The 57047-nt window shown below is 67.3% G+C and carries 50 protein-coding genes, 2 tRNA genes and 1 riboswitch (2 of these 53 cut by a window edge); of the genes, 27 read left to right on the plus strand and 25 right to left on the minus strand.

What is annotated here, in order from left to right; all coding sequences use genetic code 11:
• From J2W14_RS10585 to J2W14_RS10610, 6 genes are all read right to left on the minus strand, one after another.
• A protein-coding gene (locus J2W14_RS10585; protein WP_307462140.1) for an Lhr family ATP-dependent helicase crosses the window boundary here: on the minus strand, nucleotides 1-4488 show its 5' portion. It extends 675 nt beyond the left edge of the window; the window shows 4488 of its 5163 coding nt (coding positions 1-4488); it begins with the start codon at nucleotides 4486-4488; its stop codon lies beyond the left edge, outside the window.
• Between the two features lie 218 nt (nucleotides 4489-4706).
• Complete coding sequence (locus tag J2W14_RS10590; RefSeq protein ID WP_307462142.1) at nucleotides 4707-5345, minus strand: DUF4232 domain-containing protein; 639 nt, start codon at nucleotides 5343-5345, stop codon at nucleotides 4707-4709.
• Between the two features lie 101 nt (nucleotides 5346-5446).
• Nucleotides 5447-6253, minus strand: a complete 807-nt coding sequence (locus J2W14_RS10595) for a YcnI family copper-binding membrane protein (RefSeq protein WP_307462144.1) — start codon at nucleotides 6251-6253, stop codon at nucleotides 5447-5449.
• A gap of 133 nt (nucleotides 6254-6386) precedes the next feature.
• Nucleotides 6387-7025 (minus strand): hypothetical protein, encoded by a 639-nt coding sequence (locus tag J2W14_RS10600; RefSeq protein ID WP_307462146.1) that lies wholly within the window; start codon nucleotides 7023-7025, stop codon nucleotides 6387-6389.
• 533 nt (nucleotides 7026-7558) lie between these two features.
• Entirely contained in the window at nucleotides 7559-9973 is a 2415-nt protein-coding gene (ppsA, locus tag J2W14_RS10605) for a phosphoenolpyruvate synthase (RefSeq protein ID WP_307462148.1), read from the minus strand.
• 152 nt (nucleotides 9974-10125) lie between these two features.
• Nucleotides 10126-10944 carry a pyruvate, water dikinase regulatory protein gene (locus J2W14_RS10610; protein WP_307462149.1) on the minus strand — a complete coding sequence of 273 codons (819 nt, stop codon included), beginning with the start codon at nucleotides 10942-10944 and terminating at the stop codon, nucleotides 10126-10128.
• 116 nt (nucleotides 10945-11060) lie between these two features.
• Here J2W14_RS10610 and J2W14_RS10615 point away from each other — a divergent pair, with 116 nt between their 5' ends.
• Together J2W14_RS10615 and J2W14_RS10620 are read left to right on the plus strand one after the other, a co-directional pair.
• Nucleotides 11061-11264, plus strand: a complete 204-nt coding sequence (locus tag J2W14_RS10615) for a hypothetical protein (protein WP_307462152.1) — start codon at nucleotides 11061-11063, stop codon at nucleotides 11262-11264.
• Between the two features lie 855 nt (nucleotides 11265-12119).
• Nucleotides 12120-12896, plus strand: a complete 777-nt coding sequence (locus J2W14_RS10620) for a type 1 glutamine amidotransferase domain-containing protein (RefSeq protein ID WP_307462154.1) — start codon at nucleotides 12120-12122, stop codon at nucleotides 12894-12896.
• A 103-nt stretch (nucleotides 12897-12999) separates the two neighbouring features.
• On the opposite strand, the gene J2W14_RS10625 is transcribed toward J2W14_RS10620, so the two are convergent.
• On the minus strand, nucleotides 13000-14166 hold the full coding sequence (locus tag J2W14_RS10625; protein WP_307462157.1) for an alpha/beta hydrolase family protein: 1167 nt from the start codon (nucleotides 14164-14166) through the stop codon (nucleotides 13000-13002).
• Nucleotides 14167-14467: 301 nt separating this feature from the next.
• Between J2W14_RS10625 and J2W14_RS10630 the strand changes: the two genes are divergently transcribed.
• Nucleotides 14468-15400, plus strand: a complete 933-nt coding sequence (locus J2W14_RS10630) for an aminoglycoside phosphotransferase family protein (protein ID WP_307462159.1) — start codon at nucleotides 14468-14470, stop codon at nucleotides 15398-15400.
• On the opposite strand, the gene J2W14_RS10635 is transcribed toward J2W14_RS10630, so the two are convergent.
• The gene (locus J2W14_RS10635; RefSeq protein ID WP_307462162.1) at nucleotides 15372-15818 is read right to left on the minus strand and encodes a hypothetical protein; all 447 of its coding nucleotides are present in this window, start codon (nucleotides 15816-15818) and stop codon (nucleotides 15372-15374) included. The two genes, J2W14_RS10630 and J2W14_RS10635, sit on opposite strands and share 29 nt — an antisense overlap.
• 1040 nt (nucleotides 15819-16858) lie before the next feature.
• On the opposite strand from J2W14_RS10635, the gene J2W14_RS10640 reads away from it, so the two are divergent.
• From J2W14_RS10640 to J2W14_RS10650, 3 genes are all read left to right on the plus strand, one after another.
• Nucleotides 16859-17407, plus strand: a complete 549-nt coding sequence (locus J2W14_RS10640; protein ID WP_307462164.1) for a GNAT family N-acetyltransferase — start codon at nucleotides 16859-16861, stop codon at nucleotides 17405-17407.
• A 148-nt stretch (nucleotides 17408-17555) separates the two neighbouring features.
• The gene (locus J2W14_RS10645) at nucleotides 17556-18113 is read left to right on the plus strand and encodes a hypothetical protein (RefSeq protein WP_307462167.1); all 558 of its coding nucleotides are present in this window, start codon (nucleotides 17556-17558) and stop codon (nucleotides 18111-18113) included.
• A 67-nt stretch (nucleotides 18114-18180) separates the two neighbouring features.
• A complete protein-coding gene (locus J2W14_RS10650; protein WP_307462170.1) occupies nucleotides 18181-18468 on the plus strand; it encodes a hypothetical protein in 288 nt (95 codons plus the stop codon).
• Nucleotides 18469-18531: 63 nt separating this feature from the next.
• Here J2W14_RS10650 and J2W14_RS10655 read toward each other — a convergent pair whose 3' ends face one another.
• Nucleotides 18532-19032 (minus strand): GNAT family N-acetyltransferase, encoded by a 501-nt coding sequence (locus J2W14_RS10655; protein WP_307462173.1) that lies wholly within the window; start codon nucleotides 19030-19032, stop codon nucleotides 18532-18534.
• Nucleotides 19033-19147: 115 nt separating this feature from the next.
• Between J2W14_RS10655 and J2W14_RS10660 the strand changes: the two genes are divergently transcribed.
• The 4 genes from J2W14_RS10660 to J2W14_RS10675 all read left to right on the plus strand — a co-directional run bounded on the left by J2W14_RS10660 (nucleotide 19148) and on the right by J2W14_RS10675 (nucleotide 21483).
• The gene (locus tag J2W14_RS10660) at nucleotides 19148-19543 is read left to right on the plus strand and encodes a hypothetical protein (protein ID WP_307462176.1); all 396 of its coding nucleotides are present in this window, start codon (nucleotides 19148-19150) and stop codon (nucleotides 19541-19543) included.
• A gap of 72 nt (nucleotides 19544-19615) precedes the next feature.
• Nucleotides 19616-20506 carry a DUF4238 domain-containing protein gene (locus J2W14_RS10665; RefSeq protein ID WP_307462180.1) on the plus strand — a complete coding sequence of 297 codons (891 nt, stop codon included), beginning with the start codon at nucleotides 19616-19618 and terminating at the stop codon, nucleotides 20504-20506.
• Between the two features lie 138 nt (nucleotides 20507-20644).
• Nucleotides 20645-21256 (plus strand): hypothetical protein, encoded by a 612-nt coding sequence (locus J2W14_RS10670; protein ID WP_307462184.1) that lies wholly within the window; start codon nucleotides 20645-20647, stop codon nucleotides 21254-21256.
• On the plus strand, nucleotides 21256-21483 hold the full coding sequence (locus tag J2W14_RS10675; RefSeq protein WP_307462188.1) for a helix-turn-helix domain-containing protein: 228 nt from the start codon (nucleotides 21256-21258) through the stop codon (nucleotides 21481-21483). Before J2W14_RS10670 ends, J2W14_RS10675 begins: the two co-directional genes overlap by 1 nt.
• Nucleotides 21484-22208: 725 nt before the next feature.
• Here J2W14_RS10675 and J2W14_RS10680 read toward each other — a convergent pair.
• The 3 genes from J2W14_RS10680 to J2W14_RS10690 all read right to left on the minus strand — a co-directional run bounded on the left by J2W14_RS10680 (nucleotide 22209) and on the right by J2W14_RS10690 (nucleotide 23690).
• Nucleotides 22209-22508, minus strand: coding sequence for a DUF4193 domain-containing protein (locus tag J2W14_RS10680; protein WP_307462376.1), 300 nt, complete (start codon nucleotides 22506-22508; stop codon nucleotides 22209-22211).
• Nucleotides 22509-22647: 139 nt separating this feature from the next.
• A complete protein-coding gene (locus J2W14_RS10685) occupies nucleotides 22648-22860 on the minus strand; it encodes a hypothetical protein (RefSeq protein WP_307462190.1) in 213 nt (70 codons plus the stop codon).
• A 742-nt stretch (nucleotides 22861-23602) separates the two neighbouring features.
• Nucleotides 23603-23690, minus strand: a tRNA-Ser gene (locus tag J2W14_RS10690).
• Nucleotides 23691-23840: 150 nt separating this feature from the next.
• Here J2W14_RS10690 and J2W14_RS10695 point away from each other — a divergent pair.
• From J2W14_RS10695 to J2W14_RS10710, 4 genes are read left to right on the plus strand one after another with little or no spacing between them, the layout of a single operon-like run.
• Nucleotides 23841-24905 (plus strand): zinc-dependent alcohol dehydrogenase, encoded by a 1065-nt coding sequence (locus J2W14_RS10695; protein WP_307462193.1) that lies wholly within the window; start codon nucleotides 23841-23843, stop codon nucleotides 24903-24905.
• 4 nt (nucleotides 24906-24909) lie between these two features.
• Complete coding sequence (locus tag J2W14_RS10700) at nucleotides 24910-25308, plus strand: 6-pyruvoyl trahydropterin synthase family protein (protein WP_307462195.1); 399 nt, start codon at nucleotides 24910-24912, stop codon at nucleotides 25306-25308.
• A 7-nt stretch (nucleotides 25309-25315) separates the two neighbouring features.
• Nucleotides 25316-26686, plus strand: coding sequence for a glycosyltransferase (locus tag J2W14_RS10705; RefSeq protein ID WP_307462198.1), 1371 nt, complete (start codon nucleotides 25316-25318; stop codon nucleotides 26684-26686).
• A gap of 4 nt (nucleotides 26687-26690) precedes the next feature.
• Nucleotides 26691-27947, plus strand: a complete 1257-nt coding sequence (locus tag J2W14_RS10710; RefSeq protein WP_307462200.1) for a DNA glycosylase AlkZ-like family protein — start codon at nucleotides 26691-26693, stop codon at nucleotides 27945-27947.
• A 39-nt stretch (nucleotides 27948-27986) separates the two neighbouring features.
• On the opposite strand, the gene J2W14_RS10715 is transcribed toward J2W14_RS10710, so the two are convergent.
• Nucleotides 27987-28490: a nucleoside deaminase gene (locus J2W14_RS10715; protein WP_307462202.1), complete on the minus strand. Its 504-nt coding sequence runs from the start codon at nucleotides 28488-28490 to the stop codon at nucleotides 27987-27989.
• Between the two features lie 71 nt (nucleotides 28491-28561).
• On the opposite strand from J2W14_RS10715, the gene J2W14_RS10720 reads away from it, so the two are divergent.
• The 3 genes from J2W14_RS10720 (at nucleotide 28562) to J2W14_RS10730 (ending at nucleotide 30543) form a co-directional block, all read left to right on the plus strand.
• On the plus strand, nucleotides 28562-29404 hold the full coding sequence (locus J2W14_RS10720; protein WP_370871253.1) for a phosphatase PAP2 family protein: 843 nt from the start codon (nucleotides 28562-28564) through the stop codon (nucleotides 29402-29404).
• 12 nt (nucleotides 29405-29416) lie between these two features.
• Nucleotides 29417-30052 (plus strand): uracil phosphoribosyltransferase, encoded by a 636-nt coding sequence (gene upp / locus J2W14_RS10725; protein WP_024366205.1) that lies wholly within the window; start codon nucleotides 29417-29419, stop codon nucleotides 30050-30052.
• 113 nt (nucleotides 30053-30165) lie between these two features.
• Entirely contained in the window at nucleotides 30166-30543 is a 378-nt protein-coding gene (locus J2W14_RS10730; protein ID WP_307462206.1) for a glyoxalase superfamily protein, read from the plus strand.
• A gap of 28 nt (nucleotides 30544-30571) precedes the next feature.
• On the opposite strand, the gene J2W14_RS10735 is transcribed toward J2W14_RS10730, so the two are convergent.
• The 3 genes from J2W14_RS10735 to J2W14_RS10745 form a co-directional block, all read right to left on the minus strand.
• Entirely contained in the window at nucleotides 30572-31339 is a 768-nt protein-coding gene (locus J2W14_RS10735; RefSeq protein ID WP_307462207.1) for a hypothetical protein, read from the minus strand.
• 1 nt (nucleotide 31340) lies between these two features.
• A riboswitch (cyclic di-AMP (ydaO/yuaA leader) is annotated at nucleotides 31341-31492 on the minus strand.
• A gap of 156 nt (nucleotides 31493-31648) precedes the next feature.
• Entirely contained in the window at nucleotides 31649-33244 is a 1596-nt protein-coding gene (locus tag J2W14_RS10740; protein ID WP_307462210.1) for a sensor histidine kinase, read from the minus strand.
• 3 nt (nucleotides 33245-33247) lie between these two features.
• Nucleotides 33248-33988, minus strand: coding sequence for a response regulator transcription factor (locus tag J2W14_RS10745; protein ID WP_307462212.1), 741 nt, complete (start codon nucleotides 33986-33988; stop codon nucleotides 33248-33250).
• Nucleotides 33989-34613: 625 nt separating this feature from the next.
• Here J2W14_RS10745 and J2W14_RS10750 point away from each other — a divergent pair.
• From J2W14_RS10750 to J2W14_RS10770, 5 genes are all read left to right on the plus strand, one after another.
• A complete protein-coding gene (locus J2W14_RS10750) occupies nucleotides 34614-35477 on the plus strand; it encodes a winged helix-turn-helix domain-containing protein (protein WP_307462214.1) in 864 nt (287 codons plus the stop codon).
• A gap of 142 nt (nucleotides 35478-35619) precedes the next feature.
• Entirely contained in the window at nucleotides 35620-35823 is a 204-nt protein-coding gene (locus J2W14_RS10755; protein ID WP_307462216.1) for a dodecin family protein, read from the plus strand.
• Nucleotides 35824-35878: 55 nt separating this feature from the next.
• Nucleotides 35879-36406: a SixA phosphatase family protein gene (locus J2W14_RS10760; protein ID WP_307462217.1), complete on the plus strand. Its 528-nt coding sequence runs from the start codon at nucleotides 35879-35881 to the stop codon at nucleotides 36404-36406.
• 119 nt (nucleotides 36407-36525) lie between these two features.
• Nucleotides 36526-37101, plus strand: a complete 576-nt coding sequence (locus tag J2W14_RS10765) for a hypothetical protein (RefSeq protein ID WP_307462219.1) — start codon at nucleotides 36526-36528, stop codon at nucleotides 37099-37101.
• Between the two features lie 79 nt (nucleotides 37102-37180).
• The gene (locus J2W14_RS10770) at nucleotides 37181-38227 is read left to right on the plus strand and encodes an EamA family transporter (RefSeq protein WP_307462221.1); all 1047 of its coding nucleotides are present in this window, start codon (nucleotides 37181-37183) and stop codon (nucleotides 38225-38227) included.
• Nucleotides 38228-38829: 602 nt separating this feature from the next.
• On the opposite strand, the gene J2W14_RS10775 is transcribed toward J2W14_RS10770, so the two are convergent.
• The 4 genes from J2W14_RS10775 to J2W14_RS10790 all read right to left on the minus strand — a co-directional run bounded on the left by J2W14_RS10775 (nucleotide 38830) and on the right by J2W14_RS10790 (nucleotide 44014).
• Nucleotides 38830-39507: a TetR/AcrR family transcriptional regulator gene (locus J2W14_RS10775; RefSeq protein ID WP_307462224.1), complete on the minus strand. Its 678-nt coding sequence runs from the start codon at nucleotides 39505-39507 to the stop codon at nucleotides 38830-38832.
• Nucleotides 39504-41573, minus strand: a complete 2070-nt coding sequence (locus J2W14_RS10780) for a YhgE/Pip domain-containing protein (protein ID WP_307462225.1) — start codon at nucleotides 41571-41573, stop codon at nucleotides 39504-39506. The genes J2W14_RS10775 and J2W14_RS10780 overlap by 4 nt, the downstream gene beginning before the upstream one ends.
• A complete protein-coding gene (locus J2W14_RS10785; RefSeq protein ID WP_307462226.1) occupies nucleotides 41570-42295 on the minus strand; it encodes an ABC transporter ATP-binding protein in 726 nt (241 codons plus the stop codon). The genes J2W14_RS10780 and J2W14_RS10785 overlap by 4 nt, the downstream gene beginning before the upstream one ends.
• Nucleotides 42296-42556: 261 nt before the next feature.
• The gene (locus J2W14_RS10790) at nucleotides 42557-44014 is read right to left on the minus strand and encodes a dihydrolipoyl dehydrogenase family protein (protein ID WP_307462227.1); all 1458 of its coding nucleotides are present in this window, start codon (nucleotides 44012-44014) and stop codon (nucleotides 42557-42559) included.
• A gap of 211 nt (nucleotides 44015-44225) precedes the next feature.
• On the opposite strand from J2W14_RS10790, the gene J2W14_RS10795 reads away from it, so the two are divergent.
• The 3 genes from J2W14_RS10795 (at nucleotide 44226) to glpK (ending at nucleotide 48776) form a co-directional block, all read left to right on the plus strand.
• Nucleotides 44226-44939, plus strand: coding sequence for a FadR/GntR family transcriptional regulator (locus tag J2W14_RS10795; protein ID WP_370871257.1), 714 nt, complete (start codon nucleotides 44226-44228; stop codon nucleotides 44937-44939).
• Between the two features lie 316 nt (nucleotides 44940-45255).
• Complete coding sequence (locus J2W14_RS10800) at nucleotides 45256-47061, plus strand: glycerol-3-phosphate dehydrogenase/oxidase (protein ID WP_370871254.1); 1806 nt, start codon at nucleotides 45256-45258, stop codon at nucleotides 47059-47061.
• 197 nt (nucleotides 47062-47258) lie between these two features.
• Nucleotides 47259-48776, plus strand: a complete 1518-nt coding sequence (gene glpK, locus J2W14_RS10805) for a glycerol kinase GlpK (RefSeq protein WP_307462229.1) — start codon at nucleotides 47259-47261, stop codon at nucleotides 48774-48776.
• A 582-nt stretch (nucleotides 48777-49358) separates the two neighbouring features.
• Here glpK and J2W14_RS10810 read toward each other — a convergent pair.
• Nucleotides 49359-49432, minus strand: a tRNA-Arg gene (locus J2W14_RS10810).
• A gap of 276 nt (nucleotides 49433-49708) precedes the next feature.
• Here J2W14_RS10810 and J2W14_RS10815 point away from each other — a divergent pair.
• Nucleotides 49709-51541 carry a phosphoenolpyruvate carboxykinase (GTP) gene (locus J2W14_RS10815; RefSeq protein WP_307462231.1) on the plus strand — a complete coding sequence of 611 codons (1833 nt, stop codon included), beginning with the start codon at nucleotides 49709-49711 and terminating at the stop codon, nucleotides 51539-51541.
• Between the two features lie 389 nt (nucleotides 51542-51930).
• Nucleotides 51931-53316, plus strand: coding sequence for an FAD-binding oxidoreductase (locus tag J2W14_RS10820; protein WP_307462233.1), 1386 nt, complete (start codon nucleotides 51931-51933; stop codon nucleotides 53314-53316).
• Between the two features lie 152 nt (nucleotides 53317-53468).
• On the opposite strand, the gene J2W14_RS10825 is transcribed toward J2W14_RS10820, so the two are convergent.
• The 4 genes from J2W14_RS10825 to J2W14_RS10840 form a co-directional block, all read right to left on the minus strand.
• Nucleotides 53469-54629 carry a globin domain-containing protein gene (locus tag J2W14_RS10825; protein WP_307462236.1) on the minus strand — a complete coding sequence of 387 codons (1161 nt, stop codon included), beginning with the start codon at nucleotides 54627-54629 and terminating at the stop codon, nucleotides 53469-53471.
• Between the two features lie 222 nt (nucleotides 54630-54851).
• Nucleotides 54852-55301: an RrF2 family transcriptional regulator gene (locus J2W14_RS10830; protein ID WP_307462237.1), complete on the minus strand. Its 450-nt coding sequence runs from the start codon at nucleotides 55299-55301 to the stop codon at nucleotides 54852-54854.
• 20 nt (nucleotides 55302-55321) lie between these two features.
• On the minus strand, nucleotides 55322-55828 hold the full coding sequence (locus J2W14_RS10835; protein ID WP_307462240.1) for a hypothetical protein: 507 nt from the start codon (nucleotides 55826-55828) through the stop codon (nucleotides 55322-55324).
• A 4-nt stretch (nucleotides 55829-55832) separates the two neighbouring features.
• A protein-coding gene (locus J2W14_RS10840; RefSeq protein WP_307462242.1) for a phosphomannomutase/phosphoglucomutase crosses the window boundary here: on the minus strand, nucleotides 55833-57047 show its 3' portion. Its footprint extends 204 nt past the window's final position; the window shows 1215 of its 1419 coding nt (coding positions 205-1419); its start codon lies beyond the right edge, outside the window; its stop codon occupies nucleotides 55833-55835.

Below are 57047 nucleotides of genomic sequence, written 5' to 3' on the forward strand. Positions count from 1 at the left end.
CGGCGGAGTGGCCGCCGCGCCGCTCGCGGAACCGTACCGGCCCCCGGTCAGCCCCGGGGATCCGAGCAGACCGGTCCCGTGGGCGCGTCCCAGCCGGCTCAACCGGGGGGCCCGGGCCCGCGGGGCCCGGGAGACCTGCCGGTGCGCGGTGTGGCCGCCGGCAATCATGGCCCGGACCGGGGCGAAGGTATCGCCCGTGATCCGGCCCGCCCAGGCGAGGTCCCACAGCGCGGAGACGACGTCCTGGTCGCTGAGCACCGAATCCATACCGCCGGCAACGTCCGTCAGCTGCCGGAAGAAGTAGCCACCGCCGTTGTTGCGCAAGTGGTCCAGCAGCCGCTGCTGCGCATCGCCGGGCTCGAAGTCGATGGCCGGGTTCAGGGTCAGCTCGGCCGCATCGGCCAGGTGCAGGCTGATCCAGCCGTCGTTGCCGGGGAGCGCGCCGGCGCCGGACCAGAGCACCTCACCGGCGGCCATCAGCTCATCCAGCATGGCGGGCTGGTAGTCGGACACCCGGCTGGCGAGGACCAGCGGTTCCCACGCGGAGGCCGGAATGGGCACACCGGACAGCTGGTCGACGGCCGTGATGATCCCGTCCAGTCCCCGCAGCGCCGACTGCCCGCGCTTGCCCGGGACCCGGACGTTCTGCCAGGCCGGCAGGAAGCGGCCGTACGCGGCGGCATCCACGGGCTCGACCTCGGCGCGCAGTGCGGCGAGCGAACGGCGGCGGAGCTTGCGCAGGACTTCGGCATCGCACCATTCACTGACGCCCGCCAGCGACGGCGCCGCGGGCGCGGCGGTGCCCGGGGTCCCGGCGTCGCTGGAGCCCGCGCCGCCGCCGTCGGCTCCGGGAGCTGGCGCCGGGGCCGGAGCCGGGGATGCGGCGTGCGGGCGGAACTCGCCTTCCACCACCCGTCCGTCCGCGGCGAGCCGCTTCAGCGCGGTGCCGACGACGGCGACGCCGAGTCCCAGCCGGGCGGCGGCCTCCGAGGAGGTGAACGGGCCGTGGGTGCGGGCATAGCGTGAGACGAGGTCGCCCAGCGGATCAGCGACCGGCTCGATGAAGGCCAGCGGCACACCCATCGGCAGCGGGACGCCGAGGGCGTCGCGCAGCCGTGCGGCGTCCTCCACCGCGGCGTAGCGTTCGGCGCCGCCGATGTTGACCTTGATGGCGCGGTTGGCGCGCTGGAGCGCCACCAGATGCGTGGTGGCATCGGCGACGGGGGCCATGCTCTCGGCCGCCGGCTCCGATTCGGGAGCCCCGGCAAGCCCGGCCTCAGGGCCAAACGCTGCCTCCGGGCCGGACTCAGGCGCCGCCGTAGGCTCAGCTGCTGCGGCAAGCCCAGCCGCCGGACCAGGCCCGGCCGCCGGTTCGAGCCGGGCAGCGACGTCCTCCGGGGTCAGCGGGCCCAGCAGGCGCAGCAGATCCGCGACCCCCTCCAGCCCGCGCACCTTCCGGTCCGGCGCAAGCCGCTGCAGCTCCCGCTCGGTGGCGTCGATGACCTTGGCGTCGAGCAGTTCGCGCAGCTCCACCCGGCCGAGCAGCTCGTTGAGCAGGGTCGAATCCAGCGCCAGCGCGGCGGCCCGGCGCTCGGCGAGGGGCGAATCGCCCTCGTAGAGGAACTGCGCCACGTAGCCGAAGAGCAGGGACTTGGCGAACGGGGAGGGCTGCTGGGTGGTGGTCTGCAGGATCCGCAGCTCGCGGCGCTCGATGGACGCCGCGATGTCCTTCAGCGCCGGGAGGTCGTAGACATCCTGCAGGCATTCGCGGACGGTCTCGAGGACGATCGGGAAGGTGGGGTACTTCCGCGCGACGTCCAGCAGCTGGGCGGAGCGCTGTCGCTGCTGCCACAGGGGCTGCCGCTTACCCGGGTTCTGCCGGGGCAGCAGCAGGGCCCGGGCGGCGCACTCACGGAAACGGGAGGCGAAGAGGGCGCTGCCGCCGACCTCCGCCGTCACGATCTGTTCGAGTTCCTCCGGGTCGAACAGGAACAGTTCGGCCCCGGGCGGCTCGTCCTCCATCATGGGCACGCGCAGCACAATACCGTCGTCGGCGGCCATCGCGGAGCCGTCCATCCCGTAGCGCTGGTGCAGCCGCTGCCCTACGGCGAGGGCCCATGGCGCGTGCACCGGCATGCCGAACGGGCTGTGCAGCACCACCCGCCAGTCGCCGAGTTCGTCGTGGAAGCGCTCCACCACCAGGGTGGTGTCGCTGGGGACCACCTCGGTGGCCAGCTTCTGCTCGGCGAGGTACTGTATCAGGTTGTTGGCGGCGAAGTCGTCCAGGCCGCTGGCCTTGCAGCGTTCCGTGGCCGGCCCGACGTCGGACGCGGACAGTTCGCGCACGAACGCGCCCAGGGCGCGGCCGAGGTCCACCGGGCGGCCGAGGGAGTCGCCCTTCCAGAAAGGGAGTTTCCCCGGCTGGCCGAAGGCGGGGGTGACCAGGACCCGGTCGTGGGTGATGTCCTCGATCTTCCAGCTGGTGGCACCGAGGGCGAACACGTCACCGACCCGGGATTCGTAGACCATTTCCTCGTCGAGTTCGCCGACCCGGCGGCCGCCCTTGGCTGCCGCGGCGGCCGGACTGGCCGCCCGGCCGTCGCCGCTGGCGGAGCCCGGGGATCCGGAGGAACCGGTCCCTTCCGTCTCGGTGCCGATGATGTAGACGCCGAAGAGCCCGCGGTCCGGGATGGTGCCGCCGGAGGTGACCGCCAGCCGCTGGGCGCCGGGGCGGCCCTCGATGGTGCCCGCGTTGCGGTCCCAGATGATCCGGGGCCGCAGTTCTGCGAATTCGTCGGAGGGATAGCGGCCGGCGAGCAGGTCCAGGGTGGCCTCGAACGCGGAACGGGGGAGGGAGGCGAACGGCGCCGACCGGCGCACGGTGGAGAACCATTCCTCCACATCGATGGACCCCAGCGCCGTGGCGGCGACGGTCTGCTGGGCCAGGATGTCCAGCGGGTTCGCCGGGACGTAAAGCCGTTCGATCTTGCCGGCAAGCATCCGTTCCACGGTGATGGTGGTGTGCACCAGATCGGCGCGGTGCTTGGGGAACAGGACGCCCTGGGAGACCTCGCCGACCTGGTGACCGGCGCGGCCCACCCGCTGCAGCCCGCTGGCCACCGACGGCGGGGATTCCACCTGCACCACCAGGTCCACGGCGCCCATGTCGATGCCCAGTTCCAGGGAGGACGTGGCCACGACGCAACGCAGCCGGCCGGATTTCAGGTCATCCTCGATCAGGGCCCGCTGGTCCTTGGAGACCGAGCCGTGGTGGGCCCGGGCCAGCACCGGATCGGCCCCGGCGGTGCTGCCGGCCTGGGCCATCATGTGCGCCGGTGTCGCGGTGGAGGTCGGTGTCGCGGTGGAAGCCGGCACGGCCGGAGTGCCGCCGGCCGATGCCCCCGCCGGCACGGGCTCGAAGTCGGGTGCCCCGGCGCCAAACCCGTCCACGCCGCCGCCGCCTGCGGCCATCAGCTGCCGCTCGGCGTAGATCTCGTTGAGCCGGGCGGTCAGGCGTTCGGCGAGCCGGCGGGAATTGGCGAACACGATGGTGGACTGGTTGGCCAGCACCAGGTCCACGATCTTCTCCTCCACGTGCGGCCAGATCGACGCCTGCGGCTGCAGCCCGGACGCCGGACCGGAGTCGAACGCTCCGGCCGCGCCCTGCAGATCGGACATGTCCTCCACCGGGACGGAGACCGTCAGGTCCCAGGTCTTCTTCGAGGGCGGGGCCACGATCTCCACCGGCGCCGAGCCGGCGAGGAACTGCGCCACCAGTTCCTTGGGCTCCACGGTGGCCGAGAGCCCGATCCGCTGGGCGGGTTTCGGGAGCAGGGCGTCCAAGCGTTCCAGGGACACGGCCAGGTGGGCGCCGCGTTTGGTGCCCGCGACGGCGTGGACCTCGTCGACGATGATGGTGTCCACCTCGCTCAGCGTCTCCCGCGCCTTGGAGGTGAGCATCAGGAAGAGCGACTCGGGCGTGGTGATGAGGATGTCCGGCGGGTGGCTCAGCAGCGAGCGGCGGTCCGACGCCGGCGTGTCACCGGACCGGACGCCCACGGTGATCAGCGGTGCGGGCAGGTCCAGGCGTTTGGCGGTCTGGGTGATGCCGATCAGCGGGGCGCGCAGATTGCGTTCGACGTCGACGCCGAGCGCCTTGAGCGGCGAGATGTACAGGACCCTGGTCTTACGTTTCGGCGCCTTGCGCCGGGTGCCTTTCGCGGTGTCCAGACCGGGCAGTTCCTCGGGTTCGGCGGGGGCTGAGACTAGCAGCCGGTCAAGCGCCCAGAGGAAGGCCGCGAGCGTTTTGCCGGAACCGGTGGGGGCGACCACGAGCGCGTGCGCGCCGGAGGAAATCGCGTTCCAGGCGCCGTTCTGGGCGGGGGTGGGCGCAGCGAAGGCACCCAGGAACCAATCCCGGGTCGGCCGGCTGAACCGGTCCATGGCCTCGGCCGCAAGTGTGCCGCCGGCGAGCTCCTGCCCCTTCATTCCTCCATCATGCCTTAAGCCGCCGACAGGAAATGGCGGGCGGCAATCCGGGCGCCGGGCCTGCTTCGAGGTGATACTTCGCGCCCATGTTTCGGACGGGCATCGGCGCGAAATGTCACCTCGGCAGCTGCGGGGCTACGGTGCCCCTTCGAGGTGATACTTCGCGCCCATGTTTCGGACGGGCATCGGCGCGAAATCTCACCTCGGCGGCTGCAGGACTACTGCGCCCGGAAGACGCCGATGGTGAGCAGCCGGGTTTCGGCGTCGCTGCAGGCGTCCCGGGGCTGGGCGATGAACAGCGAGGCCGTGTCTTCGGGCGGGTAAACGCGGAACCCTGCGGCGGGGGCGATCGTGCAGTCGGGGTGGTTGGCCGCCTGGCTGTAGCGCAGCGTGGCGGCACCGGCCTGCCCCGGCGCGAGCAGGACGGCTGCGGCCGGTGTGGACTCGTCGCGGACAGCCGCGGCGCCGATCGGGGCGCCGTTGGCGTCGTCGGTGAGGGAGACGCCGGCAAAGCCCTTCAGCACGCATGGCTCGGTGCCGGAGTTTGTCAGGATCAGCGTCATGTAGACGCTGCCGGCCGCGCCGCCGCCGGTGGAATCGATGGTGCCCGTCAGTCCGGCGGCCTTGCACAGCCCGGGTGCGGCGGGCGTGGATGCCGCCGGCGCGGGGGCCGACGAGGCGGCGGACGTGGTTGCGAGGGCCGTGGCGGGCTGGCTGGCGGGGCTGGCGGGCGAGGACGCCGGGGTGCTGGAGGTCTGGGCCTGCGGCGTGCCGGTGGCGCAGCCGGTCAGGAGGAGCGCTGCCGCGGCTGCCGCCGTCGTGAATACCAGTCTTGTGTTGGTTCGCTGAGCCGTCATGGCACAACCTTCACGTCAGTTGTGGCCTGAGTCAACGACGCCACGACCGCGGGCCCGGATTGATGCCCGGATTGTGATTTCCGGGCATCAATCGAGGTCAGCTACTCCTTGGGCGTGGAGTTGGACCCTGAGGCGGGCCCGGAGGTGGGTGCCGAAACGCGGACCGGCGCCGGCTTGTTGCCCCGGCCGCGGGCCAGGGCGAGGCCGCCGAGGGCGAGGCCGCCGGCGCCGGCCACCAGCCCGGCCCAGCTGCGGGCCTGGGCGCCGTCGTCGCTCACCGCAGCGGCCCGGACCGTCTCCGTGGTGGTGTCCGCCGCGCTGGCGGCATGGGCGCCGTGACCGTCGGCCGCGGCAGCCGCCGTGACAGTCACGGACGGCGCCGGGGCCTTGAGGGAGTGCGGGTCCTGACCCTCGGCGGGGAGCTCGGACCAGTCGGTCTGACCGACCTCGCAGTTCTGCAGGGTCGGGAAGAACAGGGTCTTCCCCGCGACGTCCGGCAGTTTCACCGAGAGCACCAGGGCATCGCGGAGGGCGGGTTCCAGCGGCGCCTTGGCCGTGTAGACGATCTGGCTGGTCCGCTTGGTGATGGAGGTCCCGTCCGCGAGTTTCTTCGGTTCCGCCAGCTGTTCCGTCACTCTCGCGGCGGTCCAGTTGGGGTTGACCGTGGGCTGCGCATCGTTGACTTCGGCGGGGAGGGTGATGGTCACCTTCGTCGTGCCGGACTCCTCGCAGCCGTGCGGGATGCCGAAGGTCAGCAGGGCGTAGGAGTTCGCGGTGGTCTTGTCCGGGGTGACACCGACGTGCGCCGAGGCGCCGGTAATCCCGGCGAGCATCAGGGCCGCGGTGCCGCCGGCCACAGCGGTGGCGGTGAGGGTGCGGCGCAGGAGGGAAGTGGATGCAGTTTTCACAGGGGTTGCCTTTCAGGCGTGCGCTGCCCAGCGGCGGGCGCACAAAGTGGGGAGGGTGGCGCGGCGGATGGTCCGGGCCCCAGAGGGGGCACAGGAGGTCAGGGCACAGGGGCGGCCGCGGCCGGGAAAGGAGTCAGGAAGGGACGACGACGGCGGGCGGCCCGCGGCGGCAATCGCGCCGGAGGTTCCGCCACGGCAGCGGCACGGACTCCGCCGGCCAGCCGGTGGCTGCCGTCACCGCGACGGCGTCGGGCGTCACCGGGGCTGGGAGCCGGAGCAGCGGGCGCAGCCACGCAGCCAGGGCCCACAGGGCAGCCTCGCCCCGGGCGAGGAGGACGGCGCAGAGCAGCGTTGCGAGGGCGTGGCCGGCCAGCATCAGCAGGGAAAGTCCGGGATCGAGTCCCGACGCCGCGAGCGGGCTGTCGATGGCCGCGAACGGAACCGGCCCGGCGTGGTGCGCGAGGTCGCCTGCCGGTCCGGACACTGCGCCGGCCGGGGCGGGGGAAAGAGCGGGGGCGCTGAAGGCCGTGAAGGCCTCGTGCAGCACGAGTTGTCCCGCGCCGAGCAAGCCGGCCAGGGCCGGGAGGTTCAGCTTCAGGCGGGTGGCGGTGGTGGAAGCCAGCCCGGTCAGTGCCAGCAGTGCCAGCAGGATGCCGGGGGAGGGCAGCTGTCCGCCGGCGAGCGTGTGTGCGCCTGCCGCGAGGGACAGGACGGTCAGTCCCACCATGGCAGAGCGGAGGGCGTGGAAGGGTGCACTGGCGGCTGTGCGCACGGAACACTCCCTTCACCGGCGGCGGTCACGGTTGCACCCGCGGACGCGCTACCGGCTGCGGGCTGTCCCCTGATTCTACCGGCGAGTTCTACCGGGCTGCGAAAAGCGTCCCGGAAGGCGTCAGTCTGTCTCGGGCCCCGAGCAGAAGTGGCAGTCGTCCGGGCACGGTGCGTCGGCCGGGAAGTCCTCGAGACCGTCGCCGGTTCGTACGTCGGGCCAAAGTCCGGGGGCGCCGTTGGCCCGATCCTGCTGCAAAGTCACGTGGTGTCCTGAACGTCATTGGTGCGGAACGCTGATGGACCTTAGCTAACCGTGTGCAGGGCCGCCGCTCAATGGAGCAATTGACGGCGACACCGGGTCCGGCTTGTGCAGCCGTCCAGCGGGCGCTCGGGATTCCGGCGGCCCGGCGGCCCGGCGGCTGGCGGCGGAGGGGCTGCCGCAAGACAAAAGAGACACCCCGGTCCGAGGACCGGGGTGTCTCCGCCGACGTGGTGTCAGTTCACCGCGTCAGCTGGCAGTGCAAGTTGACCGCGTCAGCTGGCTGCCGCGCCGGCGGGGGCCGCCGTCGCGGGGGCCGCCGCGCCGGCGAGCCGGAGCCAGGTGTCCACCACGGTGTCGGGGTTCAGCGAGACGGAGTCGATGCCCTCGTCGACCAGCCATTCGGCGAAGTCCGCGTGGTCGCTGGGCCCCTGGCCGCAGATGCCCACGTACTTGCCGCGCGCCTTGCAGGCCTTGATGGCCATGCTCAGGAGCTTCTTGACGGCGGGGTCGCGCTCGTCGAAGCTGTTCGCGACGATGGCGGAGTCCCGGTCCAGGCCCAGGGTCAGCTGGGTCATGTCGTTGGAGCCGATCGAGAAGCCGTCGAAGTAGTCCAGGAACTCGTCGGCCAGCAGCGCGTTGGACGGCAGTTCGCACATCATGATGACCTCGAGGCCGTTTTCGCCGCGGCGCAGCCCGTTCTCGGCGAGCAGGTCGATGACGCCGCTGGCCTCGTCCAGGGTGCGCACGAACGGGATCATCAGCTTGACGTTGGTCAGGCCCATCTCGTTGCGGACGAAGGACAGGGCCTCGCACTCCAGGTCGAAGCAGTCCCGGAAGGACGGCTCCAGGTACCGGGAGGCGCCGCGGAAGCCGATCATCGGGTTCTCTTCGTGCGGCTCGTAGGCGGGCCCGCCGATGAGGTTGGCGTACTCGTTGGACTTGAAGTCGGACATCCGCACGATCACCGGCTCCGGCGCGAACGCCGCGGCGATGGTCGCCACGCCTTCGGCCAGGCGCTTGATGTAGTAGTCGCGCGGGCTGGCGTAGGCGGCGATCCGTTCCCGGATTTCCGCGATGACGTCGTCCGGCTGCTCGTCCAGGTTCAGCAGCGCCTTGGGGTGGATGCCGATCTGCCGGTTGATGATGAATTCCAGCCGGGCCAGGCCCACGCCGTGGTTGGGCAGCTGCGCGAACGTGAAGGCCTGTTCGGGCGTGCCGACGTTCATCATGACCTTGACCGGGGCCTCGGGCAGCTGGGTGATTTCGGTTTCCTCGACGCTGAAGTCCAGGAGGCCCTCGTAGATGACGCCGGTTTCGCCGTCGGCGCAGGAGACGGTCACCTCGAGTCCGTCGGAGAGCACGTCGGTGGCGGCGCCGGTGCCGACGACGGCGGGAATCCCGAGTTCCCGGGCGATGATCGCCGCGTGGCAGGTGCGTCCGCCGCGGTTGGTCACGATGGCGGAGGCGCGCTTCATGATCGGTTCCCAGTCCGGGTCGGTCATGTCCGCGACGAGGACGTCGCCGGTCTTGAACGCGGCCATCTGGTCAATCGAGGTGAGGATGCGGACCTTGCCGGCGCCGATGCGCTGGCCGATGGCGCGGCCCTCGACCAGGACTTTGCCGGAGCCGTTGAGGCGGAAGCGGCTCAGGCTGCCGGAGGTCCTGCGGGACTGCACGGTTTCCGGGCGGGCCTGCAGAATGTACAGGCCGCCGTCGATCCCGTCCTTGCCCCATTCGATGTCCATCGGGCGTCCGTAGTGGTTCTCGATGGCGACGGCGTGGCGGGCGAGCTGCTCGACGTCGTCGTCCGTGAGGCTGAAGCGGTTCCGCAGGGAGGCCTCCACCGGCACGAAGTCAATGGTGTGGCCGATTTCGCGGTTGCTGGTGTAGGTCATCTGGAGCGCTTTTTCGCCCAGTCCGCGCTTGAGGATGGCCGGGCGGCCTGCCTCCAGGGCGGGCTTGTAGACGTAGAACTCGTCCGGGTTGACGGCGCCCTGGACGACGGCCTCGCCGAGGCCGTAGGAGGAGGTGACGAAGACGGCGTCCTGGAACCCGGACTCGGTGTCCATGGTGAACATAACGCCGGAGGCGCCGACGTCGGAACGGACCATGCGCTGGACGCCCGCCGAGAGCGCCACTTCGGCGTGCTCGAACTTGTGGTGCACCCGGTAGGCGATGGCCCGGTCGTTGTAGAGGGACGCGAAGACGTCCTTGATGGCCACCAGGATGTTCTCGATCCCGCGGACGTTCAGGAAGGTTTCCTGCTGCCCGGCGAAGGAGGCGTCGGGGAGGTCTTCCGCCGTGGCGCTGGAGCGCACGGCCCAGGAGAGGTCCTCGGAGCCGCCGTGCTTGTCCACCAGCGTCTGGTAGGAGGCGCGGATCTGCGCTTCGAAGTCCGGCAGGAAGGGCGTCTCGCGCATCAGCGCGCGGATTTCCTTGCCCGCGGCCGCGAGGGCCGTCACGTCGTCGGTGTCCAGGCCGACCAGCCGGTCGGCGATCTTCTGGTCCAGGCCGGAATCGGCTAGGAAGGTGCGGTAGGCGTCGGCCGTCGTGGCGAAGCCGTCGGGGACCTGGACGCCGGCAGACGTCAGGTTCTGCACCATCTCGCCGAGGGAGGCGTTTTTGCCGCCCACCCGGTCCAGGTCCTTGAGACCGAGTTCTGAGAACCACAGGATGTCTGTCGTCATGGTTGCTGCTCCTTTGCAGATGATGGCATGGGGTATCGCTGCCCCGCGTGGGGCGATCGCCGGTTGATGGGCGCAAGTCTTGTCCACAGTGACAGGTCTAGGCCGGTGTTTCCACATGATGTGGTCCACGCAACACTTGTGGACCCGGTGTCCTAGTGCTTGAGGTTCATTTTTTGGAGGATGGTGGCGGCCATTTCCTCCACGGAGACGCTGGCTGAGTTGAGGTACGGGATCCCGTGGGACACGTACAGCCGCTCGGCGCTGCGCAGCTCAAAGCCGCACTGCCGCAGCGACGCGTAGGGCGAGCCCCGGCGGCGTTCGGTGCGGACCTGGCTCAGGCGCAGGGGATTGGTGGTGAGGCCGAAACACTTTGAAACAAACGGCCGCAGCGGCCTGGGGAGCCCTTCGCGTTCAAAGTCCTCGTCCACCAGGGGGAAGTTCGCGGCGAAGATGCCGTGCTGCAGCGCCAGGTACATGGTGGTGGGGGTTTTGCCGCAGCGGGACGGGGCCACCAGGATGACCTGGGCCTTTTCGAGCGCGCGCAGGCTCTGGCCGTCGTCGTGCTCCATGGCGTATTCGACGGCGGCCATCCGGGACTGGTAGCGGGCGGCGTTGCCCAGTCCGTGGGCGCGGCCCGGTTCCCCGCTGGCCTCGGTGCCCAGTGCCTGTTCCAACAGCCCGACGTGGGTTCCGATGAGGTCCACGATGATCCCGTCGCAGGTGCCCAGGGTCTGGCGGATGTCGCTGCCGACGGCGGTGGAGAAGACGATGGGCTGCAGACCGGTGGCGGCCCGGTGGTCGATCACCTTGACGACGGCCCGGGCCTGGTCGGCGGTGGTGATGAAGGGGATCGTGATGCGGTCAAACTCGGTCGCGGGGAACTGCGTCAGCAGGGTGTTGCCGAGCGTTTCAGCGGTGATGCCCGTACTGTCCGAAAGGAAGTAGACCGGGCGGGGAGCGTCATTGGTCATAAACGCATTGTGCACCAGTGCGGGCCCCGGGTTCTTCCATGACGCACCCGACGGGCGCCCCGCGCGGGCGGGGCGGCGGGGAGTAGGCTGTGTCCCACGTCACCAAAGGAGCCCAGATGAGCTACAAATACCGGACCGTCAAAGTCCGCGGCACGGACCTGGTCGGAACCATTGCCCGCAGGCACGGCGGGGCGCCCGAAATCTATGAAACCTCGAAGGATCCGAGCACGTCCGTCGTTCCCGTGTTCTTTCCGGAAACGGGGGAGATCCGCTTTTTCGACCGGACGGTGCTGGAGGACGTGGTGAGCCCGGCGGGTTAAGCGCTGCCGCGAATTTCCCAGGAGCGGGCCCGGAATTCGAAACACGTGAACGCATAAACCACTAGGGCCGAATTTTCAAGTCAATTGATGCCTATTGCCCGCTAAAGCTATGGCGTTTAGTCTTGCGTTGGGATCTGGCCCGGGCATCTTTCTGGGGAGAGACCATTTCGGTGTTCCGATCGAGTTGGATTCCGCAAAGGCTGGCTCCATGGTCTCAAAACGATGGAGCCAGCTGCAGGAATCTTCGGCCCGGGTGGGACATTTGTCTGAACCCTTCGATGGGGAGCTGCGCGCCGTTCCCGCAGCACTCACATCGGTCATCACTCGTCCAGGCGCTTCGGCGAGGGCACGACACTCAAGCGGGACTGCACCACTCCAGGCCCTGCTGTGGACGGTCGCTGTTGGGGCACTGGGAGTCACTGCACTTGGCCGGAACCGTTATAAATTTCTTCGCCCGGTCACCCAACGAGGTGGATTCCACTTTTCGGTTGATTGTTTTGGCGCCGCAGTGGTCGCACGTCCATGCATCTGGCATTTTTCCCCCCGGTCTCAATTAGAGGCAGCTGCCCCGGATTGAAAGCTTAGGGTCGCCATGGCTGGTAGGGAATGGCTGGGAGCCGGTAATCCCATAAAACTGCAGAACCTCCGTCGCGAAGATAGTGCGTGAGGTGCGGGAAACCGAACATTTCCAAAATGGCAACCGAAAATTCGCGGCAACTACAACTGCTTCCAGGCAGCAGAAGGGACCCGGAATACGGCGAGGCTGGATCACCCAGCCCCGCCGGCAGACGTGGCGGGGAGGGAGGGCCCGAATTGGCTGGGCGTAGGGTGGAAGGTAGACGAAAGGAACACTTCATGAAGAAAATCCTCATGGTACTGACCAGCGTTTCCGAGATCGGCGATACCGGAGAGAAGACAGGCTACAACGTCGCCGAAGCTGCACATCCCTGGAAGGTCTTCAAGGATTCCGGGCATTTCGTCGACTTCGCCTCCATCCAGGGCGGCCAGCCCCCGCGCGACGTGGTGGACCCGGAAGATCCCATCCAGGTCGCCTTCACGGAGGACGAGACCACGCGCGCCGGTCTCTACAACACTGCCCGCGTCGACGTCGTTGATCCCGATCAGTACGACGCCGTCTACCTCGTGGGCGGCCACGGCACGATGTGGGACTTCCCGGACAGCGAAGGCTTGCAGAATCTCGTGGCCAGCGTCTACAACGCCGGCGGCTTGGTGGGCGCGGTCTGCCACGGACCGGCCGGCCTGCTCAACGTGGAATTGGCAAACGGGTTCCGCCTCGTCGAGGGCCGGAAGGTGGCCGCCTTCACCAACGAAGAGGAGGTTGCCGCAGGGAAGGACAAGGTCATCCCGTTCTTCCTGGCAGACCGGCTTGAGGAACAGGGCGCCACCCACGTCTTCGCTGATGTCTTTGAGGAGAAGGTCGTGGTTGACGAGCGGCTGGTCACCGGCCAGAACCCGGCCTCAGCCGCCGGCGTGGCCAAGGAGATGGAGAAGCTCTTCGCACAGGTCATCCACCAGGAAAAAGCCGAGGAACAGCACGACACGGAGGCTCTGCGCGCCGAGAAGGACGCCGAGAAAAACGCCAAGAAGGCTGCCGCGGAAGCGGAGCACTAACACCAGCAGCGCACTGAAACTGGCGGCCACCCCGACGACGGGGCGGCCGCCAGTTCTCGTCTGTGCGCCGCAGGCAGACTGTGCAATGCATCGCCGGCCTGCTTCAGGTTTCGCGCTTCACGCCCGCGTCCGTGCCTGCAGCCTGCAACCATGTAGTGAGGACCCCGCAGGCGAGCTCAAGGTTTCCCATCTGGCAGTGCTGGTCGGCCCGCTCGGCTCGGGTGAACATGCGCGTCGTGACGCTGCGGGCGGCCGTGAGCGCTTGGGCCTGCGCTCGGGTCAGTGCCGGCGGTTGGAAGGCGTCGTGCTCGCCGCACATCAGCAGCACATCCTGGTTCACCCGGCCGCTGTCCAGGTGCTCGGCGTTCATGCCCAGGAACCACTCGGCGGCGTCGGCCGGATCGTCGCTGTCGAGCATGTAAAGGACCTGATTGACCACAACGCGCAGGGTCGGGAACAGCCGGGCACGGGTGCGCACGCTCCAGCGCATGAAGCGCCGGTGCCGCACCATCATGCGGACCGGGCTGCGCAGCGCGGGTGGGAGCCTGTAAAGCCAGTCGTACACCGGCGGCCAAGCCACGACACTGTGGACGCGGGGCTCACGTCCCGCGGCACGCAACGCCCAGTACCCACCCATCGAGATGCCGACCAGGGCGGCCCGATCGAGGCGGAAGTGGTCCAACACCGCCCCGACCGGCTTTTCCCAGTCGTGGTCGAACGTGAGTCCGTTCAACGTCCGCGCCCCACCCTGGCCCGGGCCCTCGAAGGCAATCACGTCGAAACCGGCGGCAGCGATACGCTGACAGATGGGGAAGAACTCTTCGATCAGGGAGTCGAACCCGCCGTGCAGCAGCACCGTGTCGCCCGTTGGTGTCCCGGCCGCCGGCAGCGAGTAGGCCGGCAGTGTCCCGCCGGCATAGGGGATCTCGTGACGGGCGATGGCAGTATCGGCGAAAGCGGTGTCGAAGAGCTCCCGATAGCGGCGGTAGCGATTCGATTTCTCCGCCGACCGTGGCGGTGTGAAGAATTCCGCGACCCTCTCATAACCCGCCGCCTGCCGGGGCCGGGCCTCGGCGGCCGCCCGGCTCGATAAGGCCTCGAACACGGTGACACAGTCAGCCATCGACCGTACGTGTGCCGCGGCGTCGACGAGCTCATGGCGGTCGGCGAAGCCCAGCGCATATGCCCGGTTGAGTTGGTAGTTGATGAAGTCCCGCCGATGGAACCGGTCGAACCCCACCGGCAGAGCCACAAGCTCGCGAGCGCCCATGTCGCCAGCGTACTCCCGGAGTGGCGGGCGCAGTTTCGGGGCAAAACAAAACCCCCACTTCCCTTGTTTTATAAGGGAAGCAGGGCCTCGCTACTTGGCGGTGACGGTGGGATTTGAACTTTCGCAGTAAGTCAGGCGACAGAGCAAAATCGTTGATCTGACGCGCTTTATGGGTTGCTGTAAGCGGTGCGGACAAGTTTGGTCGTAGGTTGAGTAGGTGCCCCAGGTTCCTAGTACGTGGAGCCCCCGGTTCTCCGATCCTCTACTGGGACGGTGCCTCGAATCAGCTAACGTCGACTGCATGGCAATGCACGATGATGAGCTACATATTGGCGAGGACGTTGCTCGCCGGCTGATAGCCACTCAGTTTCCGGAATGGCGCCATGACGCCGTCCGCCGCATCGTGACGGACGGTACGGTCAATGCCATATTCAGGATCGGTGCGGACTTCACGGCACGTTTCCCTCTCCGCTCCGCTGACCCGACTGCTATCAGGTCCGCGCTTGCTCAAGAATCCCTTGCCATGCGCGAGTTAATCGCATGCTGTCCGTTCCCCACACCGGTGCCCGTTGCCGTGGCCGATCCGGGTTATGGCTATCCATTGCCGTGGTCGGTGCAGACTTGGTTGCCAGGAGTCATTGCAACCCCCAACGGCACAGCGCACTCCGACGCGTTCGCCCAGGACCTTGCTGCCCTCATCCATTCGCTTCGTGCCGCCGACACGAGAGGACGCCAGTTCGCGGGCGTCGGCCGCGGCGGAGATCTGAAGGACTCCGACGAGTGGATGGAGGTTTGTTTCCATGAGAGTGCGGAATTGCTGCCCGTCGCTCGACTCCGCACCCTCTGGGCGTCATTTCGAAGCCTGCCCTCTGCTGGGTCGGCAGTGATGAACCACGGTGATTTGATTCCCGGTAACCTCCTCGTCGAGGGTGAGCGACTGATTGGCGTTCTGGATGGTGGAGGTTTCGCTCCTGCTGACCCTTCACTCGATCTCGTCGCCGCATGGCACCTGCTCGATGAAGAACGGCGCGTACGCTTCCGCAACGAACTCGCGTGCGATGACCTCGAGTGGTGGCGAGGAGCCGCATGGGCATTCCAGCAGGCAATGGGCCTGGTCTGGTATTACCAGGAAACAAATCCAAGGATGAGCGCCCTCGGGCAGACCACATTGGCACGCATCTTCGATGACCCAGTGTTTTCGACGCCTACCTTTGCAAACTCGGGCGCCCGTTAATCGGTCCCTCTTCATGCGGGATTACTACTAGGTGGCCAGGATCCACGACCACCTGAACGTCGTCTTCATAGAGGACATGCCCCGGGTTTGGTGAACGAAGTTCTTCCCATTGCACCCCGTAGCGGTTCAACAGATTCAGGTAGCCGGGGATCCTGTCCAGCAAGTGCACAGCGCTGGTCTTGAACCATGCTTGGGAGTGCAGATTATGAGTTCGGTCGTAGACGGTGGGGTCGACGACGTTCGGGTCGGGATAGGCGACGTCGTACCAGGCGTTCGCGTTCTGCCACCACTGGTAGTCGCCATCGCTTAGCTTTCCGTTCCTCACCAATCCATTGGCCAGGCCGAATATCCCGATGTAGATCCCCCGTGTGTTCAGCTGTGTTGCTTGGTACCTGACAAATTCGAGTGGGCCATCCATGCACTAAACCTTCATTCTTCCGTCACGCGATCGGGCACGGCGGTCTGTCCGTAAGAAGTTTCCATCCCAGACTGAATTCCGAGCCTATTTCATCGGACGGGGGACTGAGACGGGCGAATGTGTTGTCCGGGGCGGCGGGAGGCACTCGTTGCTCTGGCCCACTTTGGAGAGTGCCCGGCGAAGGAACGCCTAACGGACGGTTCCCCGAAGGAATTGGCTCGGCTGCCTTCTAGTCGTATTGGATGGCGCGATCAGTAGAGTGACTGAATGGATGAAACGCCGCGATTCCGTTCACCGCGATGGTGGCCTTGGGTCGTCGCGATCCTCCTCTTGATCACCGTGAACATAACGGTTCTGGCCTATAAACGGGGCGAGTGCGTCGGACACACAATCGAGTCTGGCGCTACGAGCGTGTGTGCTGGCGGCCCCGCGCTCAGCATGGATGGTACGTGGATTTTTGCGATGGTGAGCGTGGCCGCCGTCGTCTACTTCGCCCTGCGCCTCGTGCGTGTAGTTAGAGCCGGTAGTGACTAACCGAACACGGACAAGGTAACGAAGGCGCTGAAATAGCCCGGGCCCTCGCCAAAGCCGAACGATGCCGGGATAAACCTTTCGGCTGCGCCCAGGTTTGTCCCAATAAGAAGGTAATGATCGCCCCCCACTGGCGAGAACCCGCAATGGCCACTAGTACGGCGGTTCCCATCCTCCCCCCTGTGACCACTATGCCGGCCCCGGACAAGGCAGCAATGTAAACCCGACCCGGAGTCTTTTGGACAGGCTTGGAGCGATGGATTCGCGCCCGGGCATCGCCGAGGGCGGATTGCTGGAAGTCATTGCGACAGGCGTTGTGGCTTCGGAGTCTTCTTTTGCTGGCCTTCGCCAGAGCACGTGGAGGGTCAGCCCGAGTGGGGACCGGCTTACGGGCGATTCTCAAGAGAGAGTCGTCCCCAGTTGATCTGGAATTCGCGAGCATGGGACACGCCCGGATTGTGGGTGCGTCGGGGGCACTGGGATTTCTCTGCCCGGTTAGCCTGAGGCGCATGGCACATCTCGGACCCGTCGCCTGGCCGCCACACCCGATCAAGACCCAGCGCCTCGTGCTGCGCGAGTCCGAAGCCAGAGACCGTGCGGGTCTCATCGAGCTGTTCAGTTCACCGGAGGCGGGCACCTACGTTGGCGGAGCTCAGTCCCGCGAGGAACTCGAACGCACGGCACCGGAGACGCCCGGACAACGAGCCGGGTTCTTTGTGGTCGAGGTGGACGGAGCGATGATCGGCATGATCACGTTCGATCGGCGGGATGCGGAGCATCCGGGCCACATCAGTCCTGATGCCGGTGAGGCTGAGCTTGGCTATATGTTCCTGCCGCACGCATGGGGACGTGGATATGCTACCGAAGCGTGTGCCGCGGCACTCCAGTGGTTCACCGGCGCACTCCCCGGCGAACCGGTGGTCCTCTGCACTCAGACTGCCAACGGCCCATCAATGCGCGTCGCAGCGAAGCTCGGATTCACCGAGGCGGCACGCTTCGAGGAGTATGGCGCCGAGCAGTGGTTCGGCGTGTGGTCGGCCGCCACTGGCGCCACATGATGGGCCGCATCATGCCGAGGGCCGTCGCCAGGCACAGGATTTCCTGGAGCGCGATCGCCGCATTTTTACGCCGGTAGGCTGGCGGGATGGCTGATTTGGGGGGCAACGCAATATGAGACGCAGGGAGATCTGGGGTTCAGCCCTGCTCATGTTTTCCGCCGCCGTCTACGGTTGGGTGACCTTCTTCTTCTCGGCACATCCTCTGGCTCCCGATGGTCAGCGGCTCATCTTCTTCTGGGGGATCGAAGGGGACGCCGTCGTTGGCCTGACTTTTCTGGTCGTCGGCCTGGTCGGTTGCGCCGGGCTTCTCCTCCTGCTTCCGTCGCTGATTCGCCGCGTGCACCCCCGTTGGCTGCGAGTGACGACAGGATGGGCGGCAGCCGTTGCTGCCGTTGCCGCAGCCCCCTTCGCGGGGATGTTTCTGCTGGTAGGGCTGCTCCTCAGCTTCGGGACCAGTGTCCGTGAAGTGGCCCCGGATGGGCGTTCGATCGTCGTCTCCCAGGGTCAATTCGACGGCGATGTCGTCCATATCTACACGGAATATGATGACTTCCACTACAGGTGGTATCGGGAAGCGCCGGAGCTCTCCGGCCCGCGGATCATCACCAGTGAGAACTGCGGCCTCGAATCTTCCGGGGAAGCGCTTGTACTTAGCCGCGGCGCAGGCACGGTGACAATCCACCCGGACCAACGTCCTGTCGGCTGACGGGAGCACCCGCAACCTGGTCGGCCGACAGGCTACTCTGGGGGTTCACGATTCCTGGGGGATGGCATTGGCTCGGACACACAGCGCACCGGTTTTTCTCACGGGAGTACTCCTGCTGCCCGTCGGCTGGATGCTCCTCGTCCCGCTCGGAGGCCGGGTCGCCGACGCGGCATACCGAAGCGATGAGGACTTCTACACATTGCTCGGGCTGTGCGGGGGCCTCCTGATCCTGGGAAGCATCTTCCTGATTCTCGGCAGTATCTTCCGGGCCCTGCGCAAGATCGACAGGCTGAATTCGACCGCGGACACTGTGCCAGCCCAACAGCCGGCGTCGGACGAAGAACCAGTCGCATAGCGGTCGATGCACCGACCGTCCGGACCGATGACTGTTCATGCGGGTCGATCGGCGGCTGGCTGTCTAGAGTTCGAGCAACAGGGTGTCTGAGCCGCCGTTGCGGCTGACCTTGCGGAACCCTAAACGCTCATAAAGCAACCGCGCCCTGTTCCCGTCTTCGACGCTGAGGCTGATTGCCCGTAAGCCACGGGATGATCCTTGGCCAATCAGACGTTCCATGAGGGCCGTTCCGGCTCCGGTGCCGCGGTGGCCGGCCAGCACACCGATGGTCAGTTCAGGGATGTCCGGGGCGACGAAACCATATCCGGCGTCTTCGCTAGCGAAAATGCGGCACCAGGCCGCGCCCACAGGTGTTCCGTCTGTTGTCTCGGCCACAACGCCGAAATCTCCAGGCCGGGGCCATCCGTCGAGATAATGCAAGAGTTCGGGCGTGCTCAAGAACTGCTCAAAGGTGAAACGGACCTCGCCAGTCCAGTTCATCGCTTCCAAACCCGCAGCTGTAAGCGTGTTCAGGTCCTCGGCAGTTGCTTCGCGGATGGTAACTGCCTCATAGCCCATGGTCATCAGGCTAACCCGCGGGCCAAGCCTCGCGGGGTACCTACGTTCAGCACCTGTAATCTTGGGATTTCGCGCCCGCCCATCAAGTGGCGCAGCTTGTGTGAAGATTGGGGACTTCAAAATGGACCATCTTGCTGAACACAGGACTGTAGGCGACGCGCCTGCGGTCCTTCGAGCATCAACCTACTTCTGGCTTGCCAGTGCGCTCGTATCAGGAGTCGTACCGGCCATCGTGATGGCCGTGTGGCCGACAGACTCCGATCTGTTCGCGGTCACCATGGGACTGGTTCTCCCGGTGACGGTCCTGCAATCCTGGGCGGCATTCAGGCTTCTGCGAGGCGAACATTGGGCCAGGTTCGTTCTGTCCATCGTGGCCATCTTGTCCTTGGCAGGTGCGTTGAGTGCCGTACCAACGCCTCTGGTGGTTATCGGTTTGGTCCTGAGTATTGCCGGTGCGGTGCTGATGTGGATGCCAGCATCCAGAACGTATCTTCGACGAAGCTCGGCCGCCGGTTAAACCAATCCAGAGGAAAGAAGGCACAGCCAGGTGGAGGTCAGCAAGAGGCATCACACGGTCCCAAACTTCTAATTGAAGGGCTTCGCATCAGCAGATAAGCGACCCAGAATCGGCGCAGCCAGTCTCGACGATGGAAGACGCCTGGTGGTTCCTACCAGCGATGCGACCGTTCGGAAGAACTTCTACTCCCTGGATGGCCATCCCGACGGCTCTGACGTCTTTGAGAAGGAGCTGTCCCGTGTTGAACGCGACGCCTCGGCCGTCATCAAGAAGGCCGTGGCGGGCGCCTGGCCCCTGACCCGCGAGGATCGCGAGATCCTGGGGACCTTCCTGGCCTTCCAGTTCCTCCGGGGACCGGACACCAGGACCTCGCTGGACCAGATCAGCACAACGTTGCTGTCCAAGGTGATTTCACAGCTGGGTGCGGACGTTATCCGGGACACACTGGCCAAATCAGGCGGCAAGCCAGTGAGCGACGACATCGTGCGCCGGCTGCTGGAACAGGCCTCCCAGCCCGATGGATTGACCGCGAGAACTACTTCCGCAGGGCACATCAACCACATGCTCGAACTCGTTCCCGAATTGGTGCGGTATTTCGTTGGCCGGCCCGGGGTCCTGATCAGGTTCAGCAGCAGGAAGCTGCTGACGTGCGAAACCCCCGTGGCGCTGGTGCCGAACCCGGAATTCCAGGATGTGTATTCCGGTGTGGGTCTGATGAATGCCTGGGGAATCACTGTTCCGCTCACCAGGGAAGTCGGTCTTCTGCTGGCCAATCTCATGGCCCTGGCCGAAGAAGACCCTCAGAAGCCACCGGAGGAGCTGCTGGAGGACGTCGTCAGCGGGAAGTTTGACCACGAGCAGAATCCCTCGACCAAGATGGCTCACTTTTTCAACAACCACACGATCGGCAATGCCCGTCGCTGGATCTTTCATCACCCCGGACGACGCAGCCTTGCTGCCTGATGACCTGACTAGTCTCCAGCGAGACACCGAAACGGAATTTGAAGTGGTCTCGGGCTGATCAGTGGCCCCTTGCAGTATTTATCGTTTGTCGTTATGTTAACGACAAACGATAAGTGTCTTGGATTGGGGGATGGACCTGTGGGGAACACATTGGCTTATTTGGACCGCAAGGGTGCGTTGCTGTTTGCGATCGTCTTCGGACTGGCCGCGCTCGGCATCGCGGTCGCGGCGATCGGGGCTGTGTACTTCGGACTGGTGAGCACGCCGCTGCTGAATGTGCCGCTCACGAACCTGGTGACGCCGGCACTGGGTGAGGGCAACGGTGAAGTCATCAAAGCCGCGTATGCCACGGCCGATGTTCAGCCGGCCAGCCTCACCGCGACCGAACGCTTCTTGCTGCTCGGATCAGGACTCCTGGGCAGCCTTGCCGGCCTAGCGTCCGCGGCGACTCTGGGACTGATCAGCTGGTCTGTTTATCGCGGCACAGGCTTCGGCAGGCAGCTGGCTCGCGCCGTCGGCATCTCGGGCCTGGCTGTGATGACCTGGGGGCTCCTGGGGCCCCTGATGAATGCAATGGCCTATCACTCGGTCCTGGACCGGATCACCTTGCTTCCGCAACAGAAGACAGGAGCCTTCTTCCTCATGGAATTCGATGTGTGGCCGGTCGCGGTCGGACTTGGTGCTGCCACTCTCGCGAGCATGTTTGAGACGGGTCGGCGTCAGCAGCTGGAACTGGACGGGCTGATCTGATGGCGCCCGCGTCCGATGAAGAGCAACGGATTCATTGCAGGCTCGATGAGCTGCTCGCGGCCCGGGGCATGACTCTGACCGAGCTGAGCCAGCGGGTAGGGGTCAGCATCGTCAACCTGTCCGTGCTGAAGAATGACCGGGCGCGGGCGATCCGCTTTTCCACGCTGACCGCGATCTGCGATGTTCTCGACTGTGCGGTGGGGGAATTGCTTGTGGTGAACCCCTAGCGGCAGGGACCACAGTCGCGCGCGACGGTCCGGCGGGAGTTGGCTGCTGCTAACACAGTATCCTTACTGTTCAGCTCTGAAAGGTCATGGACTTGGAGTCGAAAAGTGACGATCCAAGAACCTACGCCCGGCGGGGGTGAGGGCCCCGGAATCGATGTCAACCGGGAGTGGAACTAAAGTCCCATACTCGTCGCGGAGGCGATCGGCGAGCCGTTGCGTGTACTTCTTCTTGGAGCCGCGCCTGAGTGGATGAACCCAGACCCATGCCAGCTTGTCGCCATTGGGTGTCCGGTGCACCTCGGCGGCTCCCGCGATGCGGAGGACACCGAGGCCGGGCGACCTCGCGTCTGTGACGACCCAGACCTCGCCCGCGTCTGCGTAGGACGGCATACCCAATAGATGAGAAATCCGTCTCTGTCTTGAACTGGCGATACGTCCCCACGACGGCGTTCCAGTCATCGCGCTCGGCGCGGAACACTGACCAGGCTTTTCGGTTCCCGTCGTTGTCTTTGATCGCCTACATCGAAATAGTCACGTCCAGCGAGTCCAGATCGACCTCCAGCTGGGTGCTCGAGCGCGGGTCATCCTCGAAAGAGTGCAACATGGTTTCCTCTCAGTTCATCGGCGGAGGCATACCGCAGCAGACGGCGCCTGCGTGCCCGGTCACGCCTTGCTGGGTTCTGGCCAGCTATCAAAAACGTGCGTGAGCGAGTCAGAACTCTAGTTCAGCCTTCACATTCAACACAGTAGATCTGGCCGTTCTTTTGGCGGGCCACTTGGGAACGGTGGCGAACCAAAAAACACGAGTAGCAGGTGAACTCGTCGTCCGCCTGGGGTATGACCTGAACGATCAGTTCCTCAGCGATGAAGTCGCCCGGAAGATCAACCCCGTCGACTGTCTCTGCTTCGTCCAGCTCCCGGCCCACGCTGCGGGCATCAGAGGTGTTCGCCGAACGCAGCGCCTCCAGGGAGTTGTGCTGGGATTCTTTGACGTCGGAGCGAAGTTCGTCGTAATCGGTTGCCACGGAGGACCGTCTCATCTCTGGGTTTTTTGGGGGTGTCTGCCAAGCAAGGTACACCACGCGCCCTAGGGACTTCCCAGCCAACTGCTGTGAGTTTTCCCGACATCGGCCTGACCAGCTGAAATGCCCGGATCATCTGTGTTCAGTCCTGCGAGGTCCCCCCAGGAGAACGCTTACCTTTGCCGGTGCGGTTCTGCATCGACAGGATAAGGAACGTGACGGCCATCGTGAAGAACGCGATCCAGGCGTTAGTGCCCAAGAAAATCATGGCGATCGCAACGGCCAAGAACACGATCGCGAGCGGCAGGAATACATTGAAACGGCTCTTCTTCGCCGGGCCGTCCGACTCCGACATGGGTTCTCCTTCATCGATCATCTGGCTGAGGCTACGTCGCTGAGTAGATAGCCGCAAACGAGTGGTGCCCGGACCTGCTGCCAGCACGCTGCTTGCTGGGCGGAGCCAGGCTGGGTGACGCGCTGCTTAGCCGCCCCAATACGCAAGGCCCGGAGCAATTATGTCCGCCGTTGTGTCACCGGATTCGCACTCGTAACGCACACGCCCGCGACACGCCCGGTCGCGCACGGGACCGGTAAATCCATGTTCCTTGGTCGATTTCATGGTTTTACCAGCCGAATAGTTCTCGACCGGCTACTGCATAAAAGCTACTGACAAAATGGCAATTTCTGCTGTAGACGTGTCAAAACGGCGTGGGGCATATCTTCTTGTTGGATACGGCACCGTCGGATTTGCCCACTAGGACGTCGGAAGGATCTGGCTGCCGGCGCATCCTTCACCGGTGATGTCGTCCGGGCCATAGGCTGCTTCGCGCCGGCGATCCGAGAGCCATCGAGTTATGGCTTGTTCGCCGTTGTCCTCTGAGCGGTTGCCCTGGCGCCAGCTGTAATCCAGGAAATGAGCCCCTCCATGCGGCCAAGGTTACTTGGGGGACTGGCTGGTGCTGGTGCCGGTCCTGGCAGCGGCAGAGAACAGAGCTCCGCGAGGATTTCGTTACCGCTGCGTTACTGCGGGGCGAGTCTTGGACAAAGCGAAAGGCCCTGCTTCCCTTTGTTTACAAGGGAAGCAGGGCCTTTCTCATTGGCGGTGACGGTGGGATTTGAACCCACGTTGGCTTTCACCAAACAACATTTCGAGTGTTGCACCTTCGGCCGCTCGGACACGTCACCAACCTGACTAGGGTACCGGAGCAAAGCACTCATCCACAAAACGGCGGCTCCGGGGCCCCGAACGCCACGATGGGCAGACCGCGACGCGCGGCGCGCCGGGGCCGCCGGCACTTCCCCGCGAAAGGGCAGGGGACTAGATTCGTCAGCAAGATGACTAACTCAGACCAACAGCCAGCACAGCACGCCACCGCCACCGCATACTGGACCGTCGGCCCCGGGAAGGGGGAGCTCCGGCGCGAGGACCTGCCCGCCCCCGGCCCCGGCGAGGCACTCGTCCGCACCCTGTTTTCGGGCATCAGCAAGGGAACCGAACTCGTCGTCCACAACGCCCGCGTTCCGGAGTGCGTGGCCGAGGAAATGGCCGCCCCGAACCAGGAAGGATCCTTCCCGTCCCCGGTGAAGTTCGGCTACCTCTCCGTCGGCGTCGTCGAGGACGGCCCGGCGGACTGGCTAGGCAAGACTGTTTTCTGCCTCTACCCGCACCAGGACCGCTATGTCGTGCCGGTGGAGAAACTCACCGTGGTTCCGGACGATGTGCCCGCCCGCCGCGCCGTGCTGACCGGCACGGTCGAGACCGCGATCAACGGGATCTGGGAGGCCGGACCCCGGCTCGGCGACCGCGTCGCCGTGATCGGCGCCGGCCTCGTCGGCGGCATGGTGGCCAAGCTCTTGGCCTCCTTTCCCCTCGGGCGGCTGCAGCTGGTCGACGTCGACCCGGCCAAGCAGGCGTTCGCCGAAACCCTCGGTGTCGAATTCAGCCACCCCGACGACGCCCTGCCGGACTGCGACATCGTGATCCACTGCTCCGCGTCGGAGGCAGGCCTGGCGCGGGCCCTGCAGCTCGCGGGCGACGACGGCGACGTCATCGAAATGTCCTGGTACGCCGACCGCAAGGTCACCGTGCCGCTCGGCGAAGACTTCCACGCCCGCCGGCTGTCCATCCGCGCCAGCCAGGTCGGCGTCGTGGCTCGCGCACGCCGCCACCGGCGCACCAACGCAGACCGGCTCCGGCTTGCCGTTTCCCTGCTGAGCGATCCCGCGTTCGACGTGTTCCTCACCGGCTCGTCCACGCTCGCCGAGCTGCCCGACGTCGTCCAGCGGCTCTCCGACGGCGCGCTGGACGCGCTCTGCCACGTCATCGAGTACCCGGCCAGCTCAGACCCTGTCCGTAATGTCACCGCCACTGAATCCGCCCCCACAGAAGCCACGAGGTAAATCCGTGTACAGCCTGACCGTCCGCCGCAACTTCATGATCGCCCACAGCCTCCCGCGCCCGGTCTTCGGCCCGGCCCAGGGGATGCACGGCGCCACCTTCGTCACGGAAGTGACCTTCCGCCGTCGGACCCTGAACGATGATGCGATCGTCCTGGACATCGGCGAGGCCGGCGAGGTGCTGGATGCGATCCTCGAAGGCCTGAACTTCAAGAACCTCGACGAGCACCCGGACTTCGCCGGCAAACTCAGCACCACCGAGGCCCTGGCCCAGTACGTCGCCGACGCCGTGGCGGCGAAGATCCGGACCGGCGCGGACGGTCGCGCGCTGGCCGGACTGGACGTCACGCTGCGTGAAACCCCCGACGCGTGGGCCAGCTACTCGCTCGATTTCGAGGTCAGCTGAGACCTCGGTGCCAGCCAGGAAGGCCGCGCCGGCCAAGAACACGGTGAAGCCGGACGGGCTCCGCCTCCGGCTCGTGGTGCCCGGCAACGTGCGCCACAACTCGGGCGGCAACGTCTACAACGCAGCCCTCGCCCGGGAGCTGGCCGCGCTGGGCGTGGAGGTGGACATCTGCCCGCTCGACGGCGGCTGGCCGGTCGGCAGCCCGGAGGACCGGCGGCGGCTGGCGACCCTCCTGTGCGACGGCGACAGCGGCGGCGCCAGCGAACATGACGCCGGCGACGACGACGACGCCGGCGCGGACGCAGCCAGCGGCGCCGCAATGCGCCGTGTCACGCTCGTCGACGGGCTCCTCGCCTGCGGGGCGCCGGAGGAACTGGCGGCCGCCGCGGCCGCCGGCCGGCCCGCTTGGATCCTGCTCCACATGCCGCTGGACGACACCGGGCACGGCGAAGCCGCGCTGGAGCGACGGGCGCTGCGGGCCGCGGCCGGGGTAATCTGCACCAGCACCTCGGCTGCGGCCGGGATCCGGGCCAGGCACGGGCTGGACGGTGTCACAACCGCCCTGCCCGGCAGCGACGCCGCCGCCCTGGCCGCCGGATCGGAGCCGCCGCACTTCCTGGCCGTGGCCGCCCTGCTGCCGAACAAGGACCAGTCCCTGCTTCTCGCGGCCCTCTCGGCCCTGACGGACCTGCCGTGGACCGCCTCCCTGGTCGGGTCCGACGCCGCGGATCCGGCCTACGCGGCGCGGCTCCGGGACACGGTGGACCGGCTGGGGCTGCAGGACCGCATCAGGATCCCCGGTGAGCTGCGCGGCGGGGCGCTGGAGGCCGAATGGTCCGCGGCCGACCTCAGCCTGCTCATCTCGCAGGCCGAGACCTTCGGGCTCGTGGTGACGGAGTCGATTGCGCGGGGTGTGCCGGTGGTGGTCCGGGCCGGCACCGGCGCCGTCGAGGCACTCGCAGCCGGCACGCCCGCACCAGCGGCACCCGCCACGCTAACCGCCGCACCCGGCGCGCCCGCGCAGCCAACCCCCGCACCATCGCCCGCGGCGGCGGACAGCGCGGCACTCCTCCCGGGAACCGCCGTCGCCCTCGGCACGGACCCGGCGCCCCTCACTGAGGTGCTGCGGCGCTGGCTGTCCGAACCCGGCCTCCGCACCCGCTGGCGGGGCGCGGCAGTTGCCGCCCGGGACCGTCTACCCGGCTGGGACGCCACGGCACGCACCGTACTGGCAGCCATCGCCCCCGAGCGGCCAGGCTCCGAGCGTCACGGCTCGAATCATCCGGCCCCGGAGCTGCCGGCCGACCGGCAGCGGGCTGCCCCGCAGGAAAAGCCGGACGCGGAAGATTCCCCTGCCGCGCAAGCTGGTGGACAATGACCCCATGACGCCGCAGCCCCTGACCACGCAGCCCCTGACAGCGAACGCGCCGCCGGCCCGGACCCTCACCCGGGAGCGGCTCCGCGCCTGGGCTTGGCACAAACAGGGCCTGGACGGCTCGCTGGCCGGCTGCACCTCGGAGCAGGTGTTCGCCCGGGCGGGCTGGGCCCGCTCCGTCGGCGGCGCCAACCCCTACCTCACGCTGTTCGCCCGCGCCGGGATCCGCCGCGAACAAGTGGACGCCGACGTCCTGGCACGCCGGATCCTCGAACTCCCGACGGCGCGCGGCTGCACCTACGTTCTGGGCCGGGACGACTTCGGCTGGGCGCTGCGGCTCGGGCTTGACGCCGCCGAGGCGACCTTCAAAGTGGTGGGCAGGCTCGGTGTGGACCGCGGCGAAATCACCCTCCTGGAGGAGCAGGTGCTGCACACGCTCGCCGAGGCCGGCGTCCCGATGGACCCGCGGCAGCTCAAGGAGGAACTCGGCGAATCCGTGCGGAACCTCGGCGAGGAAGGCAAGAAGAAGGGCGCCACCACCACGCTGCCCACCGCCCTGGGCATCCTGCAGTCCCAGGGGCGGATCCGCCGGGTCCCCGCCAACGGCCGGCTCGACCAGCAGCGCTACGCCTACGAACTGTGGAACCTGCCGCCCAGCCCCCTCGACGACGACCAGGCCCGCACCGAACTGATCCGCCGCTACCTGGGCTGGACCGGCGGGGCCACCTTCAAGCAGTCGCAGTGGTTCACGGGTTTCACCGTGTCGCAGAGCAAGGCGGCGCTGGCCGCCGTCGGCGCGGTGGAGGTTCCCACCGCCGCCGGGGAGACGCTGTGGATGCTGCCCGACAACGTCGAACAACTCACCGCCTTCCAGGAGCCGGACGAGGAGCAGATCCAGCTGCTCGCCGGAACTGACTCCCTCGCGCTGCTGCGGCGCAATGCCGCCGATCTGCTGGCCGAGGAGGACCGGCACACGAATACGCTGGGGTCGCTGGCGCTGCAGGCGGACCTCCCGGACCATCCCATCTTCGACCGGGGCCGGATCATCGGGCTGTGGCAGTACGATCCCGGCCAGGAGCGGATCGTGCCCTGGGTGTTCCACGGCCCCACCCCCGCGGTGACACGGCGGATCGCCGAGGTCGAGCACTGGATCCGCGAGGACCTGGGTGACTTCCGCGCTTTCAGCCTCGACTCACCGGCCACCCGGCAGAAGCGGATCGACAACCTGGCGGCCGCCGCAACAGGCTCCGCCGCCGTCAGCTAGCGCCGGAAGTCGGCACGGGGGAGCGGCGGTGGCCAGGGCTCAGACGCCGCGGTGGCCAGCGAAGAAGTCCTGCAGCAGCGCCGCGCACTCCTGCTCCCGGACGCCGCCATACACTTCCACCCAGTGGTTGAGCCGGCGCTCGCGGAGGATGTCGAAGACGGAGCCGGCGGCCCCGGCCTTCTCGTCCCAGGCGCCGAACACCACCCGTGGGATCCGGGCCAGCACGACCGCCCCGGCGCACATGGCGCAGGGCTCCAGGGTGACCACCAGGGTGCAGTCGGCCAGCCGCCAGCCGTCCCCGGCGCTCCCGTCCCGGGCGCTGAGTTCCTGCAGCCGAGCCGCGGCCTCGCGGATGGCCACCATCTCCGCGTGCGCAGTCGGGTCCCCGAGGGCCTCCCGTTCGTTGCGGCCGCTGCCGAGCACGGCGCCGTCAGGTCCGATGACGACCGCGCCGATCGGCACGTCCGCCGTGGCCAGCGCGGCGCGCGCCTCGGTGAGGGCAAGACCCATCCATTCGGCATGGCGGGGCTCGGGGGAAGTCATGGGTCAATGATAGTTTCGATGCTAAGCAGGCTGTGCAGCAAAGCTGCCGACGACAACAATCGGGAGATATTGTGAACACCGGGTCGGAGAGCTGGATAACGCAGCGTTGGGGCAAATGGGTGGTGCCCTACGCCGCGCTTTGGGCCACCATGCTCATCGGCGGCGGCGTCGTACTCGTCCTGGCGCTGCTGAGCGCCGAGGTTTATGACGACGTGGTGGACGACGCCGGCCTGGCGAACCTGGACAAGCCCACCCTGGGGATGATGGAACAGCTCCGCAGTCCCGGCCTCGATTCGTTCGTCACGGGGTTCACCAACATCGGGGGCGGAATCGGGATGCCCATTCTGGGCAGCCTCCTCACCGCGTGGCTCATCTGGACCAGCCGGACCTGGCGGCCGCTGATCCTGATCGGAGGCGCCGCAGCAGTCTCCGTGACCGCTACCTCGCTGGGCAAGACACTGATCGGCAGGACCCGCCCTGACCATTCCGACGCCGTCCCGCCCTACGAATCCTCGCCGTCGTTTCCAAGCGGCCACACGCTCAACACCACGGTGGTGATCGGGCTCGTGGTTTACCTCGCGTGCCTGCAGGTCCACAGCACCGCCGCCCGGGTCAGCCTAATAGTGGCCGGCGGTGCCTTCATCTTCGCGATGGGCATGAGCAGGGTCTATCTGGGCCACCACTGGATGACCGACGTGATCATCGGGTGGGTGCTGGGCCTGGCCTGGGTCGGGATCGTGATCCTGGCGCACCGGCTCTTCCACCTGATCCGGCACCGGGAACATGCCGGCCCCGCGCCCACGTTCGACCACCCGGCGCACCTGCACGACGGAGCCGCCGGCGGGAGTGCTCCGGAGGACAAGGACGACGTCGGCGCCCGCGGTCCCACGGGCGGGCCCCCGGCCGCCGGGTGATAGTTTTGACCCATGCGCACTCTCGTTGTGGACCACCCGCTGGTCGCCCATAAGCTCACCGTTCTGCGGGACAAGAACACCCCGTCCCCGGTCTTCCGCCAGCTCACCGAGGAACTCGTCACGCTCCTGGCGTACGAGGCCACGCGCGAAGTGCGCACCGAGCCGGTGACCATCGAGACGCCGGTCAGCACCACCATCGGCACCGCCTTCACCAAGCCCACCCCGCTGGTGGTCCCCATCCTCCGTGCCGGGCTCGGCATGCTCGAGGGCATGACCAAGCTGGTCCCCACGGCCGAGGTCGGGTTCCTGGGCATGGCCCGCGATGAAGAAACCCTGGACATCATCACCTACGCGGAGCGCCTGCCCGAGGACCTCACCGACCGCCAGATCTTCGTCCTGGACCCCATGCTCGCCACGGGCGGCACGCTGCGCGAAGCCATCAAGTTCCTCTTCAAGCGCGGCGCGTCCGACGTCACCTGCATCTGCCTGCTGGCCGCCCCGGAAGGCCTCGCGAAGCTGGAAGAAGAGCTCGCCGACGCCAACGTGACGATCGTGCTCGCCTCGATCGATGAGAAGCTCAACGAGAAGTCCTACATCGTGCCGGGCCTGGGCGACGCGGGCGACCGCCTCTACGGCGTGGCCGGCTGACCCAGCCGCCCGGCGTCGGCCTGGCCTCCTGGCCGGTTCCCTCGCCCCTGAGCCAGCCCCCGCAAGGGGGACTGGCCTACCGGAATGCACCGCCCGGTACTAGCCTGAGCCCCATGGACTGGAAACTAGAACTTGTCTTTGTTCCCGTGTCCGATGTGGACCGCGCGAAGGATTTCTACGTCAACAAGGTGGGCTTCAATGCCGACTTCGACGAGCGGCCCACGGACGGCATCCGATTCGTCCAGCTGACGCCGCCGGGCTCCGGCTGCTCGATCGCCATCGGCGAGGGCCTTACGGATGCCCCGCCGGGCACCGCCCCCAGCCTGCAGCTCGTGGTCAGCGACATCCAGGCCGCCCACCGGCACCTCAAGGACCACGGCGTGGACGTCAGCGACGTCGACGTGCAGGACTGGGGGCATTTTGTCTACTTCGCCGACCCGGACGGCAACAAATGGGCCGTGCAGTACATCCCGAACCGTCCCAACGGCTAGGCCACGCCGGGCCGGCTCTGCCGGGTGTTTAGTACCAGTTGTTGGCGTAGTGGAAGTTCAGGGCGCCGCACGGTGAGCCGTAGCGATCCTGGATGTACGCCAGTCCCCAGTTGATCTGGGTCCGGTAGTTTGTCCGGTAGTCCGCGCCCGCGCTGGCCATCTTCTCGGCCGGCAGTGACTGGACCACGCCGTAGGCGCCGCTGCTCGGATTCGTAGCGGTCGTCTCCCAGTCCGATTCCTTGGTCCAGAGCTTCATCAGGCACGGCATCTGGCTGGGGGCCCAGCCATAGGAGCCCAGCTGGCCGGCCGCGTACGCCTGGGCGCCGGCCGGATCATCGATGGCAACGGGGGCCGGTGCGGGGGCCGGTGCAGGTGCCGGTGCCGGTGCAGGCTCCGGAGCGGGGGCCGGGGCAGCGGGCGGGGCCGGCGCTTCGGCAGGAGCCACCGCGGCGGGCGGGGCCGGAGCGTCGGTGCGGGTGACGGCCTGGTTTTCGACCCGGACGCGTTCAAAATCAAGGTGCGTCAGCGGCTCCGCCGTGGCGGCTGCCTGCGTGGAACTGCCGGCGTCGGCATTGCGGGCGGCCGTCTCGGACGCCTGGCCTGCCGCACCGACCCCTACGAGCACCGCGCAGGCGGCGACAACAACGGCCGCCCGGCGGCCGGTCGAGCCGGCGTGGTGGGCAAGCCGGGCCAGGGCTGATGCGGGCTTGGCCGGCTCGCCGCGGTGGCGCGACAGCTTGGAGCTGGTGGAGTTTGCGGTGCCGTCAGGGCGCGTTTGTGCCTTGGATTCAGTCATGAATGCCTCTCAACGCCTGCGGAGTTAGCTGTCGGGTTCGGGTGAGGTCACCCGGCCGCACGGAAACTCACGTGTCGGCTTCACCCCAAGGGCGTGCAGAAATGCCCGGGAACTCTGGGTCCCCCGCCTCTGCCTGTCCAGCGGAATCCGGGAGGCGGCAGAGCTTGGCGTACATCCGGATATGCGGCCCTAGTGATGGCCGCACCCTAAAAACCGTACAGGAGTTGGGCGGCGAAGTCACATTTTGGTAACAGGAGCCACGACGGCGGCGGGGCGGCTTGCGCTCTGACCAGCGACGATAGTGATTCGTCAGGCCGTGGGTGGAGCCTCCGGCAGCCGAACGGTGAACTTCGTCCGGCCGGGCATCGAGGTCACGCTGACGGTCCCGCCATGGGCCTCGACAATCGACTGCACGATCGACAGTCCCAGCCCGCTGGTTCCCTCGACGGAAGCGCTCGTGGCGGGGGCAGTGGTGGTGGCGACTCCGGCCGCCGACTCGGGCGGCCGCGGCGAGTGCAGCGGCCGCCGCGGAAGGGACCCCCTGCCGGATGCCGGCGTCGTGAGGGCCACCGGATTCTTGCGGGAGGCGTCCGCGCGCGTGAAGCGTGCAAAGACCCGGTCCACGAACCCGGGGTCAATCCCGGGGCCGTTGTCCGTCACGGTCACCACGGCATATCCGTCCGCGGACCGCGTGACCCCGGTCACCACCGTCGTGCCGGGGCCCGTGTGTTTGCGCGCGTTGGAGAGCAGATTCGCCAGCACCTGATGCAGTTGGGTCGCGTCACCGCGGACCACCACAGGCTCTTCCGGGAGCTCCAGGTGCCAGACCCGGTCCGGGGCCATGACCTTCTCGTCGCTGACCGTCTCGATGGCCAGCTGGGTGAGGTCCACCTCGCTGAGCTTTAGCGGCTGGCCCTCATCCAGCCGGGCGAGCAGGAGCAGGTCCTCCACCAGGGTGGTCATGCGTTCGGACTGGCTCTGCACCCGGGCCAGGGACTTCTGGCCGTCAGGGGTGAAGTGTTCGGTCATCCGCATCAGTTCGGTGTAGCCGCGGATGGCGGTCAAGGGCGTGCGCAGCTCATGCGAGGCATCCGCGACGAACTGGCGGACCTTCATCTCGCTCTTCTGCCGGGCCTCCAGTGCATTGGAGACATTGTCCAGCATCATGTTCAGGGCATGGCCAACACTTCCCACCTCGGTGCCCGGATGCGCTGCAGACGCCGGCACGCGCACGGCAAGTCCCACCTCTCCGGCGTCGAGCGGCAGCCGGGAGACCTGCGTCGCGACCTCGGAGAGCTGATCGAGCGGCTTCATGGTCCGGCGGATCAGCGCCGTCCCGGCGAGGCCGATGACCAGGAGTCCGCCCGTGGACACGAGCACCATGGTCCAGACCATGGTGGCCAGCGTGTTCTGCTTCTCTGCGAGCGGCAGGCCGGTCACGATCACGTCGCCGTCGGGGGCCTTGGCGGCCACGAGCCGGTAGGCTCCGGCGGACAGGGTCCGGTCCACCGGCAGGTTCCACGGGCTGAGTTCCAGGAGCACCTCGTCGTCGTCGTCGGTGAGGGATTCCCGGGTGGCGTCCTCGGAGAGGAACCCGGCGCTGCGGACCGAGTCGTCATCGATTCGCGCGGTCAGGGTGCCGATGGCCTGTCCCCGCGCCTCCAGGGGATCGGAACGGCCGGAGCGGCCAAAGTCGCGGGCACGGACCGCTGCCTGCTCCAGCTGGGTGTCGAGCTGTTTGGTCAGGAAGAAGTCCATCGAGGCATAGCTGACGATACCGACGGCCCCGCAGATCGCAACCAGCAGGGCCATGGCGACGAGGACAAGCCGGGTGCGCAGGTGCCAGGTGGACGGGTTGCGCCAGTTGAGCCCAGAGGGGCGGTTCTTGGCGGGGCGTTCGGGCACGGATCAGTCCGCCGGTTTCAGGACGTAGCCGGCGCCGCGCACCGTGTGGATCATGGGCGGGTGGTTGGCGTCGACCTTCTTGCGGAGGTAGGAAATGTAGAGCTCCACGATGTTGGCCTGCCCGCCGAAGTCGTAGTCCCAGACCCGGTCCAGGATCTGGGCCTTGCTGACGACCCGTTTCGGGTTCTCCATGAGGTAGCGCAGCAATTCGAACTGGGTGGCCGTGAGGTGCAGTTCCTCGCCTGCGCGCCGGACCTCCCTCGTGTCGATGTTCAGGACGAGGTCCCCGACGACGAGTTCGGCGGTGTCCATCGCAGCCACTCCGGACCGCTGGACCAGCCGGTGCAGCCGCAGCAGCACTTCCTCCATGCTGAAGGGCTTGGTCACGTAGTCATCCCCGCCCGCTGCCAGCCCGGTAATACGGTCCTGCACGGCGTCCTTGGCTGTCAGGAACAAGGCAGGGACCTCCGGCGCGAAGGCGCGGATCCTGCCGAGCAGCTCAACGCCGTCGAATCCGGGAAGCATCACATCGAGCACTAGCACGTCGGGGCGGAACTCCTTGGCAAGTTTCACCGCTTCGGGGCCGTCGGCGGCGACGGCAACAGACCATCCCGCCATGCGCAGCCCCATGCTCATGAGCTCGGAGAGACTGGGTTCATCGTCCACGACCAGGGCGCGGATGGGCGTTCCATCCGGATGGGTGAGCTGGGGGAGGTTATTGGTCATGGAGTGCGAAGTGGCCATGGGACAACTCTCCGATCTGCCGGTTAAGTGCGGCTTTGGGGATCCTGTGTGGCGCCTGTGAATCCCAGCCTAGCGAGCTGGACATCCGGGGGACTGCCGGCGGACCGCGCATTTTTTCCTGTCCAGGGGTGACCACTCTGTGGAACTCTGGACTTCCAATGCTAAGTAGGCGAAGGGTTTTCGGGTTTCGGCTTACAGTGAATGATTCCGGGCATTCGGCGGGGTTGATCGAATTAAGTGCGGCGATGGGCGCGAATGAGGCATCTGTTGACCAAAACGATTGTTATTTTATTGACGGCGGAGAATTGTGATCTGCACTACATTCTCGTGTTCTGTCTCATATCGTGGACTTTCGCGTCCATTGTTACTTGCAAGTTTTCATTGTTACGTTGCACACTTCAATTGTGAACAAGAACTCAACAGCACCTGCAGCCGCAGTTTTTTGGATCAGCGCACCCGCTGGTACCGAGAAGCACTGTTGTCGAATGCACGCCTAACTTTTACACCCCAAAGGTTTCTAGGCATTCGCCCCCAGCCCAGCGTCGGGCGCCCTCCCCAAGTATTCATTGCGGGAAATTAGCATTCGAGCCGCGATGACGGCCATTCACATTGAGGTAAGCAATCCATGTCAGTTGCATCCGGATACGTCCACATCTCCGTCCGTAACGCCAGCAAGGCCGGCCAGGCCTCCGGGATCCGCCAGGGCTTCGGCGGCCGGGCATCCTTCGCCCCCGCCGGATCCGGCAACAGCTTCCCCGCCCCCGGCTATGCCCCGCAGGGCTACAACCCCAACTCCTACGGACAGCTCCGCGCTGTTCCGCCGGCACCGGCCACAGCCCCGACTCCTGTGATTGTTCCGGGCGACGGCAGCCCCGTCCGTCCCGTCCCGAATGACAACGTCGCCCGCGGTTTCGTCCTCTACATGGGGATCGACGAGGAAACCGCCGCGGCGGCCGGGACCTCCATTGCCAAGCTGGCCCAGGAAATCCGGACCTACGCCCAGTCGTTGGTCTCCGGCGCCGAAAGCTACGCTGCCGTCGCCGTCGCCCCGGCCAGCACCCCGGGGTCCGCGCTCGACGTCGTCCGTTCCACCTTTGGTGACCCCACGGTCGGCGCCCGCCAGCGGTCCGAGAGCGCCCGCCTGCAGCAGCCGCAGGACCCGCGTCCTTCCGGCGTGCTGATCGATCTGGCCCGCCGCGAGGTGGCGCTCGACGGCGAATCCCTGAATCTCACGTTCAAGGAGTTCGAACTGCTCAACTACCTCGTCGAGAACGGCACCCGCACCGTGGGCCGCGACGAGCTGCTCGAGGGCCTGTGGCGCAATGCCGAAGAGGTGCCCAACGAGCGGACCATCGACGTGCACATCCGCCGCCTGCGCTCCAAGCTTGGCCGCCTCGCCAACACCGTGCGCACGGTCCGCGGCCAGGGCTACCGCTTTTACGAGCACCCGGAAGTTGTTGTCTGGGCCGCTCCGGAATACTCGATCTAGGCTTCGCCTGCGCAAAGCGCCCGTCCCTGAACTGGGGCGGGCGCTTTTGTGTCTCCGGAGGCGAAGCGGCTTTTGGACCCTGTTGCGTTTCCTCCCTTCGGCGTAGTCTCGGACCCGTTGAGCCGACTATTGGGAGGAAGACATGTCTGTTGCACGGATTACTACCCTGAGCGCGAACTCCAAGACCTCGTTTGATGCTGCCATCAAGGAGGGCATCGACCGGGCGAACAAGACCCTGCGCAATGTCACGGGGGCGTGGGTGAAGGAACAGAAGGTTGAAATCAGCGACGGCGCCGTCGTGGCCTGGCACGTTGTGCTGGAAGTGACCTTTGTCCTTGACGACTGAGCGGCCGCTGGTGGGATGCGTGCTCGGCGATCAGCCGCCGCACTAGGATTGATCCATGAGCGCGCATCACATCAAACGGCTGGTGATCATGCGGCATGCCAAGTCGGATTGGCCCGGCGGCGTCGCTGACCACGACCGGCCGCTCGAAGAGCGCGGCCACCGCGATGCCCCGCAGGCCGGAAAATGGCTGCTGAAGCATGACGTGGTCCCCGATTTCATCCTCTGCTCCAGCGCCCTGCGCACCCGGCAGACGTGCACTTGGGTGTGCAACGAACTCGGCGACAAGGCTCCGACACCGAAACTCGAGGACGGTCTCTACGCGGCCTCGGCGAAGCGGATGCTGACCGTCATCAACCACGTCCCGGACACCGTGACCACCCTCATGGTGATCTCGCACATGCCCGGGGTGCAGGACCTCGCCATGCACCTTGCCTCCCGCGATTCCAATCACGACGCCTACATGGATGCCGCCACGCGGTGGCCCACGAGCGCGCTGACCGTCATGGAAACAGAGAAGTCCTGGGACGAACTCGACGGCCAGGACGCGAGGCTCACACACTTCAAGGTACCCCGGGCCAAATAGCGCCGGACCCGGCGCGCCCTGCCCGATTCCCGGATGCATAGTCATGCAGGTGATTCTGCGGTTTACTGATGCTGTTTACTCGTGGACTTATGGCGATCGAGAGAAAAGGCGGAATCATCGTGGACTCAGGACAGCTCATAGGGATCATCATCGGCGTCGTTGTCGTGATAGCGATCGTCGTGGTGGTAACCATGCTCAGCCGCAAGCGCAAGGTGGAGGCGAACCGCAACAAGGCGGTCGAAATGCGTGAACAGGCCAGGACCGAAGAGATCGGCGCCAGGGAGCGCGAGGCGCAGGCTGCCCGGGCCGAAGCCGACGCCAAGCAGGCTGAGGTCGAGGCCGAACGGCTCAGGGAGGAAGCCAGCGCACGGCAGCAAGAGGCCGAGAAGGTCCGCTCCGGCGCGCAGGAACAGCTGCGAAAGGCTGACGAGCTGGACCCCGACGTCGTCACCACCGAACGCGACGCGCAGAGCCGGGACCAGGCACCCCGGGAAACCACCGGCACCGACGAGCTGCGCCGGGACCGCAGTGACCGGAACCCCTCCACCGCCGAACAGGCCGCCACTCCGGGCCGCACCACCGGCGGCACCACGGGCGGCAGCCAGGCCCCCGGCAGCCAGGTTCCACCCGAGCCCGCACCCCGCGAACCGGGCCGCACCGACGAGCCCCGCGGTGACAACCCCCGGAACCTCTGACCATTCACGCACCGCTTAATCTCCGGCACATGGGCCCGATCCGGCCGCGGCGCCCGGCCGGAACCGGCATAGTGGCAGGGTGAACCCTCGTCATTCCGCCCTGGCCCTGCTCGTCGCTGTCCTGTGGGGCGTCAACTTCGTCGCGATCGACCTTGGCCTGCACCCCGACGGAGCGGAGATGCCGCCGCTGCTGTTCGTGGCCATGCGGTTCACCCTGGTGGTCCTTCCCTGCATCTTCTTCATCCGCAAGCCCGAGGTGAGCTGGAAGGCGATCATCGGCGTCGGGCTGTTCATGAGCGCCGGACAGTTCGGCCTCCTGTACCTGGCCATGGCCCTGGGCATGCCCGCGGGCCTGGCCTCGCTGGTCCTGCAGGCGCAGGTGCTGCTGACCGTGCTCCTGGCCGCCGGTTTCCTCGGCGAGCGGCCGAGCCGGCGGCAGTTCGCCGGTGTTGTGCTGGGCGTGGCCGGACTCGCCGTGGTGGCCGTCGGCCGCAGCCTCGTCGCCCCGGTGCTGCCGCTGATGATCGTGCTAGCCGCGGCGCTGTCCTGGGCCGCCGGCAACATCGTGGCCCGCCAGGCGAAGGCGGCGTCCGGACTGGGACTCGTGGTGTGGTCAGGAGCCGTGGTGCCGCTGCCCCTGCTGGGGCTGTCCCTGCTGGTGGACGGACCCGCGGCGGTGTCGACGGCCCTGCTCGAAGTCCAGCCCGTCACCCTGGTGAGCGCCCTCTACACGGCCGTCTTCGGTTCCCTGGTGGGCTACGGCATCTGGAACAGGCTGCTGGGGCTGTACCCGTCCTCCGCGGTGGTGCCGTTCACCCTCCTGGTTCCGGTGGTCGGGATGACGACGGCGTGGCTCGTCCTGGGCGAGGTGCCGACCCCCGCCGAGGTGACCGGCGGGCTCCTGCTGCTTGCCGGCGTGGCGACAGCCGTGCTGCGCCCCTGGAAGTTCCGACGGCGGGATTCGCGTCCGCGCGCTCAGCGGCGGGGCGAGGTCCGCGCCGAGGGCCGCGCGGAGGATGCGGCTGGGGACTTGGCGGGGGACTTGGCAGCGGTCCCCCCGGCCGGGGACGCGGGCCGCTTGAGGCCGGAGGATGCCGCCCGCGGGGCAGGAACCCGGTCCGACTGAGGCTTGGCGGTCTTAGTCGTCTGGGCCCTCGTTCCGGCCGCGGACCTGGACGCCGGACGCGGCGTGGCGGTCCGGGACGGTGCGGTCCGTGACGGTGCGCGCCGGGCGGCCGTTGGCCGGGATGCAGGACCCCTCGCGCCCGACGCCGTTCGCCGCCGGTGGGCATGTCCAGCGCCGCGCGGACGCCGGCCCCTGCCTGGCAGGACGGACCCGGCCACCAGCAGCAGCAGCGTGGCGGCCCCGGCCGCGGCGGCGAGGTAGAAGTACAGGTCCGGATGTTCGGAATCCACCGCGGTCGACATTGCGTCCGGATCGGCGTTGAAGGCCAGCCCCCACTGCCGCAGGAACGCGATGCCGAACGCAATGAACAGGATGCTCCCGATCCCGCTGGCTGCCAGGGTCCGGTGCCGGCGTCGGATAATCACCTCGGAGACGCAGGCGACATAGGCTGCCGCGCAGGCCGCCAGGAACCACAGGAACACCGTTTCGTGCAGGGTGATGCCGGCCAGCGCCAACAGCGCCAGCGCGGCGAAAAACGCGGCGATGGCAATCTTGGTGTTGTTACCCATGTGACCCATGTGGTTAATCATCCCCGAGAGGGACTACTTCCTGACGTAGCCGCGCATGGACGCCATGATCGCGGTGACACTTTGCTCGCGGGTCCGCTCCGGGTTGTAGGTCTGCCGGTCCAGGCCCACCACAAAGCAGGCGCCGAAGATGGCAGTCTCCAGGCTGCCCCGGGACACCGCCGGATCCACCGGGTAGGCGGCGGCCACCGCATCGATGGCCGCGCGGACCACGGTGAGCAGCCGTTCCCGGAGCTCGGTGAAGGTGTCCTGCCACTCGCTGGGGGTCCGCCAGTTCTCGCTGACCCACAGCCGGGCAAAGGACGGGTACTCGTCCATGAAGTCCATTGCCTGGCCGATCATCTCGTCCATTGCCGCCAGCGGGTCGGCCGAATCGTCCCTGACGCTCAGCAGGCGGGCCAGCAGGATGTCCACCCCGTGGCGCAGCAGCTGGGCGATCAGGTCCGACTTGCTGCCGAAGTTGTAGTAGACGGTGCCCTTGGAGACCCCGGCCGCCGCCGCGATCTCATCGACGGTCACCCCGGCCACGCCGCGTTCGCCAATCAGGTCCATCGAGGCCTCGAACAGCTTCTGCCTGGTCGCATTGGTGCGGGCCGGCCGGAGCTTCTTCGCCGTCCCCGTGCTGTCCGCGGGACCCGCGGGCGTCACCGCACCGCCGGAAGACGCCTTGCTGCTGTCCGTGCGGCTGCTCATACGGTGATCTCCGGTTTCAGGGTCTTCAGGGTCCAGTACTTGTGCTTCCGGACAGCCAGGGTGGACAGGGCTGTCCCCAGCAAAGTGTAGCCAAGCAGCCCCAGCATCGTGGGCAGGACGACGGCCAGGTCAGCGCCGTAGATCAGGTGCCGCATACCGTTGACGACGTACCCCATCGGCAGCAGCTGGTGCACCACGTGGAGCGGCTGGGGCGTGGTCTGCCAGGGAAAGGTGCCCCCCGAGGAGACCAGCTGCAGCACCAGCAGGATGAGCACCACGAGCTTGCCGGGGGAGCCGAGCAACGCCACGACGCCCTGGATGATCGCGCTGAACGCCATCGCGGCAGCAAGCATCAGGAACCACATCAGCCAGGGGTGGGCGGGGCTCAGGCCCAGCCCCACATCGACCACAAGGGTCAGCAGGCTCGCCTGGACGGCCGAGACAGCCAGGAAGGGAAGCCAGCCGCCGACGGCGATTTTCCACGCCGCGGCGTTCGACGCGAGCGCCCGCTGGGTAACCGGCCGCATCGCCTGGATCAGCATAAAGACGCCGATCCACAGTGCCAGGGTGAGGAAGAACGGTGCGAGGCCCGCACCGTAGGAGCCGGCCTTGGCCTGCGAGACGTTGCTGACGGCGACCGGGTCGGCCATCACCTTGGCGAGGCTGTCCTTCTGGGTGTCATTGGGGTGGGGGACCTGGCCGGCGCCCCCGGCGAGTTCGGCCGCGAGGGTCCCGGCGCCGTCGGAGGCCGTGGCCGCCCCGCTTTCCAGCTTCGCCGCGCCGTCGTCGAGCTTTTCCGCGCCCTCGGCGAGCTTCGCGGCACCGTCCAGGGCGCCCTGCTGCCCGGCGGCGAGGGTGGCAGCGCCGCCGGCCAGTTGGTCCGCCCCGGTGGACGCCTGGGTGATGGCGCCGCCGAGCGCGGGGGTGGCCGCCGCCAGCTTCTCCGCCCCCGCACTGACGGCAGCGGACCCGTCCGCCAGCCGCTGGATTTGCGCTGCCGCGGCCGTGAGCGTCGCCGCAGGCCCCGCGGGCCCCGCGGATGCCGGCGGGGCCGGGTGGGCGTCGAAGTCCGCGAGGATGGTCTCCGCCTGGGCCGGGGTCAGGACCCCCGCCGCGACGAGCCGGCTGTTGGACGCGGCCACCCGGCTGCGCTGCGCCTCGGCGGTTGCCTGGGCGGCCGCCTGTTCGGAGGCGGCCAGCTGGCCGGCCAGGCCCTGCACCCTGGTGCCGAGCGCGGCGTTGCCGGCCGCCACCTGGGCGGCGCCGTCCGCGAGTGCCCGGGAATCGGCGGGCAGCGTGGCGGTTTTGTCCTTGAGCTGGGACAGTCCGCCGCTGAGCTGGGCTGCCCCCGTGCTGAGGCTGTTGGCGCCGTCCCGGAGCTTGAGCTGGCCGGCTTGGAGCTCGGCCGTGCCGGTCCTGAGGTCGCCTGTGCCCTGGTGGAGGGAGACGGCCCCGTCGTGCAGGCCGGCGGCACCGTCGGCGAGCTGCCCGGCGCCGTCGGAGGCTTTGAGCATCTGGGAGTGGATGGTCCCGAAACCGGTGAGGAGCTGGTTGGCGGTTTCCTCGCCGACCTCGGTGGCCACCGTGGTGTGGACGGCGGTGGTGAGCTTGTCCACGATGGTGCTCAGCAGGTAGTTGTTCGCGTCGTTGGTGGTGACGTTGAGCATGGCCTGGTTGGCTGCGTCGAAGCTGCCGGGGGAGACCAGGTTAGCCGAGAAGTCCCGGGGGATCTTCAGGGCGAAGGCGTATTTGCCGGTGCTCACGCCCTGGTCCGCCTCCTCCGGCCCGGAGACGGTCTGCCAGTTGAAGACGTGCCCGTCGGTGAGGCTCTCGGCGACCTTCCGGCCGGCCTCGAGCCGGGTGCCGTCGGCGGACGTGGCACCGGTGTCCTCCACGACCAGGGCCGCATCGATCTGGTTCAGGTTTCCGTAGGGATCCCAGTTGGCGTAGAGGTAGACGGCACCATAGAGCAGCGGCACCATGGTCAGCGCCAGGATGGTGAGTTTCGGCAGCAGGCCGCCGGTCATGCGCTTGAGTTCGGAGCGGGCCAGCCGCAGCACAGTCACCGTGCGTCCTCCAGTTCGAGGGTGCCGGACATTTCGAGCGTGCCGGCTGCGGCCGCGACGTCCAGGGAAGGGGCCCCGGCGGCGGCAGTACCCGCGTTGCCGATCGCGGCGGCCGGACCGGTCCAGCCGTCGGGGACGCGCATGACGGCGGCGACGACGGCGAGCGGACGCCCGGCGTCGTAGGCCAGCTCCTCCAGCCGCGGCAGCCACTCCTCCGGATCTCCGTGGCGGTCCGGGGAATCCACCACGAGCAGATCGGTGTGCGGGTTCGCCAGGGCCAGGGCCGTGAGCAGCCCGATCCTTCGGGCCGGAGGCAGCTGCTCGGTCCACAGCCCGGCGATGTCCTCGAATCGGTTGACCTTGAGCCAGGGCTTGCTGAGCAGTGACCCCCTGTAACGGCGCGGCACCAGGGCCAGGTCCTCCGTGACGAGGTCGCGGACGCTGAGGTGCTGCTCGGGTTCGTTCACCCCGGGGGAGTCCACCACGGCGCTCGCCTGCCGCAGGGTCCTGATCCGGGCGCCGCCGTCCCACTCCGCGCCGTCCCAATCAAAGTGGCCGTCGGAGGGCTTGAGCCGGCCGGTCAGGGCCAGCGCCAGGGCGGTGCGCTGGTCCTGGCGGGGGCCAGAGACCAACAGGAGTTCGCCGCGCCGGACCTGAAGGGACGTGGCCGGCAGCAGCACGTCCCTTCTGCCGTTCACGGAGAGTTGTCGCACGCGGAGCAAGAGGAGCCTTTCGCAGAAGATTGTCTACGCCAAGGCTAACTAAACTGACCGGTCAGTTCAAATAAGAGGGGGGGAATGTGACCAACCAGACCGTGCCCGGCCGGCGGGCGGCTCCGCCGAGGTCAGACTTCGCGCCCATGTCCGGGCACAACATCGGCGCGAAGTGACACCTCGGCGGTCCACGGCGCGAAGTGACACCTCGGCGGTCCACGGCGCGAAGTGACACCTCGGCGGCTCAGCGCGTAGTGACAGCTCGGCGGCTCAGAGGCCGTATTCCTCGAGCAGCCGCAGCCAGACCTCGCTGATCGTGGGGTAGGCCGGCACGGCATGCCACAGCCGGTCCAGCGGGACTTCGCCGACGACGGCGATCGTCGCGGCGTGCAGCAGCTCGGCCACATCGGGGCCGGCAAAGGTGGCGCCCAGCAGCACCTTCCGGTCCTCGTCGACCACCAGCTGCGCCCAGCCCTCGTACCGTTCGGCGTGCAGCGAGGACCCGGCCACCTGGATGGGCAGTTCCACGGAGGAGACGCTAAAGCCGTCCCGTTCCGCCTGCTGCACGGTCCGCCCCACGCTGGCCAGTTCCGGATCAGTGAACACCACGTTGGGCACCGCGTGGTCGTCCGCGGTCCGGGCGTACCGGCTCCACGGCGCGGCCTCGCCGCCGAGCTCGCCCCTGGCCCGGGCGGCGATGGCGTCGCCCGTGGCCCGCGCACCGTACTTGCCCTGATGGGTCAGCATGACCCTCCCGGCGGCGTCCCCGGCGGCGTACAGCCACGGCTCGACGTCGTTCCCGGTGCCGCCCGACACCAGGCCGGTGGAGTCCGTGCTGAGCCGAAGTTCCCTGCCATCCGCGGCGGCGAGCCCGACGCTCTCCAGGCCGATCCCTTCGAGGGCGGGATGCCGTCCGGTGGTGACCAGGAGCTTGTCCGCCGTCACGGCGCCGCCGCCCGCCAGCTCAAGGGTGAGGGAGCCGTCGTCGTTCTCGCGGATGCTGTCGGTTCCGGTGTGCAGGTGGAGGCTGACGCCGTCCGCCCGCAGCCCGGCGGCGACCAGCGCGGCTGCCTCCTCCGGGAAGGCGCCCAGCAGGCCGCGGCGGGCCACTAGGGTCACCGAGGCGCCCAGCCGGGCGAAGGCCTGGGCGAGTTCGGTCCCGGCGACGCCGCCGCCCAGCACCGCCAGCCGGGGCGGGCTCTCGTGCGCGGAGGTCGCCTCCCGGGTGGTCCAGTAGTCCACGTCGGACAAGCCTTCAACGGGCGGCACCGTGGGCGAGGACCCGGTGGCCACCACGACGGCGTGCCGTGCCGAGAGCGCGTAGCTGTTGCCGTCCAGCCCCGCGACTTCAACCTTCCGGGTGTCCGTGATCCAGCCGTGCCCGCGGATCAGCTCGATGCCGGTGTCCTGGAGCCACTTGACCTGGCTGTCGTCCTGCCAGTTGGACGTGAAGTAGTCGCGGCGTTTCAGGACGGCGGCTGTGTCCAGGGTCCGGGTGACGGCCTCTGCGGCACCGGGCACGGTCTGGGCGCCGTGAAGGGCGGTGCCGGGGCGCAGCAGCGCCTTGGAGGGCATGCAGGCCCAGTAGGAACACTCGCCGCCCACCAGTTCGGCCTCAATAAGCACGGCGGTCAGCCCGCCCTGTACGACGCGGTCCGCCACGTTTTCGCCGACGGCGCCGGCGCCGATCACGATGACATCGAATTCCCGTTCAAGCTGTGCCGTCATGGCAGAAGCCTACGCCCGGTGCCGGTCCGGAGGCCCTCACCAACACCCTTTGCAGGACGTGGGACCACCGCTACTGTTGGGAACATATTTGGGGGAGGGCAGGGCCATGACAGACAGCAACGTGACCGCCGGCGGTGCGAGCCGGGCCGAAGGCACTGGAACGGGCAGCCCGCGCAGCCTGGGCGGAGGGGGCGTGACCGGTGCCGGGCCCATGCCGCCGGCAAGGTTCAGCGCGCAAGCCAGGCTCAGGGCCTTGCAGGCGGACATTATGGAACTGATCCTGGAGCGTGAGCTGGATGCCGGGGATCCGCTGCCGACCGAACACGAGCTTGCCGCCGCGCTGGGCGTTGGCCGGAACACCCTGCGGGAATCGCTGAAGGTACTCCAGGCCCTCGGCGTGATTGAGATCCGCCACGGTTTCGGCATGTTCGTGGCGCCGAGTAATTTTGACGCCCTCACCGACGGCCTCACGTTCCGCGGCCGGTTGTCGCTGCGGCATCACGGGCAGGAGGCCCTGCAATTGGTGGACGTCCGGCAGGCCCTCGAGGCCGGGCTGATTGCGGCCGCCATGGACCTGATGACCCCGGAACACCTGTCGGCCGTCGAGGAAGCCGTGCTCCGGATGGAGGAGCTGGCCGGCGCCGGCGCGAACTTTATCGAAGCGGACGCTGACTTCCACCGCCGGTTGTTCGAACCCCTCAACAACGCGCTGCTGGTCAATCTGCTCGGTGTCTTCTGGCAGGTGTACCGGCGGCTCCACGTGGAGCTGGGCGGAGTCGAGGACGCCGATCTCCTCGAAACAGCGGCCCTGCACCGGGGGATCTACGACGCCGTCTCGACCGGCGACAAGGTTCTCGCGGCGCAGCGGCTCAACGGCCACTTCGATGGCATCCGGCTCCGGATCAGCCAGGCCGTCGCCCCGTAGCGGCCCGGCCCTGAGCTGCGCGCGTCCCGGAAGTTGACGGGGGAGGGCGGCGATGCGCTGGTAAATGCGATCCGGCGCCGGGACAACATGCACGTCTGTCCGGAACCTGAGTCGAACTGGTGATGAGGGAATGCCGGCAAGGGCCTGGAGATGGGTTCGGTCCCGCAGGGATGATTCCGGACCGCGCCGAAATAGTCCCCGTGTTTCCGGGCGGAGCGGCGGTGATGCGACACCCCGCTGCGGCCGACGAGGAGAGAGATTGCTGACGTGCACGTTTGTGCAGAACGCTTGAACATATTTGCGCCGTACTCGAAGAATGAAAGGGAAGGCGCCGCAGGGCGCAGAGAAAAGCTGCAAGGGAGCAACTTTGAGCAAGCACGAATCCACTCGTGACCACAGCCCGGCCCCGACCCGCACGAGTGTCGAGGGGCTGCGCGAGCGCCCCCGGGCGAAGGTGCTGATCATCGGCGGCGGCATCAACGGAGTCGGCACTTTCCGGGACCTGGCCCTCCAGGGCGTGGATGTTGCTCTGGTGGAACGCGGGGACTACTGCCAGGGTGCGAGCGGCGCCTCGTCCCACATGATCCACGGCGGGATCCGCTATCTGGAAAACGGGGAATTCCGCCTTGTCAGGGAATCGGTCACCGAGCGCAACCGGCTCCTCAGGCTCGCCCCGCACTATGTCAAACCGCTGAAGACTACGATTCCGATCTTCAGCACCTTCTCCGGAGTGCTGGCCGCCCCGCTGCGGTTCCTGACCCACAAACAGCACGGAACCCCCAAGGTACGGGGGGCCTTCCTGATCAAACTCGGACTCAGCCTGTACGATTCCTTCTCCCGCGACGGCGGCACCGTCCCGCGGCATGAGTTCAAGGGACGCGCCGAGGCGCTGAGGGAACTCCCCGACCTGAATCCAGGCGTCAAGTTCACGGCCACATACTTCGACGCGTCCGTGCACAACCCGGAACGGCTCACCCTGGATGTCCTCCAGGACGGGCAAAGGGCCGCCTTCGGCACGGACACGGCCCGCGCCGCCAATTACGTCGCCGTCACGGGTATCGGCGACGAAGGCGTCCAACTCCGCGACGAACTCACTGGGGAGACCTTCTCCTTCACCGCGGACGTGATCGTGAACACGACCGGGGCCTGGGTCGACCTGACCAATGCGGCGCTGGGCTCGCCGTCCCTGTTTATGGGAGGGACCAAGGGATCCCACATCGTGCTGGATCACCCGTCCCTGCTCAACGCCTGCCAAGGGAGCGAAATCTTCTTTGAACACACGGACGGAAGGATCGTCCTGATTTACCCCATGGGGGACCGTGTCCTGGTCGGCACCACGGACATCCGCGCGGACATGGCGGCGGATGCCGTCTGCACCGACGGGGAGATCACCTACTTTTTCGACCTGATCAAACACGTCTTTCCGGACATCGCGATCACCCGTGAAAACATCGTGTACAGCTTCGCCGGCGTCCGCCCGCTGCCGCGTGACGATGCCGAGAACCCCGGGTTCGTTTCCCGCGATTACCGCATTGAACGCAACGAACAGGTCATCTTCGGCACCAACGTCCCGGTCCTGAGCCTTGTCGGGGGCAAATGGACCACCTTCCGGGCCCTGTCCGAGCATATGACCAACGATGTTCTGGCCATCCTTGGCCGTAACCGCAAAGTTTCCACCGCCAAGCTTCCGATCGGCGGCGGAACTGACTTCCCGGCCACAGGGCGCGATGAAGAGGCCTGGATCGCCCGGCATGTTTCCGGTGACTTGGACGCGGCACGTGTCAAAGGACTGCTTACCCGCTACGGCACCCGCGCAACCCAGGTCATGGCCTACCTCGCGGACGGTGAGGACCGCCTCCTGCACTCGACCCCTGAGCTGAGCCTGCGCGAAGTCCAGTTCATGGTCCGACACGAGCAGATCGGCCACCTGGTCGATGTCCTCATCCGGCGCACATCCCTTGCCTTCCGGGGCCTGGTCACCGCCGCACTCCTCACCGAACTGGCCCAGGCCCTGGCAGGACCGCTGGGCTGGGATAACGCACGGGAGATCCAGGAAATCACGCATGCACAGGACGTGCTGCAGCGTTTCCATGCGGTCCCGCTGGAGACCCAGATTTCCTGACCCACAGCAAGCGACAACCCGGGCCGCACCTCAGCTTTGCCGCGGTCCGGGCCGGCCCCGAAAGGGTCGCTGAACCGGACACGGGGCAGCCCGTGACCAGCCCCGTCCTCCGCGGCCGCCGGCGCGCCCGGTCCTGGCGCCGCACCGCAGCACTCGCGCACCCGACCACCGTCATCACCTAAGACAAGGACGTCATGATGAAACAGTATGTAATGGCAATCGACCAGGGCACCACCAGCAGTCGGGCCATCGTTTTTGACCGCAACGGCAATATCGTCTCCAGCAGTCAGAAGGAACACGAACAGATCTTTCCCCGGGCCGGCTGGGTCGAACACGACCCGGTCGAAATCTGGGACAACGTCCGCGAGGTCATCGGCTCAGCGTTGTCCAAGTCAAACCTGACCAGCCACGATATCGCCACGGTGGGCATTACCAACCAGCGTGAGACTGCCGTGGTCTGGGACAGGACGACGGGGCGTCCGGTGTACAACGCCATCGTGTGGCAGGACACCCGCACCCAGGACATCGTGGACGAGCTGGCAAGGTACGGCGGTGTCGACCGCTTCAAGAAGCAGGTCGGGCTGCCTCTGGCCACCTACTTCTCCGGGACCAAGATCAAATGGATTCTGGACAACGTCGAGGGCGCGCGGACAAAGGCCGACGCCGGGGACCTGATCTTCGGCACCACTGATTCCTGGGTGGTCTGGAACTTGACCGGGGGCAGCGCCGACGACGGCATCCACGTCACGGACGTCACCAATGCGTCCCGGACCCTGTTCATGGACCTGGAAACACTGCAATGGGACAACAACATCCTTGAGGACTTTGGCGTGCCCAGGTCCATGATGCCCGAAATCAGGTCCTCTTCCGAGGTCTATGGCGCTGTCCACCACTCCCAGTTGCTGCGCGGAGTTCCCGTTGCCGGCATCCTTGGGGACCAGCAGGCTGCCACCTTCGGTCAGGCTGCGTTTGGCAAGGGCGAGGCCAAGAACACCTACGGCACCGGGTGCTTTCTGATCTTCAACACGGGAGAAGAGATTGTTCATTCCAGCAACGGCCTGCTGACCACACTCGCCTACAAGCTGGGCGATGAGAAGCCGCATTACGCTCTGGAAGGATCCATTGCCGTCACTGGATCGCTGATCCAGTGGCTGCGGGACAACCTGGGCCTGATCGATTCCGCCCCGGAGGTTGAAGCCCTGGCGGCTTCCGTGCCGGACAACGGCGGTGCCTACTTCGTCCCCGCCTTCTCAGGTCTCTTCGCACCATACTGGCGTCCGGATGCCCGGGGCGCCCTGGTTGGGCTGACCCGTTTCGTCACCAGGGCACACATCGCCCGGGCGGCGCTGGAAGCGACGGCGTTCCAGACCCGCGAGGTGCTGGAGGCCGTCAACGCCGACAGCGGGGTGTCGCTGACTGAGCTCAAGGTTGACGGCGGCATGGTCGCCAACGACGCCCTCATGCAGTTCCAGGCCGACATCCTCGGTGTTGCCGTGGTCCGGCCAAGGATAGTTGAAACCACGGCGCTCGGTGCCGCCTATGCCGCCGGCCTGGCCATCGGCTTCTGGAAGGACCTCGGAGAGCTCACCGCCAACTGGGGCGAGGACAAGCGCTGGGCGCCGCAAATGGACGACGCCGAGCGCTTCCGTCAGCTCCGGCTGTGGAAGAAGGCCGTTACGAAGTCCATGGACTGGATCGACGAGGACGTGAAATAGGGTCCATCGCAGGCTCCTCAACCGGGGCGCACGCTGACGGCCCGCCGACAACAGATACATGGTCCACGACCAGCGGCAGTACGTTGTCCACGCGACCCGTGGAACGCAGGCCATCACCGAGGAGGAAGGCCCTTTACGTCCATCCGCTAAGCGGCACTCCGTATACGGCAGTGTGGAACTGGAGTCGGATGAATCAGCTGCAAAGAGGCGGCAGAATTGGCCCGGGTCGCGGGCCCCGGGGGTCTTTTTGCCTCGATTGTCCACAGGCGAGGTACCGGTCGCTGAAGACCAAGACACCGGGCGCCATCCGTGTTCGTTTTGCGGGCCTGGACCCGGAGAACGACTTCGAGGTCACCAGGAGTAGACAAGGACAGCAACCGCGTCCTGACCGAGTCCCAGAGAACCAAGCTCCCCATCGCCCGCGGTTAAGCCTGCTTCCACGCGCCCCGCCCACCGAACCCTCTGCAAGAGGAGCAACACCATGACTGAAAACAACACGTGTGCAATCCCCGGGGGGCGTCCCGCAGTCGGGCGTTAAATAAATGATCCGCACCGGCGGACCGGTGCGGATCATTTTCTCTGTGCGCCCAGAGGGATTCGAACCCCCGGCCTCCTGTTCCGTAGACAGGCGCTCTATCCAGCTGAGCTATGGGCGCATCTTTTGGTTCTTGGAACTTCTTGCTCCCCGAACCTCGAATTACTTTACGCGAGGTGGGGCCGTAGAGACAAATCGAAACAGGTGTAATCTGGCCGACTAGACCGGTCTACGTGACCTTGGTCACAAAATAGGGCCACTTCGTACCGTCTATTCCTTGAATTTCTGCGGATTTTGATTTCCGGGCCCCCGGACATCCCACATCTTGGCCCGATTTCGGGGGGTGATCTAGCCCTACATTTAGGACACACGACTGAACCCGAGGAAGGGAACCGTAATGGGAGATCTGGCGCGACTGCCTTTGCTTGAAAAAGCACCCACCACACATGCCGGCCTGCTGGCATGGGTTGAAGAGGTAGCTGAACTGACCCAGCCGGACCGGATCCACTGGGTCGACGGCTCCGAAGAAGAGAACACCCGGCTCACGGATGAACTCGTCGCCGCGGGCACGCTGACCCGCCTGAACGAGGAGCTGTTCCCCAAGTCTTTCGCGGCATTCTCCGACCCCGCCGATGTGGCCCGCGTCGAAGAGCAGACCTTCATCTGCTCCGAGAAGGAACGCGATGCCGGCTTCACCAACAACTGGATGGCTCCGGCGGAGATGAAGGAGAAGCTGCGCGGCCTGTTCCGCGGCTCCATGCGCGGCCGCACCCTGTACGTCATCCCGTTCGTCATGGGCCACCTTGACGCCGAGGATCCCAAATTTGGCGTGGAGATTACGGACAGCGCCTACGTTGTCGCCTCCATGCGCATCATGGCCACGATCGGCACCGAGGTCCTGGACAAGATCACCGCCACCAACGCCTTCTTCGTCCCCGCCCTGCACTCCCTGGGCGCACCGCTGGCCCCCGGCCAGGCCGACGTCGTCTGGCCCTGCAACCCGGACAAGTGGATCGTGCACTTCCCCGAAGAGCGCTCCATCTGGTCCTTCGGCTCCGGCTACGGCGGCAACGCCCTGCTGGGCAAGAAGTGCTACGCCCTGCGTATCGCGTCCGTGATGGCCCGGGACGAGGGCTGGCTCGCGGAGCACATGCTCATCCTGAAGCTGACCTCCCCGGAGAAGAAGAACTACTACATCTCCGCTGCCTTCCCGTCGGCCTGCGGCAAGACCAACCTCGCCCTGCTGGATCCGACCATCGAAGGCTGGAAGGTTGAAACCCTCGGCGACGACATCACCTGGATGCGGATCGGCAAGGAAGGCGAACTGCGCGCCACCAACCCGGAGGCCGGCCTGTTCGGTGTAGCCCCGGGCACCGGCTGGGGCACCAACCCCAACGCCATGCGCGCCATCGCCAAGGGCCACAGCATCTTCACCAATGTCGCACTCACGGACGACGGCGGCGTCTGGTGGGAGGGCATGACCGAAGAGGTTCCGGCGCACCTGACCGACTGGCAGGGCAACTCCTGGACTCCTGATTCGGATCAGCCCGCAGCCCACCCGAACTCCCGCTTCTGCACCCCGATCTCGCAGGTCGACATGCTGGCCGAGGAATACTTCAACCCGGACGGCGTGGAGCTTTCCGCGATCCTCTTTGGCGGCCGCCGCAAGACGACGGTTCCGCTGGTCACCCAGGCCCGCAGCTGGACCAACGGCATCTTCATGGGCTCCACGCTCTCCTCCGAGACCACGGCTGCTGCCGCCGGCCAGGTCGGCGTGCTGCGCCGCGACCCGATGGCCATGCTGCCGTTCATCGGCTACGACGCGGGCGACTACCTGAAGCACTGGATCAGTGTCTCCGGCAAGGCCAACCCGGAACGCCTGCCGCACATCTTCCTGGTCAACTGGTTCCGGCGCACGGCCGACGGCGACTTCGCCTGGCCCGGCTTCGGCGACAACGCACGCGTCCTGAAGTGGGCCATTGAGCGCATCGAAGGCAAGGCGGACGCCGTCGAGACCCCCATCGGCTTCGTGCCGGCCGGTCACTCGCTGGACCTTACCGGCCTGGACCTGACGCAGGCCCACGTGGAAGACGCCGTCCGCGTGGACCGCGAGGAGTGGGATACCGAGCTCGCTTCAATCGAGGAGTGGTACGCCAAGTTCGGTGACTCCCTGCCCGATGCCCTGCGCTCCGAGCTTGAGGGCCTGAAGGAACGCATGGCTGAGCACTAACAGCCGGCAGACCCCCGGTCGGGCATAACGGCGGCCCCGCACCTTGCGCAAGGTGCGGGGCCGCCGTCGTCGGATCACGCCAACCCGTGCGGAGCGCCTCGCGGGACGGCACGGGGCACGCGCGGGCAGATCAGGGCGGTTGGCGGACCCGTATGCGCCCTTATCTGCCCACCGGGCGGGCTGCGAAGTGCCATTCCCGCCGTGGGTTTCTTCCAGGGGGCCGGGCGCGAGGGACTTAGGTCCCTAGACCGCAGCCGGCGGGGACCCTAGGCTGAAACGCATTCATCAGCCGGGCCGTCCGCCGATTGGAGAGGGTGCTGGGGTCATTCCACGCGTGCGCTGCCGTGCCCCCAACCTGCTCGCCGCGCGCGAGCGCACAGGAGCCCGCCATGCTTGTCACCGACGACATCCACGCCCTGTCCACGGCTGTCAGCGGCCCGGTCGTGTTGCCCGACAGCCCCGAATTCGAGGCCGAGACGCGCGCCTTCAATGCCGCCACAGTCCACCGGCCCGACGTCGTCCTGGGGGCCGAGAACGCACAGGACGTCGCGGCCGGGGTGAAATGGGCGGCAGAACGCCGGCTCCCGGTGGCGGTCCAGTCCACCGGGCACGGCGCTGACTCGGTCGTGGAGGGTGGCCTCCTCATCAACACGCGCCGCCTGCAGGAACTGCAGATCGATCCGGTCGAGCGCACCGCACGCGTCGGGGCCGGCGTGAAGTGGCGCAGCGTCCTGGAAGCGAGCGTGCCGCTCGGGCTGATCGGACTCCACGGCTCAAGCACCGACGTCGGCGTCGTGGGCTACACCCTCGGCGGCGGGCTGCCCGTGCTGGGCCGCGCCCACGGGTTTGCGGCGGACCATGTCCGCAGCATGGAGGTCGTGACCGCCGACGGCGCGCTGCGCCGGATCAACGCCGAGGCCGAAGCCGAGCTGTTCGCGCTGATGCGTGGCGGCAAGGGCAACCTCGGGATCGTGACTGAACTCGAGTTCAGCCTCTTTCCGCTGGGTGAGTTCTACGGCGGCGGGGTCATCTATCCCGGGGCGGATGCGGCCCAGATCCTGGCCGCATTCCGGGAGTGGCTGCCCGCACTGCCGGACATCGCCTCGCCCTCAATCTCCCTGCTCCGGCTTCCGGAGATGGACTTCGTCCCCGCGCCGCTGCGGGGCCAGTTCGTGGTGCACCTGCGCTTCGCCTTCCTGGGGACCCGTGAGGACGGCGACGCACTGCTTGCCCCGATGCGGGCGGTCTCGAGGCCGTTGATGGACACGGCCGGGCCCATGAGCTACCTCGACGTTGACCAGATCCACATGGACCCGGCGGATCCGCTCCCGTTCACCGCCGGCGGGACGCTCCTTAAGGACCTCGGCGAGGAGACCGCCGCGGACCTGCTGAAACTCACCGGCGAGGGCTCGGACTGTCCATTGCTCCTCGTTGAGATCCGGCCGCTCGGCGGGGCCCTGGCCCGGGCCGGGGCGCTGCCGGACGCCGTGTCCGGGCGTGACGCGGCGTTCCTGCTGTTCCTGCTCGGATTCAACGCGCCGCCGGTCGCCGAAGCCGTCACCGCCTCCATCCGCGCGGTCCTGGCTGAAATGGCTCCGCACTCCACCGGATACACGCTGGTCAACTTCCACGGCGAGCCCGGCGATGAGGCTGACCGGGCGAGGGCCTGGTCGCCCGCCGTCTACGAGCGGATGAGGGCCGCAAAGGCCAGCTACGACCCGGGCAACCTCCTGCGCTTCGGCCACACGATCACCGGAGTGCCGTCCGCGACCTGACGCCCTGTGCGGGGTCGTTCCCGCGGCACAGGTCACGGCGGCGGCCCCGCACCTGCGAAAGGTGCGGGGCCGCCGTCGAACCCTCATCGACTGTTCCGGAACTGCCCTTTTCACCCCTCAAAAGGGCCGTTGCGGAGCAATCGATGGGGAGGTTAGCTGGCGAGCCAGATGTCCGGGCCGAAGACCTCGTAGTGGATCTTCGTGGCCGGGATGCCGGCGTTGATGGCCTCGTTGCGGATGCTCTTCATGAACGGCAGCGGACCGCACAGGTAGAGCGAGGCGTTGGCCGGGAGGTCCACTTCGCGCAGCGACATAAAGCCCTCCTTGGTTCCGGCGACCGGCTGCTCGAGCCAGAGCTGGAGGTCGGCGCCGTCGAGGCGCTCGACGTCGTCCGTCATCTGGGAGCGCAGCGCCCAGGACTCCAGATCGCTTTCCGCGTGCAGGACCAGGACCTGGCGGTCCGTGCCGGCGTCGGCCAGGGAGCGCAGGATGGACGCGGTCGGGGTGCAGCCGATGCCGGCGGAGGCCAGGATCACCGGGCCGTCGCCTTCCTTGAGGGTGATTTCACCGTAGGGGTTGGAGATCTCGAGGACGTCGCCCACCTGGACGGTGTCGTGCAGGACGGGGGAGACCTCGCCGCCGTCGTCCTTCTTGGTGGTGAAGGTGCGGCTCGTGCCGGCGTCGCCGGAGAGCGAGTACTGGCGGACCTGGCGCAGTCCGTCCGGAACGGTGACCTTGACGCTCACGTACTGGCCCGGCAGGGCGGGGGTGATCGGGGTGTCGTCGGCCGGTTCCAGGGTGAAGGTGATCGATCCGGTGCCGGCGGGCGTCTTGGCGGCGACCCGCCACGGGCTCCACATCACGCTGTTGGCCTGTGCGGCGTAGAGGCCCTTTTCGAGCTTGATCAGGGCGTCCGCCATGAGCCAGTAGACCTCGGTCCAGGCTTCGGCGATTTCCGGGGTGATGACCTCGGCCAGGTCCTCGGCGATGGCGGCGAAGAGGTGCTCGTAGACCACCTGGTACTGCGGTTCGGTGATGCCGAGGGAGGTGTGGCGGTGGGCGATGCGGGCGAGCACGGTCTCCGGCAGGGTGCCGGGGTTGTTCACCAGGTGGGTGGCGAAAGCGGCGATGCTTCCGGCCAGGGCCTGCTGCTGGTTGCCGTTGCGCTGGTTGGAGCGGCTGAAGAGCCCGTCCAGCAGTTCCGGGTGCGCCGCGAAGAGGCGGGCGTAGAACTTGGGGGTGATTTCACCGATCCGGGAACCGACCAGCGGGAGGGTGGCCTCGATGACCGGGAAGGACTTGTCCGAGAGCATGTTGACTCCTGAGATAGTGGCCCGGGGTCTGCAACCGGACCGTCGAAAATACCCGTATCTGAAATGCAAGTATTTGTACCTCAGTTCTACAGGGCGTAGAAAGCATCTACAAATCGGGGGGATTCCCGGGCGTGGCGTAGTGCGTACCGGGCGACGCAACCTGGATAAGGCAGCCTCGGCGGTGCTACTTGAGCGGCGCGGCCTGGACAGGCGGGTCTCCGCTCAGAGGCCGGGACGCAGGCCGATTGCCTGGAAGACCGGCGCCATCTGCCGGGACGTCGGCAGGGATGCGACGACAAGGTCGTCCAGTTCGCGGTAGAAAGCCTCGCGGGCCCGGGAGAGGGCTCCGCGGAGCCGGCATTCGTTGATGAGCGGACACGCCCCGCCGTTGGCGACGCAGTCGGCCGGGTCGGTGCGGGTGTCCAGCCGGCGCAGCAGCTGGCCCACAGTGGCGGCGCGGCCGGCGCTGCTGAGCCGGGAGCCGCCGTGCCGCCCGCGTTCGACGTCGATCATGCCCAGCTCGCGCAGCTTCGCCATCGCCTTGCTGACATGGTTGTAGGGCGTCGCGACGGCGTCGGCGATGCTCTGCGTGGTGAGCAGGGCGCCGTCGGGGGCGGCTGCGAGCACCATCATGGCGCGCAGGCTCACATCCGCGAAGGCGTTGATCTTCATAACACCAGCTTACGGGCGGTCTAGTCCACCCAGACGCCGGGCTCGTTCGTATCCGCCGCGAGCTCGCCGAATTCCAGCTCACGGGTTGCGGGGTTCGCGGCGTACGGCAGGACCGCGGCGAAGAGGGAACCGTCCCGGTGCTCCGCAGCCACATGGATCGCGTCCGACGCTTCCTCCAGCAGGGTGATGTCACACACGACGGCGGCCGCGCGGAACTCGTCCCGGTGCTGGCGCAGCAGTTCGGTGAGGTCGCTGATCATCGAGTCCGCGTCGAAATCCGCGTCAGTTCCCTCGGCCGCGTCGGCGGGGGTGACGGCCACCAGCCGGACCTCGCCGTCGTTCTCGACCACCAGGGCGAACGGCAGGAACCCGCCGTTGCGCTCCAGCTGCTCCTGCGCGGCGCCGACTCCGGTGCCGAGCAGGTTCTCCAGATCGGTGGCGCTGGACTCCGGGACGCTGCCGCGCCAGGACCCGGCGGCGGTCTCGGCAGCGGTCTCAGCGGCGGGTTCCGCCGGCCGTTCCGACACGGTGCTAGCCCCGGACCAGTGCCAGGACGCGGTCGCGGACACGCTCCATGGTGGCCCGGTCCGTGGCCTCGACGTTCAGGCGGAGGAACGGCTCGGTGTTGGAGGGCCGCAGGTTGAACCAGTAGCTGCCGTCCGTGGCGATGAAGGTGCTGCCGTCCAGGTAGTCCACCTCGACGTCCTCGGCATGGAAGTCGTGCCGGACCCGTTCCACGGCGCCGGCCTTGTCTTCGATTTCCGAGTTGATCTCGCCGGAGGACATGTACGGCTCGTATTCGCGGCCGAGTTCGGAGAGCGGGCCGTCCTGTTCGCCGAGGGCGGCCAGGACGTGCATGGCGGCGAGCATGCCGGTGTCTGCGTTCCAGAAGTCGCGGAAGTAGAAGTGGGCGGAGTGTTCGCCGCCGAAGATGGCGCCCTCTGCGGCCATCACGGCCTTGATGAAGGAGTGTCCCACCCGGGTGCGCACGGCACGGCCGCCGTGCCGCTCCACCAGTTCGGGGACGGCACGGGAGGTCAGCAGGTTGTGGATGACGGTGGGGTTGGCTTCGCCGAGCCCCTGCGCGCGGCCGATCTCGCGGCGGGCCACCATGCCGGTGATCGCGGACGGCGAGACGGGTTCGCCCTTTTCGTCGATGACGAAGCAGCGGTCGGCGTCGCCGTCGAACGCCAGCCCGATGTCCGCCCCGTGCTCGACGACGGCGGCCTGCAGGTCGCGCAGGTTCTCCGGTTCCAGCGGGTTGGCGGGGTGGTTCGGGAAGGAGCCGTCGAGCTCGAAGTACAGCGGGATGATCTCGAGGGGGAGCTTGGGCAGCAGGGCGTCGCCGAGCACGGCGGGGGTGGTGAGGCCGGCCATGCCGTTGCCGGCGTCCACGACGACCTTCAGCGGGCGGGTGCCGCGGAGGTCCACGAGGCTGCGGAGGTACTCGGAGTAGCCCTTCAGGACGTCGTGCACGCCGATCAGGCCGCGCACGGGGGCGGCGGGGATGGACCCGGAGTTGAGGTATTCCTCGGCGCGGGCCTGGATTTCCTTGAGCCCGGATTCGGAGGAGATCGGCTCGGCGCCGGCCTTGGCCATCTTGATGCCGTTGTACTCCGCCGGGTTGTGGCTGGCGGTGAAGGTGGCGCCGGCCGCGTTGAGCGAGCCGCAGGCGTAGTAGAGCTCATCGGTGGAGATGAGATCGAGCAGCTGGACGTTGGCGCCGCGCCGTGCGGCACCGTTTGC

Origin of the sequence: Pseudarthrobacter oxydans, assembly GCF_030812335.1 — a bacterium.
GTDB classification, from domain to species: domain Bacteria; phylum Actinomycetota; class Actinomycetes; order Actinomycetales; family Micrococcaceae; genus Arthrobacter; species Arthrobacter oxydans_B.

Coding starts and splice junctions, on each gene's coding strand:
- J2W14_RS10775 (WP_307462224.1), bottom strand. CDS start 39,507: ATGAGCAGCCGCACGGACAGCAGCAAGGCGTCTTCCGGCGGTGCGGTG.
- J2W14_RS10800 (WP_370871254.1), top strand. CDS start 45,256: ATGAAAGGGAAGGCGCCGCAGGGCGCAGAGAAAAGCTGCAAGGGAGCA.
- J2W14_RS10795 (WP_370871257.1), top strand. CDS start 44,226: ATGCCGCCGGCAAGGTTCAGCGCGCAAGCCAGGCTCAGGGCCTTGCAG.
- J2W14_RS10590 (WP_307462142.1), bottom strand. CDS start 5,345: ATGACGGCTCAGCGAACCAACACAAGACTGGTATTCACGACGGCGGCA.
- J2W14_RS10675 (WP_307462188.1), top strand. CDS start 21,256: ATGGCGCCCGCGTCCGATGAAGAGCAACGGATTCATTGCAGGCTCGAT.
- J2W14_RS10620 (WP_307462154.1), top strand. CDS start 12,120: ATGAAGAAAATCCTCATGGTACTGACCAGCGTTTCCGAGATCGGCGAT.
- J2W14_RS10695 (WP_307462193.1), top strand. CDS start 23,841: ATGACTAACTCAGACCAACAGCCAGCACAGCACGCCACCGCCACCGCA.
- ppsA (WP_307462148.1), bottom strand. CDS start 9,973: ATGACGACAGACATCCTGTGGTTCTCAGAACTCGGTCTCAAGGACCTG.
- J2W14_RS10760 (WP_307462217.1), top strand. CDS start 35,879: ATGAGCGCGCATCACATCAAACGGCTGGTGATCATGCGGCATGCCAAG.
- J2W14_RS10615 (WP_307462152.1), top strand. CDS start 11,061: ATGAGCTACAAATACCGGACCGTCAAAGTCCGCGGCACGGACCTGGTC.
- J2W14_RS10745 (WP_307462212.1), bottom strand. CDS start 33,988: ATGGCCACTTCGCACTCCATGACCAATAACCTCCCCCAGCTCACCCAT.
- J2W14_RS10790 (WP_307462227.1), bottom strand. CDS start 44,014: ATGACGGCACAGCTTGAACGGGAATTCGATGTCATCGTGATCGGCGCC.
- J2W14_RS10645 (WP_307462167.1), top strand. CDS start 17,556: ATGTTTTCCGCCGCCGTCTACGGTTGGGTGACCTTCTTCTTCTCGGCA.
- J2W14_RS10735 (WP_307462207.1), bottom strand. CDS start 31,339: ATGACTGAATCCAAGGCACAAACGCGCCCTGACGGCACCGCAAACTCC.
- J2W14_RS10715 (WP_307462202.1), bottom strand. CDS start 28,490: ATGACTTCCCCCGAGCCCCGCCATGCCGAATGGATGGGTCTTGCCCTC.
- J2W14_RS10820 (WP_307462233.1), top strand. CDS start 51,931: ATGCTTGTCACCGACGACATCCACGCCCTGTCCACGGCTGTCAGCGGC.
- J2W14_RS10730 (WP_307462206.1), top strand. CDS start 30,166: ATGGACTGGAAACTAGAACTTGTCTTTGTTCCCGTGTCCGATGTGGAC.
- J2W14_RS10635 (WP_307462162.1), bottom strand. CDS start 15,818: ATGGATGGCCCACTCGAATTTGTCAGGTACCAAGCAACACAGCTGAAC.
- J2W14_RS10625 (WP_307462157.1), bottom strand. CDS start 14,166: ATGGGCGCTCGCGAGCTTGTGGCTCTGCCGGTGGGGTTCGACCGGTTC.
- J2W14_RS10710 (WP_307462200.1), top strand. CDS start 26,691: ATGACGCCGCAGCCCCTGACCACGCAGCCCCTGACAGCGAACGCGCCG.
- J2W14_RS10660 (WP_307462176.1), top strand. CDS start 19,148: ATGGACCATCTTGCTGAACACAGGACTGTAGGCGACGCGCCTGCGGTC.
- J2W14_RS10655 (WP_307462173.1), bottom strand. CDS start 19,032: ATGACCATGGGCTATGAGGCAGTTACCATCCGCGAAGCAACTGCCGAG.
- J2W14_RS10815 (WP_307462231.1), top strand. CDS start 49,709: ATGGGAGATCTGGCGCGACTGCCTTTGCTTGAAAAAGCACCCACCACA.
- upp (WP_024366205.1), top strand. CDS start 29,417: ATGCGCACTCTCGTTGTGGACCACCCGCTGGTCGCCCATAAGCTCACC.
- J2W14_RS10640 (WP_307462164.1), top strand. CDS start 16,859: ATGGCACATCTCGGACCCGTCGCCTGGCCGCCACACCCGATCAAGACC.
- J2W14_RS10610 (WP_307462149.1), bottom strand. CDS start 10,944: ATGACCAATGACGCTCCCCGCCCGGTCTACTTCCTTTCGGACAGTACG.
- J2W14_RS10830 (WP_307462237.1), bottom strand. CDS start 55,301: ATGAAGATCAACGCCTTCGCGGATGTGAGCCTGCGCGCCATGATGGTG.
- J2W14_RS10825 (WP_307462236.1), bottom strand. CDS start 54,629: ATGCTCTCGGACAAGTCCTTCCCGGTCATCGAGGCCACCCTCCCGCTG.
- glpK (WP_307462229.1), top strand. CDS start 47,259: ATGAAACAGTATGTAATGGCAATCGACCAGGGCACCACCAGCAGTCGG.
- J2W14_RS10630 (WP_307462159.1), top strand. CDS start 14,468: ATGGCAATGCACGATGATGAGCTACATATTGGCGAGGACGTTGCTCGC.
- J2W14_RS10755 (WP_307462216.1), top strand. CDS start 35,620: ATGTCTGTTGCACGGATTACTACCCTGAGCGCGAACTCCAAGACCTCG.
- J2W14_RS10750 (WP_307462214.1), top strand. CDS start 34,614: ATGTCAGTTGCATCCGGATACGTCCACATCTCCGTCCGTAACGCCAGC.
- J2W14_RS10685 (WP_307462190.1), bottom strand. CDS start 22,860: ATGTCGGAGTCGGACGGCCCGGCGAAGAAGAGCCGTTTCAATGTATTC.